Annotated in this window: 53 protein-coding genes and 1 riboswitch (2 of these 54 running past the window's edge); of the genes, 35 read left to right on the top strand and 18 right to left on the bottom strand. The window is 71.6% G+C overall.

Going from position 1 to position 57,671, the window contains the following annotated elements; translation table 11 throughout:
• A protein-coding gene (locus ADK65_RS21305; RefSeq protein ID WP_053671930.1) for an anthranilate synthase family protein crosses the window boundary here: on the bottom strand, positions 1-209 show its start. The gene continues 1,657 nt to the left of window position 1, outside the view; only the first 209 of its 1,866 coding nucleotides appear in the window; its start codon is at positions 207-209; the stop codon falls past the left edge of the window.
• Between the two features lie 107 nt (positions 210-316).
• Positions 317-373 carry a trp operon leader peptide gene (locus ADK65_RS39955; protein ID WP_078602827.1) on the bottom strand — a complete coding sequence of 19 codons (57 nt, stop codon included), beginning with the start codon at positions 371-373 and terminating at the stop codon, positions 317-319.
• Between the two features lie 96 nt (positions 374-469).
• Between ADK65_RS39955 and ADK65_RS21300 the strand changes: the two genes are divergently transcribed.
• Positions 470-1,822, top strand: coding sequence for a class II 3-deoxy-7-phosphoheptulonate synthase (locus ADK65_RS21300; protein ID WP_053671929.1), 1,353 nt, complete (start codon positions 470-472; stop codon positions 1,820-1,822).
• A gap of 149 nt (positions 1,823-1,971) precedes the next feature.
• Entirely contained in the window at positions 1,972-2,205 is a 234-nt protein-coding gene (locus ADK65_RS21295) for a (2Fe-2S)-binding protein (RefSeq protein WP_053671928.1), read from the top strand.
• 9 nt (positions 2,206-2,214) lie between these two features.
• Here ADK65_RS21295 and bfr read toward each other — a convergent pair whose 3' ends face one another.
• A complete protein-coding gene (gene bfr / locus ADK65_RS21290) occupies positions 2,215-2,691 on the bottom strand; it encodes a bacterioferritin (protein ID WP_053671927.1) in 477 nt (158 codons plus the stop codon).
• Positions 2,692-2,866: 175 nt separating this feature from the next.
• Here bfr and ADK65_RS21285 point away from each other — a divergent pair, with 175 nt between their 5' ends.
• Entirely contained in the window at positions 2,867-3,517 is a 651-nt protein-coding gene (locus ADK65_RS21285; protein WP_053671926.1) for a sulfite oxidase-like oxidoreductase, read from the top strand.
• Positions 3,518-3,526: 9 nt separating this feature from the next.
• Here the strand turns inward: ADK65_RS21285 and ADK65_RS21280 are convergent, their stop codons facing one another.
• The 5 genes from ADK65_RS21280 to thiO form a co-directional block, all read right to left on the bottom strand.
• Entirely contained in the window at positions 3,527-4,405 is an 879-nt protein-coding gene (locus tag ADK65_RS21280) for a deoxyribonuclease IV (RefSeq protein WP_053671925.1), read from the bottom strand.
• A 58-nt stretch (positions 4,406-4,463) separates the two neighbouring features.
• Entirely contained in the window at positions 4,464-6,398 is a 1,935-nt protein-coding gene (gene pknB, locus ADK65_RS21275; protein WP_053672258.1) for a Stk1 family PASTA domain-containing Ser/Thr kinase, read from the bottom strand.
• Positions 6,399-6,537: 139 nt separating this feature from the next.
• Complete coding sequence (locus ADK65_RS21270) at positions 6,538-7,335, bottom strand: thiazole synthase (RefSeq protein ID WP_053671924.1); 798 nt, start codon at positions 7,333-7,335, stop codon at positions 6,538-6,540.
• Between the two features lie 2 nt (positions 7,336-7,337).
• Positions 7,338-7,538 (bottom strand): sulfur carrier protein ThiS, encoded by a 201-nt coding sequence (gene thiS, locus ADK65_RS21265; RefSeq protein WP_053671923.1) that lies wholly within the window; start codon positions 7,536-7,538, stop codon positions 7,338-7,340.
• Entirely contained in the window at positions 7,535-8,719 is a 1,185-nt protein-coding gene (gene thiO / locus ADK65_RS21260) for a glycine oxidase ThiO (protein WP_053671922.1), read from the bottom strand. Before thiO ends, thiS begins: the two co-directional genes overlap by 4 nt.
• Positions 8,717-8,828, bottom strand: a riboswitch (TPP riboswitch). Its footprint overlaps the gene before it by 3 nt.
• 52 nt (positions 8,829-8,880) lie before the next feature.
• Here thiO and ADK65_RS21255 point away from each other — a divergent pair.
• The 6 genes from ADK65_RS21255 (at position 8,881) to ADK65_RS21230 (ending at position 13,942) form a co-directional block, all read left to right on the top strand.
• Entirely contained in the window at positions 8,881-9,231 is a 351-nt protein-coding gene (locus ADK65_RS21255) for a hypothetical protein (RefSeq protein ID WP_053671921.1), read from the top strand.
• Between the two features lie 32 nt (positions 9,232-9,263).
• Positions 9,264-10,505 (top strand): NAD(P)/FAD-dependent oxidoreductase, encoded by a 1,242-nt coding sequence (locus tag ADK65_RS21250; protein ID WP_053671920.1) that lies wholly within the window; start codon positions 9,264-9,266, stop codon positions 10,503-10,505.
• A gap of 110 nt (positions 10,506-10,615) precedes the next feature.
• A complete protein-coding gene (locus ADK65_RS21245) occupies positions 10,616-10,981 on the top strand; it encodes an Rv2175c family DNA-binding protein (RefSeq protein WP_053671919.1) in 366 nt (121 codons plus the stop codon).
• A 290-nt stretch (positions 10,982-11,271) separates the two neighbouring features.
• Positions 11,272-11,928 carry a thiamine phosphate synthase gene (thiE, locus tag ADK65_RS21240; RefSeq protein ID WP_053671918.1) on the top strand — a complete coding sequence of 219 codons (657 nt, stop codon included), beginning with the start codon at positions 11,272-11,274 and terminating at the stop codon, positions 11,926-11,928.
• Positions 11,929-12,026: 98 nt separating this feature from the next.
• Complete coding sequence (metF, locus tag ADK65_RS21235) at positions 12,027-12,950, top strand: methylenetetrahydrofolate reductase [NAD(P)H] (protein WP_053671917.1); 924 nt, start codon at positions 12,027-12,029, stop codon at positions 12,948-12,950.
• Positions 12,951-13,006: 56 nt separating this feature from the next.
• Entirely contained in the window at positions 13,007-13,942 is a 936-nt protein-coding gene (locus ADK65_RS21230; protein ID WP_053671916.1) for a hypothetical protein, read from the top strand.
• Between the two features lie 29 nt (positions 13,943-13,971).
• Here the strand turns inward: ADK65_RS21230 and ADK65_RS21225 are convergent, their stop codons facing one another.
• The 4 genes from ADK65_RS21225 to ADK65_RS21210 form a co-directional block, all read right to left on the bottom strand.
• Complete coding sequence (locus tag ADK65_RS21225; protein WP_053671915.1) at positions 13,972-15,462, bottom strand: phytoene desaturase family protein; 1,491 nt, start codon at positions 15,460-15,462, stop codon at positions 13,972-13,974.
• A gap of 485 nt (positions 15,463-15,947) precedes the next feature.
• The gene (locus ADK65_RS21220) at positions 15,948-16,577 is read right to left on the bottom strand and encodes a TetR/AcrR family transcriptional regulator (protein ID WP_053671914.1); all 630 of its coding nucleotides are present in this window, start codon (positions 16,575-16,577) and stop codon (positions 15,948-15,950) included.
• Between the two features lie 47 nt (positions 16,578-16,624).
• On the bottom strand, positions 16,625-18,709 hold the full coding sequence (locus ADK65_RS21215) for a YhgE/Pip domain-containing protein (protein WP_053671913.1): 2,085 nt from the start codon (positions 18,707-18,709) through the stop codon (positions 16,625-16,627).
• Complete coding sequence (locus ADK65_RS21210) at positions 18,681-19,517, bottom strand: ATP-binding cassette domain-containing protein (protein WP_053671912.1); 837 nt, start codon at positions 19,515-19,517, stop codon at positions 18,681-18,683. Before ADK65_RS21210 ends, ADK65_RS21215 begins: the two co-directional genes overlap by 29 nt.
• Before the next feature lie 168 nt (positions 19,518-19,685).
• Between ADK65_RS21210 and ADK65_RS21205 the strand changes: the two genes are divergently transcribed.
• The 3 genes from ADK65_RS21205 (at position 19,686) to ADK65_RS21195 (ending at position 21,920) form a co-directional block, all read left to right on the top strand.
• Positions 19,686-20,249, top strand: a complete 564-nt coding sequence (locus tag ADK65_RS21205) for an SAV_6107 family HEPN domain-containing protein (protein ID WP_053671911.1) — start codon at positions 19,686-19,688, stop codon at positions 20,247-20,249.
• Positions 20,250-20,427: 178 nt separating this feature from the next.
• The gene (locus ADK65_RS21200) at positions 20,428-21,243 is read left to right on the top strand and encodes a methyltransferase (RefSeq protein ID WP_053671910.1); all 816 of its coding nucleotides are present in this window, start codon (positions 20,428-20,430) and stop codon (positions 21,241-21,243) included.
• Positions 21,244-21,521: 278 nt separating this feature from the next.
• Positions 21,522-21,920 (top strand): DUF3040 domain-containing protein, encoded by a 399-nt coding sequence (locus ADK65_RS21195; protein WP_053671909.1) that lies wholly within the window; start codon positions 21,522-21,524, stop codon positions 21,918-21,920.
• A gap of 209 nt (positions 21,921-22,129) precedes the next feature.
• Here the strand turns inward: ADK65_RS21195 and ADK65_RS21190 are convergent, their stop codons facing one another.
• The 4 genes from ADK65_RS21190 to ADK65_RS21175 all read right to left on the bottom strand — a co-directional run bounded on the left by ADK65_RS21190 (position 22,130) and on the right by ADK65_RS21175 (position 27,798).
• Complete coding sequence (locus tag ADK65_RS21190; RefSeq protein WP_053671908.1) at positions 22,130-24,523, bottom strand: transglutaminaseTgpA domain-containing protein; 2,394 nt, start codon at positions 24,521-24,523, stop codon at positions 22,130-22,132.
• Positions 24,523-25,884: a DUF58 domain-containing protein gene (locus ADK65_RS21185; protein ID WP_053671907.1), complete on the bottom strand. Its 1,362-nt coding sequence runs from the start codon at positions 25,882-25,884 to the stop codon at positions 24,523-24,525. The genes ADK65_RS21190 and ADK65_RS21185 overlap by 1 nt, the downstream gene beginning before the upstream one ends.
• Entirely contained in the window at positions 25,884-26,960 is a 1,077-nt protein-coding gene (locus tag ADK65_RS21180) for an AAA family ATPase (RefSeq protein WP_053671906.1), read from the bottom strand. Before ADK65_RS21180 ends, ADK65_RS21185 begins: the two co-directional genes overlap by 1 nt.
• Before the next feature lie 289 nt (positions 26,961-27,249).
• A complete protein-coding gene (locus ADK65_RS21175) occupies positions 27,250-27,798 on the bottom strand; it encodes a beta-class carbonic anhydrase (protein ID WP_053671905.1) in 549 nt (182 codons plus the stop codon).
• A 386-nt stretch (positions 27,799-28,184) separates the two neighbouring features.
• On the opposite strand from ADK65_RS21175, the gene rsmH reads away from it, so the two are divergent.
• The 16 genes from rsmH (at position 28,185) to ADK65_RS21095 (ending at position 45,930) form a co-directional block, all read left to right on the top strand.
• The gene (gene rsmH / locus ADK65_RS21170; protein WP_078956076.1) at positions 28,185-29,141 is read left to right on the top strand and encodes a 16S rRNA (cytosine(1402)-N(4))-methyltransferase RsmH; all 957 of its coding nucleotides are present in this window, start codon (positions 28,185-28,187) and stop codon (positions 29,139-29,141) included.
• Positions 29,142-29,172: 31 nt separating this feature from the next.
• Complete coding sequence (locus tag ADK65_RS21165) at positions 29,173-29,622, top strand: hypothetical protein (RefSeq protein WP_053671903.1); 450 nt, start codon at positions 29,173-29,175, stop codon at positions 29,620-29,622.
• A 5-nt stretch (positions 29,623-29,627) separates the two neighbouring features.
• Positions 29,628-31,589, top strand: a complete 1,962-nt coding sequence (locus ADK65_RS21160) for a penicillin-binding protein 2 (RefSeq protein WP_324614292.1) — start codon at positions 29,628-29,630, stop codon at positions 31,587-31,589.
• A gap of 193 nt (positions 31,590-31,782) precedes the next feature.
• Positions 31,783-33,303 (top strand): UDP-N-acetylmuramoyl-L-alanyl-D-glutamate--2,6-diaminopimelate ligase, encoded by a 1,521-nt coding sequence (locus tag ADK65_RS21155; RefSeq protein ID WP_053672257.1) that lies wholly within the window; start codon positions 31,783-31,785, stop codon positions 33,301-33,303.
• A gap of 28 nt (positions 33,304-33,331) precedes the next feature.
• On the top strand, positions 33,332-34,747 hold the full coding sequence (locus ADK65_RS21150; RefSeq protein WP_053671901.1) for a UDP-N-acetylmuramoyl-tripeptide--D-alanyl-D-alanine ligase: 1,416 nt from the start codon (positions 33,332-33,334) through the stop codon (positions 34,745-34,747).
• On the top strand, positions 34,747-35,838 hold the full coding sequence (mraY, locus tag ADK65_RS21145; RefSeq protein WP_053672256.1) for a phospho-N-acetylmuramoyl-pentapeptide-transferase: 1,092 nt from the start codon (positions 34,747-34,749) through the stop codon (positions 35,836-35,838). The genes ADK65_RS21150 and mraY overlap by 1 nt, the downstream gene beginning before the upstream one ends.
• Positions 35,820-37,262, top strand: a complete 1,443-nt coding sequence (gene murD, locus ADK65_RS21140) for a UDP-N-acetylmuramoyl-L-alanine--D-glutamate ligase (protein ID WP_199825675.1) — start codon at positions 35,820-35,822, stop codon at positions 37,260-37,262. The genes mraY and murD overlap by 19 nt, the downstream gene beginning before the upstream one ends.
• Before the next feature lie 135 nt (positions 37,263-37,397).
• A complete protein-coding gene (gene ftsW, locus ADK65_RS21135) occupies positions 37,398-38,762 on the top strand; it encodes a putative lipid II flippase FtsW (protein WP_053671899.1) in 1,365 nt (454 codons plus the stop codon).
• 6 nt (positions 38,763-38,768) lie between these two features.
• Positions 38,769-39,866: an undecaprenyldiphospho-muramoylpentapeptide beta-N-acetylglucosaminyltransferase gene (murG, locus tag ADK65_RS21130; protein ID WP_053671898.1), complete on the top strand. Its 1,098-nt coding sequence runs from the start codon at positions 38,769-38,771 to the stop codon at positions 39,864-39,866.
• A 26-nt stretch (positions 39,867-39,892) separates the two neighbouring features.
• Positions 39,893-40,687 (top strand): cell division protein FtsQ/DivIB, encoded by a 795-nt coding sequence (locus ADK65_RS21125; protein WP_053671897.1) that lies wholly within the window; start codon positions 39,893-39,895, stop codon positions 40,685-40,687.
• Between the two features lie 288 nt (positions 40,688-40,975).
• Entirely contained in the window at positions 40,976-42,169 is a 1,194-nt protein-coding gene (gene ftsZ, locus ADK65_RS21120) for a cell division protein FtsZ (protein WP_030848227.1), read from the top strand.
• Positions 42,170-42,179: 10 nt separating this feature from the next.
• Entirely contained in the window at positions 42,180-42,911 is a 732-nt protein-coding gene (gene pgeF, locus ADK65_RS21115; protein WP_053671896.1) for a peptidoglycan editing factor PgeF, read from the top strand.
• 6 nt (positions 42,912-42,917) lie between these two features.
• Positions 42,918-43,637 carry a YggS family pyridoxal phosphate-dependent enzyme gene (locus ADK65_RS21110; protein WP_053671895.1) on the top strand — a complete coding sequence of 240 codons (720 nt, stop codon included), beginning with the start codon at positions 42,918-42,920 and terminating at the stop codon, positions 43,635-43,637.
• Positions 43,638-43,766: 129 nt separating this feature from the next.
• Positions 43,767-44,408 (top strand): cell division protein SepF, encoded by a 642-nt coding sequence (locus ADK65_RS21105; RefSeq protein WP_053671894.1) that lies wholly within the window; start codon positions 43,767-43,769, stop codon positions 44,406-44,408.
• 59 nt (positions 44,409-44,467) lie between these two features.
• Positions 44,468-44,752 (top strand): YggT family protein, encoded by a 285-nt coding sequence (locus ADK65_RS21100; RefSeq protein WP_053671893.1) that lies wholly within the window; start codon positions 44,468-44,470, stop codon positions 44,750-44,752.
• Positions 44,753-44,808: 56 nt separating this feature from the next.
• Complete coding sequence (locus ADK65_RS21095; RefSeq protein WP_053671892.1) at positions 44,809-45,930, top strand: DivIVA domain-containing protein; 1,122 nt, start codon at positions 44,809-44,811, stop codon at positions 45,928-45,930.
• A 217-nt stretch (positions 45,931-46,147) separates the two neighbouring features.
• On the opposite strand, the gene ileS is transcribed toward ADK65_RS21095, so the two are convergent.
• Positions 46,148-49,291, bottom strand: coding sequence for an isoleucine--tRNA ligase (ileS, locus tag ADK65_RS21090; protein WP_053671891.1), 3,144 nt, complete (start codon positions 49,289-49,291; stop codon positions 46,148-46,150).
• 1,235 nt (positions 49,292-50,526) lie between these two features.
• On the opposite strand from ileS, the gene ADK65_RS39805 reads away from it, so the two are divergent.
• The 6 genes from ADK65_RS39805 to ADK65_RS21060 all read left to right on the top strand — a co-directional run bounded on the left by ADK65_RS39805 (position 50,527) and on the right by ADK65_RS21060 (position 55,981).
• Positions 50,527-51,294 carry a TraR/DksA family transcriptional regulator gene (locus ADK65_RS39805; RefSeq protein WP_324614291.1) on the top strand — a complete coding sequence of 256 codons (768 nt, stop codon included), beginning with the start codon at positions 50,527-50,529 and terminating at the stop codon, positions 51,292-51,294.
• A gap of 89 nt (positions 51,295-51,383) precedes the next feature.
• Positions 51,384-52,043 carry a signal peptidase II gene (lspA, locus tag ADK65_RS21080; RefSeq protein WP_053671890.1) on the top strand — a complete coding sequence of 220 codons (660 nt, stop codon included), beginning with the start codon at positions 51,384-51,386 and terminating at the stop codon, positions 52,041-52,043.
• Positions 52,044-52,086: 43 nt separating this feature from the next.
• A complete protein-coding gene (locus ADK65_RS21075; protein ID WP_053671889.1) occupies positions 52,087-53,031 on the top strand; it encodes an RluA family pseudouridine synthase in 945 nt (314 codons plus the stop codon).
• A complete protein-coding gene (locus ADK65_RS21070; RefSeq protein ID WP_053671888.1) occupies positions 53,028-53,495 on the top strand; it encodes a GNAT family N-acetyltransferase in 468 nt (155 codons plus the stop codon). The genes ADK65_RS21075 and ADK65_RS21070 overlap by 4 nt, the downstream gene beginning before the upstream one ends.
• A gap of 95 nt (positions 53,496-53,590) precedes the next feature.
• Positions 53,591-55,177 carry a Na+/H+ antiporter gene (locus tag ADK65_RS21065; RefSeq protein WP_053671887.1) on the top strand — a complete coding sequence of 529 codons (1,587 nt, stop codon included), beginning with the start codon at positions 53,591-53,593 and terminating at the stop codon, positions 55,175-55,177.
• Positions 55,178-55,240: 63 nt separating this feature from the next.
• Positions 55,241-55,981: an SDR family NAD(P)-dependent oxidoreductase gene (locus tag ADK65_RS21060; protein ID WP_053671886.1), complete on the top strand. Its 741-nt coding sequence runs from the start codon at positions 55,241-55,243 to the stop codon at positions 55,979-55,981.
• Positions 55,982-56,057: 76 nt separating this feature from the next.
• Here ADK65_RS21060 and ADK65_RS21055 read toward each other — a convergent pair whose 3' ends face one another.
• The gene (locus tag ADK65_RS21055; protein WP_053671885.1) at positions 56,058-57,194 is read right to left on the bottom strand and encodes a mechanosensitive ion channel family protein; all 1,137 of its coding nucleotides are present in this window, start codon (positions 57,192-57,194) and stop codon (positions 56,058-56,060) included.
• Positions 57,195-57,301: 107 nt separating this feature from the next.
• Between ADK65_RS21055 and ADK65_RS21050 the strand changes: the two genes are divergently transcribed.
• Positions 57,302-57,671: the 5' portion of a dienelactone hydrolase family protein gene (locus ADK65_RS21050; protein WP_053671884.1), read on the top strand. 200 nt of this gene lie beyond the right edge of the window; only the first 370 of its 570 coding nucleotides appear in the window; its start codon is at positions 57,302-57,304; the stop codon falls past the right edge of the window.

Genomic DNA, 57,671 nt, shown 5'->3' with positions numbered 1-57,671 from the left:
GGCGTGCCGTCGTCGCGGACGTCGAAGCCGCGCTCGCGGATCTGCCGGAACGGCACCAGCGCGAGGCCTTGGCCGGGGAGGTCGGCGAGCCGGTCGCAGGCGGCGACCGGGCCGATCAGGACCTCGACCTGATCGTGGTCGTGGCCCGGGGTGCGGCGGCGCAGCAGGGCGAACGGACGGGAGTCGTCCGGCAAGCCGAGCAGGTTCATGGTCCGTGCTCCATCTCGGTGAGTCTCGGTGAGAGAGAGGAACGGACCCCGGGAAACACCGAAGGCCGCCCCTCGGGCGGCCTTCGCGAAGTCTTGAGTACGCGCAGTCAGCGGGCCGCCGGATGAGCGGTCCACCACCAGGTCTGGATCGAGTGCGCGAACATGCGACGCACCCTACCCCATGTCCGAGGGGTGTTCGGGGTGTCTCACTTCCTGGGCATGGCTCAGCACGCCCGACACGACCCCGTAGGGTTGGTGACGTGACCGTGAACGCTAAGACCAGCGCGACTGCTGGCAACACCTGGCGAAACCTGCCCGCGGCGCAGCAGCCCGAGTACCCCGACACCGAGGCTCTGCGCGCAGTCGTTGCGGACCTCGAGTCGTATCCGCCGCTCGTCTTCGCGGGCGAGTGCGACCAGCTGCGCGCCCGGATGGCGGCCGTCGCCAAGGGAGAGGCGTTCCTCCTCCAGGGCGGCGACTGCGCCGAGGCCTTCGACGCGGTGTCCGCCGACCACATCCGCAACAAGCTGAAGACGCTGCTGCAGATGGGCGCCGTGCTCACGTACGCCGCGTCCGTGCCGGTGGTGAAGGTGGGCCGGATCGCCGGCCAGTACTCCAAGCCGCGCTCCAAGCCGACCGAGACCCGCGACGGCGTGACGCTGCCGACCTACCGCGGCGACTCCGTCAACGGCTTCGACTTCACCGAAGAGGCCCGTGTCCCGGACCCCGAGCGGCTGAAGCGGATGTACCACGCCTCCGCCTCCACGCTGAACCTGGTGCGCGCCTTCACCACCGGCGGCTACGCCGACCTGCGCCAGGTGCACGCCTGGAACCAGGACTTCGTGAAGTCGTCCCCCTCGGGGCAGCGCTACGAGCAGCTGGCGCGCGAGATCGACAACGCGCTCAACTTCATGCACGCCTGCGGGACCGACCCGGAGGAGTTCAAGACGGTCGAGTTCTACGCCTCGCACGAGGCGCTGCTGCTCGACTACGAGTCCGCGCTGACCAGGGTCGACTCGCGCACCGGGCAGCTGTACGACGTCTCCGGGCACATGGTGTGGATCGGCGAGCGCACCCGGCAGCTCGACCACGCGCACATCGAGTTCGCCTCGAAGATCCGCAACCCGATCGGCATCAAGCTGGGCCCGACGACCACCGCCCAGGACGCGCTGCAGTACATCGAGCGCCTCGACCCCGAGCGGGAGCCGGGCCGGCTGACCTTCATCGTCCGTATGGGCGCCGACAAGGTCCGCGACAAGCTCCCCGAGCTGGTGGAGAAGGTCACCGCCTCCGGTGCGACCGTCGCCTGGGTGACCGACCCGATGCACGGCAACACCTTCGAGGCGGCCTCCGGGCACAAGACCCGCCGCTTCGACGACGTGCTCGACGAGGTCAAGGGCTTCTTCGAGGTCCACAAGGCCCTCGGCACCCACCCGGGCGGCATCCACGTGGAGCTCACCGGCGACGACGTCACGGAGTGCGTGGGCGGCGGCGACGAGATCTTCGTCGACGACCTGCACCAGCGCTACGAGACGGCCTGCGACCCGCGGCTCAACCGCAGCCAGTCGCTCGACCTGGCGTTCCTCGTGGCCGAGATGTACAGGGACCAGTAGCGGTTCCGCCCGTTACCCGGGCACGGACTGGGGCGCGGATCACACGATCCGCGCCCCACTCCACTTTTCCGCTCGCGACCCGACGGGTAAGGTTAGGTTTGCCTCACCGATCAACGGGAGTGGCAGATCCGGGAACGACCCGTCGGGAGGTGAACCGCGTGTACGTGTGCAGTTGCTTCGGCATCACCGAGCAGCAGGTCAAGCAGCACGCGGACGGCGGCGCCTGCACCCCCCGCCAGATAGCCTCCGCCTGCAAGGCGGGCACGGACTGCGGGTCCTGTGTGCGCCGCATCCAGGCGATCCTGGGCAGGGGATCCTGCCCCCGGCGTGACCTGGCCGACCGGGGCGAGCCGGTGCTTTCCGAGCTGGAAGACGCCGCCTGACGGCAGTCCTCAGCTCGGCTGCTCGATCTGCTGCGCGATGTACAGCGCCTCACCGAGCTTGTCGATCAGCTCCAGCTGCGTGTCCAGATAGTCGATGTGGTGCTCCTCGTCGGCGAGGATCTCCTCGAAGAGGTTCGCGGACGTGATGTCGCCCTTGCTGCGCATCACCTCGATACCGCGCCTGAGCCGGTCGATCGCCTCGATCTCGACCTGCCGGTCCGCCTGGAACATCTCGGTGACCGTCTGGCCGACGCGTACATGGAAGAGCCGCTGGTAGTTGGGCAGGCCGTCCAGCATGAGAATGCGCTCGGTGATCTTGTCCGCGTGCTTCATCTCGTCGATGGATTCTTCACGCGTGTACTTGGCGAGCTTGGTCCAGCCGTTGTTGTCCTGGATCCGGTAGTGCAGCCAGTACTGGTTGATCGCCGTCAGCTCGCCGGTCAACTGCTCGTTGAGGAATTCGAGGACCTCGGGGTCGCCCTGCATCGCAGAGGCTCCTTCCGCGCGGGGGAACTGGCAGGTTGCGCCGCATGATTCCACTGGGGAAGAAGATCGTCCAGTAAGTCTGCACTTAGTAAGTAAGGGCATGCTTAGTCGAGTTTGTTCCGTTTGGGAGTGGCCTCGGTCAGGGGCATCACCCGGGGTCTGTCAGGATGGAGTCATGGGTCAGCCGCTGGAACACGAATCGGGAGAAGGGCGCGATCCAGCAGGAGCGGCGCAGCCGGACCTGCCCCCGGGCCAGCGGCTGCAGCGCGGCTGGCCGGTCACGCACTACGGGCCCGTCCCCAAGTTCCGGCCCGAGCGCTGGGAATTCCGCGTCTTCGGCGCCACCGCCGACGGCGGCAAGCACTGCTGGACGCACGAGGAGTTCACGGCCCTGCCCCACACCACCGTCGTGGCCGATCTGCACTGCGTCACGAAGTTCAGCATGCTGGGCGCCGAGTGGGGCGGCATCCCGGCCCGCACCCTCCTCGACCTCGCCCCGCCCGCGGACGACGTCACCCATGTGATGGTGTGGGCCGAATACGGATTCAGCTCCAACCTCCGGCTGTCCGACTTCGCCGACGAGCAGGTCCTGTTCGCCACCCACAAGGACGGCGAGCTGCTCACCGCCGAGCACGGCTTCCCGCTGCGCCTGATCGTCCCGCACCTCTACGCCTGGAAGGGCCCCAAGTGGGTGCGCGGTGTGGAGTACATGACCGCCGACCGGCGGGGCTTCTGGGAAGAGCGCGGCTACCACAACATCGGCGACCCCTGGCGGGAACAGCGTTACTCCTACCAGGAGCTTCCGGGGGACGGCCCCGACCTCTGAGGCCTCAGCTCACCCGTCGCGCAGCTTCTTCAGCCGCTCCACGTCGGCCGCGTGTCCCTGCTTGCCGCCCGGCGTCTCGATGATCAGCGGCACGCCCGCGGTCGCGGGGTGTGTCATCAGCGCCCGGAACGGGTCCTCGCCGATGTGACCGACGCCGATGTTCTCGTGCCGGTCCTTGTGCGCGCCCACGACGTCCTTGGAGTCGTTGGCGTGGATCAGCTTCAGCCGGCCCTCGCCGACCGTGTCCACCAGCAGATCCAGCGTCCGGTGCATCCCGCTCGGGCCGGTCAGGTCGTGCCCGGCGGCGTAGATGTGGCAGGTGTCCAGGCACACGCCGAGCATCGGGTGGGCGTCCAGCGCCTCGAAGTACGGGCCGAAGTCCCAGGTCCGTGAGCACAGCGAGGCGCCCTGGCCGGCCGTCGACTCCAGCAGCAGGTACGGGTCGTCGTCGTGGGTCAGCTCGTCCAGCAGCGGCAGCAGGTGCTCCCGTACCTGCTGCAGCGCCACCGACCGCTCCCGGCCGCCGGTCGCGCTGCCGGTGTGCACGACCACGCCCAGCGCCCCGATCTCCCGCCCGCGCCGCAGCGAGTGCCGCAGCGACTCCACCGACCGCTCCACGGTCGCCTCGGTGTGCGAGCCGAAGTTGATCAGGTAGGGGGCGTGGACGTACGCCGGGATCGCCCCGTCCGCGCACGCCGCGCGGAACGCCTCGTCCTGCTTGGGGTTCCCGGTCGGCGTGGCCCAGCCGCGCGGGTTGGCGACGAAGACCTGGACGGCCTCCGCCTCCAGGTCACGGGCGTACGACAGGCCGACGGAGTGGAGCCCACCGGCCACGGGGACATGGCCGCCCACCGGGTTGCGGGACGGGCCGGACAGCTGACTGTTCACCCGTTCAGGGTGTCATGCGTCCGGCCCTGCCCCGTCCGCGGGCCTCGGCCCGCCGGCCTCACCTGATCTCGATGGTGATCGTGGAGCCCTTGGGCGCGGTCTGACCACCCTCGACGGACTGGCTCTTGACCTCGTCGCCGAACAGGCCGAACAGCCCGCGGTCCTCGTCGACCTCGAACCCGGCGCCTTCCAGGGCCTGCCGGGCGTCGTCGACACTGTCGCCGACCACGTCCGGGACCTCGATCATCTCGGGGCCCTTCGACAGCGTCAGCGTCACCGTGTCGCCCTCGGCCGCCGTGCCGGACTTCGGCGTCTGCCGGACCACCTGGCCCTTGTCGTACTCGGACGAGGTGACCCGCTCGGTGGCGATCTTCACCTTGAGGCCGGCCTCCGTCAGTTCGGACCGCGCGTCGGCCTCGTCCGAGCCGGTGACGTCGGGGATGTCGATGGCTGCGCCCTTGCTGACGACCAGCGCCACGGCCGTGCCGGCCCGTACCTTCGTGCCGTCGGCCGGACTCGCGGAGACCACCGAGCCGCGCGGCACGTCCTCGCTGAACTCCCGGGTGACCATGCCCGGCTCCAGCCCGTCGTCCTTCAGCAGCTCCCGCGCCTTGCCCAGCTTCTGTCCCGCGAGGGCCGGCACCCGCACGGTCTCGGGGCCGTCGGAGATGGTGATGCCCACCGAGTCGTTGCCGCGGATGCGTGTCCCGGCCTTCGGGTCGCTGCTGATGATCTGGCCGCGCTCCACCGTGTCGCTGTAGGCGTGCTCCACCTTGCCGAGTTCGAGACCGGCGTCGCGCAGCCGGTCCTCGGCCTGCTCCTGGGTCTTCGTCAGCAGCGGCGGGACCTCGGTGAACTGGCCGGAGTTGATGTACCAGACGCCGACGCCGAGACCCAGCGCGAGCAGGACGGCGACGACGATCGCCGCCGGGCCGCGCAGCGGACCACGGCGGCGCCGGGACGGCGGGGGCGGCGGCGGGGAGGCCAGGCGGGTGGTGCGGTTGAGGGCGGCCCCGGAGGCCTCCTCGTCAGCGTCGGCCGGCAGCGGACGGGGCGTGGTCAGGGCGCGCGGGATCACGGTCGTCCGGTCGTCGCCGTTGTCGTGGTCCACCGCCAGCGCCTGCGGCGGCACCGCGTCCAGCTGCTCCTCGTCCAGCCGGCCGCGTCCGTCACGGACCTGCGCGAGCAGCGCCACCGCGTCGTGCGGGCGGAGGGCCGGGGTACGGGCCGTCGCCGAGGCCACCATCGCGTCCAGCTCGTACGCCATACCCGGCACGGCGGCCGAGGGCGGGGGCACGTCCTCGTGCAGGTGCTTGTAGAGAATGACGGCGGGGGAGTCGCCGTCGTGCGGCTTGTCGCCGGTCAGCATCTCGTACAGCATCACGCCGCACGCGTACACGTCGACGCGGGGATCGGCGGTGCCGTCCTCTATCTGCTCCGGGGCCAGGTACGAGACCGTGCCGAGCACGGTGCCGGTGGTGTTCGTCACCGTGTCCACGGCCCGGACCAGGCCGAAGTCGGCGACCTTGACCCGCCCGTCGTCCCCTATCAGCACGTTCTCGGGCTTCATGTCGCGGTGCACGAACCCGGCGCGGTGCGCCGCGCCCAGGGCGGCCAGCACCGGCTCCAGGATGTCCAGGGCGGCACGCGGCTGCAGCGCCCCGCGCTCGCGCAGCACGTCCCGGAGGGTGCAGCCCGCGACGTACTCCATCGCCAGGTACACGTACGAGCCGTCGGTGCCCTGGTCGAAGACCTGCACCACGTTCGGATGGGCCAGCCGGGCCACCGACTTCGCCTCGCGGATGAACCGCTCGACGAACGAGGCGTCGACCGCGAGCGAGGGGTGCATCACCTTGAGCGCGAGGATCCGGTCGAGCCGGGTGTCCACGGCCCGGTAGACCGTGGCCATCCCGCCGACCGCGATCCGCGCGTCGATGCGATACCGGCCGTCGAGCACCTGCCCGACCAAGGGGTCCTGAAGGGTCGTGTCCACGCAGGCGAGTGTACGAGCCATGACCGACAGCCCTGTCCCTGCGGCTGTTTCCGGGGCGGGACTGCAGCCGACCTGTGACGTCTGTCCGCCCCCCCCGCTGCGGGCATGAGTGCCGACCCGCCCCCAGCACAAGCGCGGGTCACTGAAAAGCAGGCCGCTCCGGGTCGAGCACAGCCATACCCTCACCCGGCGAAGACGCCTGTGCGAAGTGCCGCCGCGGGATGCGCCCAGCTCGATACGCCAACCGCCCGGCTTCCACCCCGCTCCTCATGGCGGAAGCCATCAGCACGGGTTCCTGCGCCCGCGTCACCGCCGAGGCGAGCATCACGCCCGCGCACCCCAGCTCCATCGCCAGCGCCGCGTCCGACGCCGTCCCCGCGCCCGCGTCCAGGATCACCGGCACGCGGGCCTGCTCGACGATCAGCTGGAAGTTGTGCGGGTTGCGGATGCCGAGCCCGGAGCCGATCGGCGAGCCGAGCGGCATGATCGCCGCGCAGCCCACGTCCTCCAGCCTCCGCGCGAGCACCGGATCGTCGTTGGTGTACGGCAGGACCGTGAAGCCGTCGTCGACCAGGGTCTCGGCCGCCTCCAGGGTCTCGATCGGGTCCGGCAGCAGCGTGCGCTCGTCGGCGATGACCTCCAGCTTGACCAGGTCCGTGCCGAGGGCCTCACGGGCGAGACGGGCGGTGAGGACGGCCTCCCCGGCGGTGAAGCAGCCCGCCGTGTTCGGCAGCACCCGGATGCCGAGCTTGTCGAGGACGGACAGCACCGAGCCGTGCACCGAGGCGTTCACCCGGCGCATCGCGACCGTCGTCAGCTCCGTCCCGGACGCGGCCAGCGACCGCTCCAGCACGTCGAGGCTGGGCGCCCCGCCCGTGCCCATGATCAGACGGGACGTGAACGACGTACCACCGAGGACGAACGGATCGTCGGCCATGGTCAGCCTCCCTGGACGGCGGTGAGGACTTCCACGCGGTCTCCCTCGGAGAGGGGCGTGGAGGGCCACTGGGTGCGCGGGACGACGGTTTCGTTGAGGGCGGCGGCCACACCCGAGGGCGAGGCGGTGAGCGACCTCACGACGGTGTCCAGAGCCGTGCCGGGCCCGACGTCCCGGGGCTCGCCGTTGACGGAGATGTTCATGCGGGCTGCTCCGTGAGTACGGTGGCGGGACTGAAGCGCTTCGGGGTGAAGGGCCGGGCCTCCTCGGGGAGTTCGCCCGTGGCCAGGACCTGGGCCAGGACGTCGCCGGTCACCGGGGTGAGCAGGACGCCGTTGCGGTAGTGCCCGGTGGCCAGCAGCAGCCCCTCCAGGCCGGTCGGGCCGAGCAGGGGCGCGTTGTCGGGGGAGCCGGGCCGAAGACCCGCCCGGGTCTCGGTCAGCGGCAGCTCGGTGATCCCCGGGACCAGTTCGTGCGCGTCCCGCAGCAGCTCGTACACGCCGCCCGCGGTCACCGTGGTGTCCCAGCCCAGCTCCTCGCTGGTGGCCCCGACGACCAGCTCGCCGCTCGCTCGCGGCACCAGGTAGACGTGGCTGCCGCGCACGACCGCGCGCACGGTCCGGCTCAGGAACGGCCCGTGCCGCTGCGGCATGGTCAGCCGCAGGACCTGCCCCTTCACCGGCCGCACGGGAGGCAGCACGTCCTCCGGGACGCCCGCCAGCCGCCCGCTGAGACTCCCCCCGGCGAGCACCACCTGCCCGGCGGCCGCCTCGGTCCCGTCGGCCAGGACGGCACCCGCGGCCCGGTCCCGGACCACGGTCAGCCGCTGTGCCCACGTGCGGTGGAAGACCACGCCCGTCCGCTCGCAGGCGGCGACCAGGGCCGCGGCCAGCCGCCGCGGATCGATCTGGTGATCACCGTCGACCCGCAGCCCTCCGCGCACACCCGGCGCGAGCATCGGCTCCAGCCGCCGGCACTCGCGCCCCGTCAGCCACTGCGACTCCAGCCCCGACTGCTGCTGCAGGGCGTGCAGTTCGCGCAGGTGGGCCCGGTCGTCGGCGTCCAGCGCCACGGCGAGCGTGCCGCAGCGGCGGTAGCCGAGGTCCCGGCCGGTCAGCTCGGTGAGCTCGGCGGCGAAGTCCGGGTAGCGCCGGGCGGAGGCGAGGTTCAGGCCGAGCAGGGTCTGCTCGCCGTAGTGCAGCTCCGTGACGGCGGCCAGCATCCCGGCGGCCACCTGAGCGGCCCCGCCGCCCGGCTCGGGGTCCACGACGGCCGTGGCGAACCCGCGTTGCGCGGCCCGCCAGGCCGTGACCAGGCCGATGATCCCGCCCCCGATGACCAGGACGTCTGGCGACGCGGCCGCGGATGTGAACGTAGGCGACATGGGCGTCCAGCCCCTCCCTTCGCCGGCATGACCCGGATCAGGTTCGTACGGTCGGAGGCCGCCAGCCTCCCTCTCAGCCCGGTGCGTCCGGGCTCCCGCGAGTGCTTTACGTTGGCCACCCTAGCCCGATGCCCTGTCCCGCAGTAAGGGAGCCTCAGTCCATGGCCCGATCCCTCGACGGTCTCGTCCTCGCCCCGGTCGCCGACCAGGCTCCCGGCCAGGTGGGCACCCGCACCCGGTTCACGTACCACGAGCGGCGGGGCGAGATCTGGGCCGAGTACACCGGCGGCGACGTCGTACGCGGGCACCTCGTGGGTACCCGGGAAGGTGACCGGCTGGACTTCCGGTACGTCCAGCTCAAGCGGGACGGGACCACGTCCTCGGGGCACTGCGTCTCGGCGGTCGTGGAGCTGCCCGACGGGCGGGTGCGGCTGGAGGAGACCTGGGAGTGGGAGTCCCAGCAGGGCAACGGCAGAAGCGTTGTGGAGCAGGTCACGGCGCATGAGCACTGACTGACAGAACGTCAGGTGTCTATGGTGATCAGGTGAGCGAGCAGACGCAGGAACCGGGTTCGTCCGCGCCGCGGCGCGTCGTCGTGGCGGGCGCGGGCATGGCCGGGGTGCAGACCGCCGTCGCGCTGCGCGAGCAGGGCTTCACCGGTGACGTGATCCTCATCGGCGCCGAGCCCCACCAGCCCTACGACCGGCCCCCGTTGTCCAAGGCCGTCCTGCTCGGCAAGTCCGAGGGCTCCGCCTTCGACGTCGACTTCGAGGCCCTCGGCATCGAACTGCGGCTCGGCTGCGAGGTGCTGGGCCTGCGCCCCGCCGACCACGAGCTGGACACCGAGGACGGGCCCGTGCCGTACGACGTCCTGGTCGTCGCGACGGGCGCGGAACCCCTTCGGCTGCCCGGCACCGAAGGCGTGCCGGGCGTGCATCTGCTGCGCACCCTCGACGACGCCGAGCGGCTGCGGCCCGTGCTGGCCGGCCGGCACGACCTCGTGGTCGTCGGCGCGGGCTGGATCGGCGCCGAGTTCGCCACCGCCGCGCGCGAGGCGGGCTGCGCGGTGACCGTCGTCGAGGCCGCCGAACGCCCGCTCGCCGGGGCGCTGCCCGCCGAGGTCGCCGCCCCCATGGCCGGCTGGTACACCGACGCGGGCGCGGTCCTGCGGACGCACGCGCGCGTGGAGCGCGTCGAACCCGGCGTCGTCGTCCTCGACGACGGCTCGCGGCTGCCCGCGGGCGCGGTCGTCGTCGGCATCGGCGCCCGCCCCGCGACGGCCTGGCTGGCCGGTTCCGGGATCGCACTGGGCCCCCACGGCGAGATCGTGGCCGACGAGCATCTGCGCGCGGGCGTGCCGGATGTGTACGCGGTCGGCGACTGCGCCTCCTTCCCCTCGGGCCGCTACGGCGAGCGCCTGCTGATCCACCACTGGGACAACGCCCTGCAGGGGCCGCGCACGGTCGCCGTGAACATCGTCGGCCGGGCCACGGGGGAGACGCCGGCGGTGTACGACCCGGTGCCGTACTTCTGGTCCGAGCAGTTCGGGCGGTTCGTCCAGTACGCCGGGCACCACGCGGCCGCGGACGCCACCCTGTGGCGGGGCGACCCGTCCGGTCCGGCCTGGACGGTCTGCTGGCTGCGGGGCGAGCGGCTGGTCGCGCTGCTGGCGGTGGGCCGGCCCCGGGACCTGGCGCAGGGTCGCCGCCTGATCGAGTCCGGCACGCCGATGAATCCGGTGCTGCTGGCCGATCCGGCGAGGCCCATGAAAGCGGCGACGGCGTAGGCGTCACCGCCTCGGTGGGGGCCGCCGGGCGGTGCTGACGGGCGCGGCGCGTCCGCCGGGTGGGCCGGTCCGGCTTCCGACTGTCAGCGGCAAATGGCAGGCTGGTTTCCGTGACCGAGATTGACGCAAAGATCGATGCTCTCGTCCCCGCCTGGCTCACCCTCCCCGACATCGCCGAACAGCTCGGCGTCGAGGTGACGCGTGTGCGGCAGCTGGTCAAGGAGGGCCAGCTCATCGCCGTACGCCGAGGTGAGAACCGCGCGCTGCACGTCCCTGCCGCCTTCATCGACGGGGACAAGGTCGTCAAGGGCCTGTCCGGGACCCTGACGCTCCTGCGGGACGACGGCTTCACGGACGAAGAGATGCTGGAGTGGCTCTTCACCCCGGACCCCAGCCTGCCCGGCACCCCCGCGCAGGCGCTCAGCGAGAATCGCGGCACGGAGGTGAAGCGCCGCGCCCAGGCGCTCGCGGTCTGACCAGGCAGCGACAGGACAACCGTCCGGCGCCGTGCGAGCGGGGTCGGACCCGAACAACCGCCCGATGTGGGGGCCGTGACCCGAGGGGTCACGGCCCGGGTGGCGCGCGCCCTGTGCGGGACTGCGAAGGTCAGCGGCGGGCCAAGGGACGGGCGTAAGGTGCCCGAGGCATCGGTGACGGGGGCGGGTACGTCCCGCGCCGCACGCCACGCATGCCGCCCACGCGGGCCCGCTCGACGCCGCGCACGCGCACCCGCACCCGCACGCCACCGACACCCTGGGGGACACGCATGACCGGCAACGCCGCCACCGCACGGGCCCAGCTCGCCGACGCCCGGGTCTACCTCTGCACCGACGCGCGCAAGCGGCAGGGCGACCTCGGGCAGTTCCTGGACGCCGTGCTGTCCGGCGGCGTCGACATCGTGCAGCTGCGGGACAAGGGCATGGAGGCCGCCGAGGAACTGGAGCACCTGGCCGTCTTCGCCGACGCCTGCGCCCGGCACGGCAAGCTGCTCGCGGTCAACGACCGTGCGGACGTCGCCCACGCCGCCGGCTCCGACGTCCTGCACCTCGGTCAGGGAGACCTCCCGGTCCCCGCCGCCCGCGCGCTCCTCGGCGACGACGTCCTGATCGGCCGCTCCACCCACGCCGAGTCCGAGGCCGAGGCGGCAGCGGTCCAGCAGGGCGTGGACTACTTCTGCACCGGTCCGTGCTGGCCGACGCCCACCAAGCCCGGCCGCCACGCACCCGGCCTGGACCTCGTCCGCCACACCGCCGCCCTCGGCACCGACCGCCCCTGGTTCGCCATCGGCGGCATCGACCTCGGCAATCTCGACCAGGTCCTGGAGGCGGGCGCCCGGCGGGCCGTCGTCGTCCGGGCGATCACCGAGGCGGACGACCCCGGGGCCGCGGCGGCCGGGTTCGCGAAGCGGCTGCGGGAGGCGTAACCACGACGGCTTGTCCAAGGGATGGACAACAAGTGGACAATCGGGGCAAAAGTCGGCCCCCGGTTGGGGGACCGACCGCCCCTGGCTAACCTGCCGGTATGGCCCTCGGCACCGCATCCATCAGGTCGGACCACGCCCGCACCGTCCGCGACATGCTCGCGGCCGGCAAGACGACGTACTCGTTCGAGTTCTACGCCCCCAAGACCCCGAAGGGCGAGCGGAACCTGTGGAACGCGCTGCGCCGGGTCGAGGCGGTGGCACCCGACTTCGTCTCCGTGACCTACGGCGCGGGCGGTTCCACCCGTGCGGGCACGGTCAAGGCGACCGAGGCGATCGCCTCCGACACCACCCTCACCCCGATCGCCCACCTCACCGCCGTCGACCACTCGGTGGCCGACCTGCGCAACATCATCGGCCAGTACGCCGACGCCGGGATCCGCAACATGCTCGCCCTGCGCGGCGACCCGCCCGGCGACCCGATGGGCGACTGGGTGCCGCACCCGCGCGGCCTGGCCTACGCCGCCGAACTCGTCGAGCTGATCAAGGCCTCCGGCGACTTCTGCGTGGGCGTCGCCGCCTTCCCGGCGATGCACCCCCGCTCGTGCGACTGGGACACCGACGTCCGCCACTTCGTCGACAAGTGCCGGGCGGGCGCCGACTACGCCATCACGCAGATGTTCTTCGACCCCGAGGACTACCTCCGGCTGCGCGACCGGGTCTCGGCCGCCGGCTGCGACACCCCGATCATTCCCGAGGTCATGCCGATCGCGAGCGTGAAGACGCTGGAACGGATCGGGTCCCTCACCAACGCCGCGTTCCCGGACGCCCTGAAAGAGCGGATCCTCACAGCAAAGGACGATCCCGCCGCTGTACGCTCCATTGGGATCGAATTCGCCACGGAGTTCTGTGCGCGGCTGCTCGCCGAGGGCGTGCCCGGCTTGCACTTCATCACGCTCAACAACTCCACCGCGACACTGGAGATCTACGAGAACCTGGGCCTGCACCACTCACCGCAGGCCTAGACCGTTCGCACCGGTATACGACACACTGCGTAGCGGCCACTGGGAGAGGGGCGTACATGGGCTGGGCGGTCCTCTACATCGCGTTCGGCATCGTCGCGCTGTGGCTGCTGGGCGAGGTGCTCCTGCAGTACAAGGCGCGACTGCGCTGGCGCCTGCTGGCCTTCGCCGGGTTCCTCGGTGTCGTCGTCGGCGTCCTGATCCCGTCGGTCGTCGTGATCGGACTGGGTGCGGCCGCCTTCGCGGTGGGGCAGACCTACGTCACCCTGTCGTTCCGCAGCGGCTTCGCGGCCGGCTGGGCGATGAACGCGCCCGCGCTGGGCGGCAGCAAGCGTCGCCGCGGCGAGCGCGGCCGCCAGGAGCCCACCCTGGAGGTTTCGGGCCTGGAGGCCGAGGGCGGCTACGACGACGAGTCCGGCGCCCGCCGCCAGGACCCCGCCCCCCACGGCCAGGACGACGACTACGACCGGGACGACGTCTTCACTCCCGCCCGCCCCATGCACCAGCCGGCCTCCGCCGAGACCACCGCCGTCTACGAGCCGCAGCCCCTGCCCGAGGACAGCGGCTCCTACGGCGTCTACGACCAGGGGTACCAGTCGGGGGGTCAGCAGACCCACGACCAGTACGCCTCCCAGGCCGCGGACCAGTCCTACGCCTACGACTACTCCGGCTACGGCCAGCAGCAGGGCTACGACGCGAACGGGCAGCAGCAGTACGCCGCCTACTCCGACCCGTACATCGGCTCGTCGGCCTACGGCCAGGGCACCTACGACGGCACGTACGGCGACCAGCAGTACTACGGCCAGCAGTCCTACGGCCAGGACCAGTACTCCGGCACCTACGGCGGCGACAGCACGCCCGGCGGGGTCTGGGTCCCGCAGCAGCGCAACGCCGACGAGTACGGGCAGGAACTGCCGCCGGAGCAGCCGTACGGCTATCAGGGCGGTGGGCAGCAGCCACAGGGCAACGGGTACGACGAGCAGTACCGTTTCTGAAGGCCGTGCGCCCTGCCGGGGCGCTGTGCTCACTGCGAGCCGCGGAACTCCGGCCCCTCCACGATCAGTCCCGCCACCAGCGCCCCCGACATCCCCGCGTGCGGCAGCCCGCCGCCGGGGTGAGCCCAGCCGCCCACGGTGAACAGGCCTGACACCCGTGTGCTGTTGGACGGGTGCAGCAGCCGTCCGCCGCCCGCGGCCAGGGCCGGCACGGGCACCGCGCCGCCCTCCGCGCCCGTCGTGTCCGCGATGTCGGCCGGGGTGCGCACCTCGTGCCAGAGCAGGCGGTCGCGCAGACCCGGTACGGCGCGTCCGGCGACGGTGATCATGTGGTCGGCGAGTTCGTCGTGAGCCCGGCCGGGCCGCGCGGGCACCACCGTCGTGAGCGTGACCGCCTCGTGGTCCGCCGGAGCGGTGCGCGGGTCGTCGGGCCGCAGCACCGTGACCGTGGGACAGGGATCTCCCGCCCCCGCGCCGAACAGGGCGTCCAGCTCGGCCTCGCGGTCCCGGGCGTGCACCACCGTGCGGTGGGCCGTGCCCTCCGGGCGGGCACCGCGCAGGGCCAGCAGGACGGTCAGCCGGGACGCCGCAGCCGGCTGCGGTGGCACCTCGCCGTCGCCCCGGACGACGGTGCCCGCCGTCAGCCGGGCCAGCGCGCCGGGCGCGACACCGGCTACCACGAAGTCCGCCTCCGCCGGCGATCCGTCGGCGAGCTCCACCCCCGACGCCGCACCGTCCTTCTCCAGCACACCGGTGACGTCGGCGCCGAAGTGGAACTCGACCCTCCGGGCCAGGCACCGCTCGTACACCGCCCGGGCCAGCTCGCGCAGACCACCGCGCACGTACCAGGTGCCGAAGGCGTGCTCCAGGTAGGGCAGGACGGCCGCGCTCGCCGGGGTGACCCGGGGATCCAGGCCGTGGCCGAGGGCGTGACTCTCCAGAAGGGCCGCGAGCCGGGGGTCGCGCAGCTCCCAGGCGCCGATCTCGGCGAGGGTGCCGGCCCGGCGGGTGCGCAACAGCCGCTTGTGGGGCACGGCCGGATAGGGCTCGCGCTCGGCCAGCACCTGCCAGTTCGGCCACAGCGGCTCCTCCAGCAGCGGCCGGCGGGTGCGGTCCCAGGCCTCGCGGGCCCGGACCAGGAAGTCGCCCCAGCGCTTTCCCGCACCCGCGCCGAGCCTCTCGTCCAGGGCGGCGACGACGCCCGCACGCGAGGCGTTCGGCAGGGAGACCTCGGTGCCGTCCGCGAACACGTGCCGGGCCGACGGATCGACCTGGACCAGCTCGACACAGGACTCCAGCGGCTCCTTGCCGGTCTTGACGAACAGGTCGCGGTAGACGGCGGGCAGCGGCAGCAGTGCGGGGCCCGTGTCGAAGGAGAACCCGTCGCGCTCGAAGCGGCGCAGGGCTCCGCCGTAGGTGTCCGTCCGCTCGTACACCGCCACCCGGTGGCCCGCGACGGCCAGCCGGGCGGCGGCCGTCAGCGCGCCCATCCCGGCGCCGATCACCGCAATCCGTGCCATGCCAGGGACTGTATCGGCCCCCACCGACAGCCCCACCGGCAGCACCTGCCGGCCGGCCTGCGAGTACGGGCGCGGAGGCGGTCGTCATCAGGAGGCGGCACAGCGGTGTGGGCCCCTGCGCGCAGGACTGAGTACGGATACCTAGCCGAGGAGTTGAGTACGCGCGCGGATGGGGGACGACCTGCGCGGACGAGAGAGTGGAGACACGGAGAGGGGCACGGCTCCGGCACCGGCGACACGGGGCGCCGGAACGGAGCCGGCCCGCGATCCGCTCCTTCCGCCGGCGGTGTCGGCGGGAGCGAGACACGGGGGAGAACCGGGGGAACCGGAAGAAACCGGGGGACGACCGAACGGGGGTCCTGCGGGGGGACGCACGGGGGAGCAGGAGAAGAAAACGGGGGAGTGGGGAAGGCGCCGGTTCGAGGTGGCCCGCGGGGGACGCGGCCACACCGGACCGGCGCTTTCACATGTGCACGGGACGGAGGTCAGCGGCAGCCGCTCACCCGGCCCTGGAGCAGCCGGGACAGCGCGGCGTGGACGTCGTCCAGGGAACGTTCCGCCTGGAACGACTTCCAGTCCAGCGCGGCCACCAGGACCATACCGACCAGCGCGGACGCCGTCAGTGAGATGTCGATCTCCTCGCTGAACTCACCGGCCGCGACACCGTCGCGCAGGACGTCCTCCACGACCGCGACGGCCTGCTGCCGGACCACCATCAGCGTCGACTGCCAGGTCCGGTTGGTGCGCCACAGCTCGGCCACGTACAGCTGCGTGAAGGCCGGGTAGCGGTCGATGAAGACCAGCCCCGCGCGGATCATCGCGTCCAGGGCGTCGACCTTGCCGCCGCCCTCCCGCGCGGTCCGCTCGGACGCCTCCCGCAGGGAGGCGGTCAGCAGACCCACCCCGTGCCGCAGCAGTTCCTCGAAGAGGACGGACTTGCTCGCGAAGTTGTAGTAGACGGTGCCCTTCGCGACCCCGGCACGCTCGGCGATCTCGTCCACGGTCGTGGCGGAGAACCCCTGCTCGGCGATGAGCGTGACGGCCGCCTCGTAGAGCTTCTGCCGGGTGGCCTCGCGGCGCGTGCTGCCGCCCGACGCGGCACTGCTGCTTTCCATGGCCCCGATTGTCACAGGAACCTTTCCGGGGGAAGCGACGGTGGGGTTCACAGGCTCAGCTCCGGGTGCAGCCGGTCCAGCGTCCACACCTGGCGTCGGCGGGCCGCCACGGCGGTCAGCGCGAGGGCGCCCGCGGTGAACGCCGTCAGCACCACGCACCCGTGCCACACCGGTTCGAGTCCACCGCCGGTGATGAGCCGCCTGAGGGCCTCGACGACATAGCTCATCGGCAGGAACGGGTGGAGCGCGTTGAAGAACCCGGGGCTCGTCTGCACGGGGTACGTACCGCCGGCCGAGGTCAGCTGGAGCATCAGCAGCGCCAGGACCAGGATCCGGCCCGCCGCCCCGAAGCGCGCGTTCAGCCACTGCACGATCGCCGCGAAACACGCGGTCACCAGGAACAGGAAGCCCACCGTCCCGGCGGCCCGGGCCATCTCCAGGCCGACCGCCCAGTGCAGCACCGACATCAGCGCCACCGTCTGCAGCACTCCGATCGCCACCACCGGCAGCCAGCCCGACAGCGCGATCCGCCACGCCGGGGCGCCCGCGGCCAGCGCCCGCCGGTTCATGGGCGCGATCAGCATGTAGGCCACCATCGCACCCACCCACAGCGACAGCGGGATGAAGTACGGCGCGAACCCGGTGCCGTAGTTGGGCGCCTTGTGTAGATCGTGGGAGGCGAGCCGCACGGGGTCGGCCATGACCTCGGTGCGCCGGTCGCGGTCGTGCTCGTCGTAGTCGGGGATCTTCTCCGCCCCGTCGTGCAGGCCGCCGGCGAGCTTCCCGGAGCCGTCGACGAGCTTGAAGATGCCGCCGTTGAGGTCGTCCGCGCCCGTCTTGAGTTTGCCGACACCCTTGTCCAGGGCGACGGCCCCGGTCTTGGCCGTGCCGATGCCCTTGTGCAGCTTCTTGGCGCCGGAGGCCACCTCGGCCGCCCCGTCGTTCAGCGCGTTGATCTCCTTGACGGCGTCGGTGAGGTCCTCGGAGAGGTGCGGTGCCCGGTTCGCGAGGGCCTGGGACTGCTTCTGGAGGATGGCGAGGTTCTTGTCGAGCTTGTCGAGATCGCCGTCATGGTCCGCGATCAGCGTGTTGAGGTCGTCCGCGATGGTGGTCACCTCGGCGGCCGCGTCCTTGGCCTTCTTCAGGTCGGAGCACGCCGGGTCGGGCACGACCGGATCGTCGCAGCGCCGGGCGTAGACGTTGTTCAGCGTCCCGGAGGCCGCCTTGGCACCCTTGGCGGCGGTCGGGGCCGTCTTCACCAGGGTGTCCAGGTGCTTGCGGATCACCCCGGAGGAGTCGGCGACCAGCTGGGCGGTGTCGCCGATGGTCTTCTCGTTGCCCTTCAGGAAGGGGCCGACCTTGTCTGCGGTGCCGTTGACCCGGTCGGCGAGCTTCTGCGTGCCCTCCGCGACCCGTTTCGAGCCGTCCTCCAGGTCGCCCGCGCCCGTGTGGAGCTTCTTGAGGCCGGAGGCCAGCTTGCCGCTGCCGCCCTTGGCGTCCTTCAGGCCGTCGGCGAGGTCCTTGGAGCCCTTCTCGGCCTTGCCGATACCGCCGTTGAGCCGGTCGGCGCCCTTCGCCGCCTTCACGGTCTTGCCGTGGATGTCGGAGAACGACACGAAGATCTTGTCCAGGAAGGACCGGGACGTCTTCGTGGACGCCGCCTGCCGCACCTCGCTGAAGACCGTCCGGGAGATCTGCCCGACGATGTAGTTGTTCGCGTCGTTCGTGCGCACCTGGAGGGCGCCGGTCTCCGGGGTGTTCCCGGAACTGGAGGCGATCCGTTCGCTGAAGTCGGCGGGCAGGGTGAGCGACAGGTAGTAGCTGCCGTCCTCGACGCCCCTGCGGGCCTCGGCTGCGCTCACCTCCTGCCAGTCGAAGGTCTTGCTGTCACGCAGGCCCTTCGTGATGTCGTCGCCCGCCGTGATCTTCTTCCCGTCGGCGGTCGCCCCCTTGTCGTCGTTCACGAGCGCGACCGGAATCCGGTCCAGACGGCCGTACGGGTCCCAGAACGACCACAGGTACAGAGCGCCGTAGAGCAGCGGCAGCACCAGCAGCGCGACCAGCGCCGCGCGCGGCAGCTTCCCCCGCCCGAAGCGGCGCAGCTCAAGCGCGGCCAGTTTCGGCGATCGCATCGGCCTTCTCCTCTTCCTGGTCCGCGTGGTCCGCCTTCTCGGCGCCGTCCGCCGGGTCTGTCTTCCCCGTCTCGTCCGGGTGGGTGTCCCCGGTGGCCGGGTCCTCATGGCTCTGCGCGGTGGAGACTCTGACGGCACCCTCGGGAGCCTCGCTGCACACCGCCACGACCGTCGTCCCGGCGTCGGCCAGGGACCTGAGCAGTGCGTGGACCTCCTCCCGCTCACCGTCCGAGAGCTTGAGGTCGGCGTCGTCGACGCCGAGCAGCCGCGGCCCGCCCACCAGGGCGAGCGCGATCGACAACCGCAGCGCCTCCAGGCGCTCCAGGTCCCGTACGGCCGTGCGCGGCCCCTTGGGCAGGGTCTCCAGGTCGAGCCCGGCCGCCTCCAGCGCGGCCTCGACGCGCTGTTCGGCCTCGGCCGCCCGCTCGCGGCGGGGCCGCAGCAGTCCGCGCAGCGAGGCGCCGAAGCGACGCTGGAGCAGGGCCCGTTCCCGCAGGTGCTCGCCGACGGTCAGCGCCGGGTCGAGGTCGGTGACCCCCGGGACGTGCGCCAGCGCGCTGACGCCGCGCACGGCCGCCATCTGCTTCGGCAGCCTCGCGTCGCCCACGGCCGCCGTGCCCTCCGAGACCTTCATCCGCCCCGTCAGCGCGAGCAGCAGGCACGTCCGGCCGGACCCGGACGGGCCCTCGACCGCGACGAGCGCACCCGGCTCGGCGTCGACGGAGATCCCGCGGACCGCCCACCCCCGTGGCCCCTTGATCCCGAGGCCTTCGGCGGCGATCCGCACCCCTCCCGCCTGTTCCCCCACGAGTCACCCCTGAAATTGAACTGACTGGTCAGTGCAAAAACTACTCCGAACCTACGAGCGAGGCAAAACGGCAGGTCAGAACGGATTGTCAGTGCCATACCTCACGATGGGTCACATACGGCACGCCCTGACCGGACGTGCCGTCACCCAGACGACAGGAGGTTCGTCATGGCCAGCTATCACGCAGCAGCCGCCCGCCGGCGCCGCGCCACCGGCCCTGCCCCCTCACTGACCGGCCCGGCGAGCGACGTGCACCCCGTGCTCCGCCGGGCCACGGCCCCGCCCGCCGCCCTCGACCTGCTCGCCCAGGCCCGCGCCAGCCTCGACGAGGCCACGTCCCTGGAGACATCCAACGAGCGCTACTCACGAGCCCACCTCGCCGCGCTGCGCACCGCAGCGGCGGTGCTCGCCGCCCGGGGCCGCCCGGAGACCTCGCCCCGGGCCCGGGCCAAGATCCGCAGCGCCTGGGAAGTGCTCCCCGAGATCGCACCCGAACTGACCGAGTGGAGCGCGCTGTTCGCCGCGGGCGCCCGGCGCCGCGCCCGCGCCGAGGCAGGCATCGAGGGCGCGGCCACCGGCCGCGACGCCGACGACCTGATACGCGACGTGGCGATGTTCCTGCGCCTCGTCGAGCGGATGCTGGTCCTCCAGCCGGTCCTCCCGCAGCCCCGCCCGGACCAGGACCGGCCGGCGGGTCCGGGCGCGGGGAGTGACATGCCGGACGCCGGCTGACCGCGGCCCGGGCTCGCCCGGCCCGCGGTGCATCCAGGGACCTGGGCATCGGCACACCGCGGCCCAGGCAATAGGGTGGGGAACGCCTGAAGTCTTCCCTCCCCTGGCCGGGGCCGGAGAAGACGCCCCGTTCGCGCCGCCGTGCAAGAGGCGGTGCCGCGCCGAGGAGTCAACTGCCGTGTCGGACCCGATGCGCCCCCGCGCCTCCCTCCGTACCGCCGTGGTCTGGGAGGTCCTCCAGGACGCCCTGGACCGCCGGGTCAAGGCCGCGGGTCGGGAGTCGCTGGACGTTCTCGACACCGGAGGCGGCAGCGGCAACTTCGCGGTGCCCGTCGCCCGTCTCGGCCACCGGGTCACCGTCGTCGACCCCAGCCCGAACGCCCTGTTCGCCCTGGAGCGCCGGGCCGCCGAAGCCGGCGTGGCCGACCGGGTCAAGGGCGTCCAGGGCGACGTCCACGGCCTCTTCGACGTGGCCGAGCGCGGTGGCTACGACGTGGTGCTGTGCCACGGTGTCCTGGAGTACGTGGACGATCCGGCCGAGGGTGTCCGCAACGCGGTGGCGGCCCTGCGTCCCGAGGGCGTCCTCAGCCTGCTCGCCGCCGGACTGGGCGGTGCGGTGCTGTCCCGCGCCCTCGCCGGGCACTTCAAGGAGGCCCGGCAGGCGCTCGACGACCCGAACGGACGATGGGGTGCGGGTGACCCCGTGCCGCGCCGCTTCACCACCGAGCAGCTCACGGGACTGGTCGAGGGAGCGGGCCTGCGCGTCGGTGCCGTGCACGGCGTCCGGGTCTTCGCCGACCTCGTGCCCGGTGTCCTCGTGGACACCGAGCCCGGAGCCCTGGAAGCGCTGCTGAAGCTGGAGGAGGCAGCCGCCGAGCTGCCCGCGTTCCACTCGGTGGCCACGCAGCTGCACGTCCTGGGCGAGACCGGTGGGGCCACTGAAACCGGTGCGCCCTTTGGGGCGGACGAGAGCGATGGGGTGGCCGAGGCCTGAGCCTCCTCCTGCGACACCACCGCTGATCAGCGCCTCGGCTGCGCATGGAGTACGCCACAGGCCCCCCGAATGGGGGCGGCGCGCCGTATGATCGAGGGAGACCGTTCCGGCATGACGGGTCGGCCGCCGGGGAATGCAAGCCTCAGCGAGCCGGGCGCCCATGGCGGATTCCGGTTGGTCAATTGGCGCAGAGGGGCGGGTTTCACGGGGGCGATTCCCTGCCTATCCTGAAGGGACCCCCCGGGTCGCCCCGGCGACTGCACGATGAGGAGGACTCCGTGCCGCTCTCGGAGCACGAGCAGCGCATGCTCGAGCAAATGGAGCGAGCGCTGTACGCCGAAGATCCCAAGTTCGCGACAGCGCTCGAGGGAAGCGGGCTGCGTACGTACACCCGGCGACGGGTCTACCAGGCGGTCGCGGGCTTCCTCGTAGGTATCGCGCTCCTCATGGCTGGAATGGTCGCCAAGCAGGTGTGGCTCAGCGTCGTGGGCTTCCTGGTCATGCTGGGCTGTGCGGTGCTCGCCGTGACCGGCTGGCGCAAGGCCCCCAAACCGGGTGAGCAGGCGTCCGGTGCCGCCGGACATCACGCCCGCTCACAGGGTCGGCAGCGCCGTTCGGTGATGGACCGCATCGAACAGCGCTGGCAGAAGCGCCGCGACGAACAGGGCGGCCATTAGCCGCCCGCGGAGCCTCTCCAGGACCATGTGAACACGTTGGTCAGGGGGTGACCACCGACTCGGTGGTCACCCCCTGACGTTTGCGTGTGTGCCGTCACAGGACGCCGGCGCGGCCCTGACACGACAAGGCCGGCCGGCCCTGACACGACAAGGCCGGCCGGCGCATCCGCACCGGCCGGCCCGAGCAGCGCCACCCCAGGAGCCGCTCCTCAGCCCTGCTGCGCCGAGGTCTTCCGCCACGTCGGCCGCAGCGCCACCGCCCGCTCCCGGACCCTCGTCCACCAGGCCGACGCCGCCCACACCACACGCGCGGTGGACCGGGGGGCCACAAGCGCGCGGAGCCCGGCCGCCCGGCCGGCCGCCGCGCCGAGTCCCGCCGTCGCACGGCGCACGTCCTCGGTGAGGCCCGCCACCGGGCGCGGGTGCGGGGCGTACAGCACCTGCTCCACCGCGTTCGCCACCCGGTACACCGAGGCCGCGGCCGCCGCGTCGAGATCGCCGAGGCGCACCATACGGGCGGCCGCCTTGCGCGGTGTCTGTGATTCGTCCGGCGTGATGCCGAAGTCCCACGCCGTGTCGGTCAGCTCCTGCCAGACGGCCAGGGTGTGGGGCGCCGTGTCGGCCTCGCCCCGGCCGTGCGCCCCGAGCCGTACCGACCGTGTCCGCAGCCGCCACAGCATCGGGGCCAGGGGGAGTGCGAGGACGGCGAGGCCGGCCAGGGCCCACACCAGGAACGCGTACCACTTCGGGCCGTCGTCGTCCGTGGGCAGCGCCGCCTGCGGCGATTCGCTCCCGCAACCGCCGTCCAGCTTCTTCTGCTCCGGCGTGCAGCTCTCGCTCACCGAGGGTGCCGCGGAGGGCGCGGTCGACGCCGACCGGGAGGGACGCGACGGGTCCGGCACCGAACTGCCGGGGTTGTCGGGCAGGGTGTACGACGGAATCGAGCCGCGGTTCGGAGTCGGCTCGAAGCGGGTCCACCCCACGCCCTCGAAGTAGAGCTCGGGCCACGCGTGCGCGTCCCGCAGCCCCACCGACACCGAGCCGTCCGCCTGCGGGGAACCGGGCGCGAAGCCCACCGCCACCCGGGCCGGAATACCCAGGGAACGGGCCATCGCCGCCATCGCGAAGGAGAAGTGCACGCAGAAGCCCTGCTTGTCCTTCAGGAAGCGGGCGATCGCCTGCGAGCCGCTGCCGACCTGCACCTGCGTGTCGTACTCGAAGCCGCCGGTCACGGCGAACCAGTCCTGGAGCTTGACCGCCTGGTCGTACGGGCTGGACGCGCCCGCGGTGACGGTGCGGGCGGTGCGGGCCACCACCGACGGCAGCGAGTCGGGCAGCTTCGTGAACGGGCGCTCGATGTCCTCGGGCGCCGGCCCCGCCGAGGCGAGCTGCTCCGCCGTCGGCTGCACGTCCAGACTTTTGACCTGGTACGTCAGGCCGCGGGTGTTCTGCCCGTGGTCGCCGACCAGCGTCATGCCCTGCGGCTCGTAGCGCCAGTTGCCGCTGATGCGCACGCCGCTCGGCGGGTACGGCATGGGCAGCCAGTCCTGGGCGTACCAGCCGGCCGCCGTGATCGTGGTGTCGAACTCCGTGCGCTTGACGTCCGGGCTGAGCCCGGCCGGGTCGGGGAATGTGCCGTCGGGGACGGCGGTGATGGACCGCCTGGACGGCTTCCACGTGGTGCCGTCGAAGTCGTCCAGGGACACGATCCGCAGATACAGGTCGGAGAGGTCCGGCGACTTGGTCCGCACGGACAGCACCTGCTGATCCTCGTCCGCGTTCAGGCTGTCCCGCAGCGACACCAGCGGATTCACGGCGGAGATCGTGCCCCCGCCGCCGGCTCCGCCGCCCGCGCCCGCTCCCACGGTGTCCAGCAGGCCGCCGTTCATCGCGGGCAGGCCGAGCGGCACCACCAGGGCGATGCCCAGCGCGACCACGCCGATGCGCCGGCCGGTGCGGACCGGGGCCAGGGCGCCGCTCGGCTCCCCGCCCGCCGTGCGCGGCGCACCGCCGAAGACCCGGCCCCACTGCGAGAGCCGGTCCCGCCCCTCGGCCAGCAGCAGCATCAGATAGCCGGCCGCCGCCACCAGGAACCACAGCCAGTCCGCGTCCCCGTCGGACAGCCCCGCCGCCACGGAGTACAGGGCGAGCAGGGGCAGGCCGGCCGGAGCGGCGCTGCGGAAGGTCACCGCGAGGGTGTCCACCAGCAGGCCGATGATCAATACCCCGCCCAGCAGCATCAGCCGTATGCCGTCGGACTCCAGGGGCGCCGGTATCGCGTACCGCGCGATGTCGTCACCGCCCTGCTGGAGCAGGAGCGCGAAGCGGTCGACGGCCTGCGGTCCCGGGATCAGCCCGGCCAGGGCCTGCCCACGGGCGAACACGAAGGTCAGCAGCATCACGGTGACCACGGCCTGCGCCGCCACCGTCAGCGGCCGGGCCAGCGGCACCCGGCGGGCAGCGGCTCCCACGCCCGACTGCAGCGCCAGCAGGAACGCCGCCTGCACGATCCATGTGGCCGGCCGAACGAGGGGCAGCAGGGCGCACGCGGCCATCAGGGTGGCCGCCCAGGCGCCCAGCGTCAGTCGTACCCGCCCGCTCATCACGGTCCCTCCCCGCCGCTCGCGGCGGTCACGCCCCTGCGCTCCCGGTCCGCCAGCCGCCACAGCTCGTCCATGGAGGCGCCCCGCGGCACGCGCAGGGCCGTCCAGCCCGCCTCGCGCAGCATGCGCAGCCGGTCTCCGCTCCTGTCCGAGGGGCCGGGCACATGGCCCGGTTCCCGCCCCCAGGAGTCGCTGTCCAGCACGAAGGCGACCGCCCCAGGGCTGCGCTGCCGCATCCGCCCCAGCACGGCCGCCTGCTCCTCGTCCAGGTCGCCGAGGAAGGCCACCAGCAGCCCCTCGTTGCCGCCGCGCAGCACGTCATAGGCCCGGGACAGGCCCGCGCCGTCGGAATGGTCGATCACCGCGAGGGTGTCCATCATCAGTCCGGCCGCGTCCGCCGACTGCTGGCTGGCGCCCGCGAAGCCGTCGCCGCCCTCGCCGGGCACCGCGTCCCCGGTGTCCGTGAGCAGCCGTACCGAGTAGCCGCGTTCGAGCATGTGCACCAGCACCGAGGCGGCGCCCGAGACGGCCCACTCGAAGGGTGAGTCCGGCCCCGCGCCCTGGTAGGCGATGCCGCGGGTGTCCAGCAGCACCGTGCAGCGGGCGCGTTGCGGCTGCTCCTCGCGGCGCACCATCAGCTCGCCGTAGCGGGCGGTGGAACGCCAGTGCACGCGCCGCAGGTCGTCGCCGTAGCGGTAGCCGCGCGGAATGACGTCGTCCTCGCCGGCCAGGGCGAGCGAACGCTGCCGCCCGTCGCCGTAGCCCTGCGCCTCGCCGCCCAGACGCACCGGCGCCAGCGGCTCCACGCGCGGGATGACCGTGAGGGTGTCGTGCGTCGAGAAGGAGCGGGTCAGCTCGCACATGCCGAACGGGTCGGTCAGGCGCAGCTGGAGCGGGCCCAGCGGGTAGCGGCCGCGCAGGTCGGAGCGCACCCGGTAGGACACCTCGCGCCGGCCGCCCGCCTCCACCCGGTCGAGCACGAATCGGGGCCGCGGACCGAGCACGTACGGCACCTTGTCCTGGAGCATCAGCAGGCCCGTGGGCAGCCGCGAGACGTTGTCCATCCGCAGGTGGACCCGGGCCTCGCTGCCCGCGGGAACGCGGGCGGGGGAGAGCCGGCGGCTGCCCGCGACCCGGTAGCGGGTGCGGTACAGCACCGCCGCGCACACCAGCGGCAGCACCGCCAGCAGCAGCCCCACGCGCAGCAGGTCGCTCTGGCCGAGCACGTAACTGCAGATCGCGGCCGCGACACCGGCGGCCAGGAACGAGCGTCCGCGGGTGGTCAGACCGGCCAGAGCGGTGCGGACGCCCCCCTTCTCGCCCCGGTCGGCTTCCGCCCGGCCCGCCCCCGCGGTCGACATCACAGCCTCCGCGGCGGCTGCTGGGGATACGCCGGAGCCGTACGGCCCAGGCCGCCGAAGCCGCTCTGCTGCTGCGGCCCCGCCGGCACCGGGGTGCGCTGCAGGATCTCCTCGACGACCTGCTCGGCCGTGCGCCGGTTGAGCTGGGCCTGGGCGGTGGGCAGCAGGCGGTGGGCCAGGACGGCGACGGCGAGGGCCTGCACGTCGTCCGGCAGCGCGTACTCCCGCCCGCTGAGGGCCGCGGACGCCTTCGCCGCGCGCAGCAGGTGCAGCGTCGCGCGCGGGGAGGCGCCGAGTCTCAGGTCGGGGTGGGTGCGCGTGGCGCCGACCAGGTCGACGGCGTAGCGCCGGACCGGCTCGGCGACGTGCACCCCGCGCACCGCCTCGATGAGCTTGAGGATCTCGTCCGCGTGGGCCACGGGCTGGAGGTCCTGCAGCGGCGAGACGCCGCCGTGCACGTCCAGCATCTGCAGCTCGGCCTCCGCGCTCGGGTAGCCGACGGAGACCCGGGCCATGAAGCGGTCGCGCTGGGCCTCCGGCAGCGGGTAGGTGCCCTCCATCTCGACCGGGTTCTGCGTCGCCACCACCATGAAGGGGCTGGGCAGCTCGTAGGTCTTGCCGTCGATGGTGACCTGGCGCTCCTCCATCGACTCCAGGAGCGCGGACTGCGTCTTGGGCGAGGCGCGGTTGATCTCGTCGCCGATCACCACCTGCGCGAAGATCGCGCCCGGCTTGAACTCGAAGTCACGGCGCTGCTGGTCCCAGATGGACACGCCGGTGATGTCCGACGGCAGCAGGTCCGGCGTGAACTGGATGCGCCGCACCGAACAGTCGATGGACCGCGCCAGCGCCTTGGCCAGCATCGTCTTGCCGACACCCGGGACGTCCTCGATCAGCAGATGTCCCTCGGCGAGCAGGACGGTCAGCGAGAGCCGTACGACCTCGGGCTTGCCCTCGATCACGCCTTCCACCGACTGCCGCACGCGCTCCACCACGGCGGTCAGATCGTCCCCCACCCGCGAGAAGTCCCGGCTTGGGGGACCCCCATGGCTCGCTCGATCGTCATAGGTCGTCACCCGGCGCTCCTCGGCCTTTCCCGTGCTCCCAGGAAGCACGAGATACCCCATATTCCCGGGCCGACGCCGCATGACGCGGGCCGGCCCACCCCGAACCACGGACACCACGCGTGAAAGGTTCCGCGTGACGTCACTCCCGCATTCTTGCCGCCGTTACCGTTTCGTGTCACTCGACTGTGGACAACTGGCCGCGATATGTCGGTCTTGCGGCCATTCGAACGCGTGACTGACAGGATTCCGACAGCCGCGGCGGGGGCGGGGCCGGGGTGGGCCTGTCCCGCCGCGCAGGTCAGGAAGCCGGGTCGACCTCGCGCAGCAGGCCGGTCTTCACGTCGAACACGAATCCGCGCACGTCGTCGGTGTGCGGCACGAACGGCGAGGTGCGCACGCGCTGCATCGACTGCCGCACGTCCTGGTCCACGTCCCGGAAGGATTCCACGGCCCACGCCGGACGCTGCCCGACCTCGGCCTCCAGCTCGTTGCGGAAGTCCTCGGTGAGGCTCTCCAGGCCGCAGCCGGTGTGGTGGATGAGTACCACGCTGCGGGTGCCCAGCTTGCGCTGGCTGATGGTGAGGGAGCGGATCACGTCGTCGGTGACGACGCCGCCCGCGTTGCGGATCGTGTGGCAGTCGCCGAGCTCGAGCCCGAGCGCCGCGTGCAGGTCGAGGCGGGCGTCCATGCAGGCCACGACGGCGACGTGCAGCACGGGCCGGGCGTCCATCCCCGGGTCGGTGAAGGCCTCGGCGTACCGGGCGTTCGCCTCTACGAGACGGTCGGTGACCGTGTTGCCGGCCTTGGCGCTTTCCGAACCCGTGGGTACCGATGCAGAAGTCGTCATAGCCATGACGTTACTGGTCACACCCCGTCCCGGCCTCCTGTGGAAGTGCACAAAGAATGCCGCCGAGCAGGACATGTGAGGTAACCCACACGGGTGGGGTCCCGGCCCCCGCGCGAACGGCGGCGACGCGCAGGCCGGTTGATTGACCGGGCGACACCGTGGACTAAAGTGACGCGAAGCGGGAGGCGAGACTCTCCCCGCTGGACTGATTACTTCGGAGACCCCGGCGACGATCCGGAGATCTCCCCGCGTGCGCGGCGCGTACGTACGGCTCGGCCTCCTCCCGCTCCCGGTCGGCTGACGCTTCCGGCGCCGGCGGGCCTCATGTCCTCGAGCGGGCGGTGACCCGGCGGTGCGTACGGCCGTGCCGGATCTGAGAGGGCCCCTTGAGCGACAGTCGACACGTCCCGGTGATGCTCCAGCGGTGCCTGGATCTGCTGGCACCCGCCCTGGAGGGCCCGGACGCCGTGGTCGTCGACTGCACCCTCGGCCTCGGCGGCCACAGCGAGGCGCTGCTCGCGCGATTCCCCGAGACCCGGCTCGTCGCCCTCGACCGCGACAAGGAGGCCCTGCGCCTGTCCGGCGAGCGCCTCGCCCCCTACGGCGAGCGCGCCACCCTCGTCCACGCCGTCTACGACGAGCTCCCCGAGGTGCTCGACCGGCTCGGCATCGGGCGGGTGCAGGGCGTCCTGTTCGACCTGGGCGTGTCCTCCATGCAGCTCGACGAGGCCGACCGGGGTTTCGCCTACGCCCAGGACGCCCCCCTCGACATGCGCATGGACCAGACGACCGGCGTCAGTGCCGCCGAGGTCCTCAACACCTACCCGCCGGGCGAACTCGTGCGCATCCTGCGGGCCTACGGCGAGGAGAAGCAGGCCAAGCGGATCGTGAGCGCGATCGTGCGGGAGCGGGACAAGGAGCCGTTCAGTAACAGCGCGCGGCTGGTCGAGCTGATCCGCGACGCCCTGCCGCAGGCCGCCAAGCGCACCGGCGGAAACCCGGCCAAACGCACCTTCCAGGCCCTGCGCATCGAGGTCAACGGCGAGCTCTCCGTCCTGGAACGCGCGATCCCCGCCGCCGTGAAGGCGCTCGACGTGGGCGGGCGGATCGCCGTGCTGTCGTACCACTCGCTGGAGGACCGGCTGGTCAAGCAGGTCTTCGCGGCAGGTGCGGCCACCACCGCGCCACCGGGGCTGCCCGTCGTCCCCGAGCGCTACCAGCCGCGGCTCAAGCTGCTCACCCGCGGTGCCGAACTCCCCACGGAGGAGGAGATCGCCGAGAACCGGCGGGCGGCACCGGCGCGACTGCGCGGGGCCCAGCGCATCAGGGAGGACGTCGAGTGAGGCGTGTGCAGGCCGGACCGAGGGAGCGTGCGTGAGCGGCAAACCCGAACTGAAGGGGAGGGCGGCCCGGCTCGCGCGGCTCCTTCCGACCGGTCCCGGGCAGGCGGCCCGCGCACCGTTCGTCCTGCTCGTCGTCCTCCTCCTCGGCGGCGGTCTCATCTGCCTCCTGGTGCTGAACTCGGCCCTCAGCGAGGGCGCGTTCAAACTCGACGACCTCCGCAGCGGGACCAAGAACCTCACCGACGAGGAGCAGGCCCTCCAGCGGGACATCGACGCCTACTCCGCCCCCGACGCCCTGCAGCGCCGCGCCCGCGAGCTCGGCATGGTGCCCGGCGGCGACCCCGTCTTCCTCGACCCCGACGGCACCGTCAAGGGCGTCCCCAGCGCCGCTCCCGGCGCCCGGCGGCCCGCCGCGCACACCCCTCTGGTCCTCGCCCCCGAGGCCATGACCGACGGCCTCGCCCCGACCCCAGGCAGGTGACGGAAGTGTCCGACAGGCAACCGCCGCGCCGCCGCGTGCCCGGCCCCGCACGGCCCGCCCGCCCCGACGCCCGGCGCCGTCCGGCCCCCGGGGCCCGCCCGGCCCGGCCCCGGCCGGGACAGGGGCGCCCAGCGCCGTCCAAGCCGCTGCGGCTGGGCAGCCCCCGGCCCCGCCTGCGGCTGGTGGGACTCGCGCTGACCCTGGTCCTGGCCGCCTTCGTCGTACGGCTCTTCCAGGTGCAGGCCGTCGACGCGAGCACGTACGCGGCCAAGGCCGAGCAGAACCGGTACGTCGGGCAGGTGCTGGCCGCGGACCGGGGCGAGATCACCGACCGGTCCGGTGTGGCCCTCGCGACCAGCGAGGACGCCTACGACATCACCGCCGACCCCACGATGTTCGCCCCCGGCATGCTGAAGATCGCCGACGGGCCCGAGCAGGCGGCGGCACTCCTCGCCCCGATCCTGGGCCAGGAGCAGGCGGACCTGGTGAAGAAGCTGCGTCCGAAGAACACCGCCCTGCGCTACGTCAAGCTGGCCTCGCGCCAGACCCCGCAGGTCTGGAAGCAGATCAAGGACCTCAAGTCCGCACTCGCCGAGAAGGCCGAGACGGACAAGTCCACCCCCAACGTCCTGTCCGGCGTCTTCTCCGTCGCCACCAGCAAGCGCGTGTATCCCGGCGGGGACCTCGCCGCCGGGATACTGGGCTGGGTCAACGGCGAGGGCAAGCCGGGCGGCGGCATCGAACTGCAGCTGGACAAGAAGCTCGCCGGCAAGGACGGCAAGATCCGCTACGCCCAGTCCGGGGGGCGTCTCGTGCCCACCGCGGGCTCCACCGAGACACCCGCCGTGCCCGGCAGCGACGTCGAGCTCACCATCGACCGCGACATCCAGTGGGCCGCCCAGAACGCCATCAGCGAGCAGGTGAAGGAATCCGCGGCCGACCGCGGCTACGTCATCGTCCAGGACACCCGCACCGGGCAGGTCCTGGCCATGGCCAACTCGCCCGGCTTCGACCCGAACGACCTGTCCGACGCCGACCCTGCCGCCCTGGGCAACGCCGCCGTCCAGGACGCCTTCGAGCCCGGCTCCACGGCCAAGGTCATGTCGATGGCCGCCGTCCTCCAGCAGAACGTCGCCACACCCGGGACCCATGTGGTCGTGCCCAACCGGCTGCACCGCGGCGACCGGCTCTTCAAGGACGACATCGACCACCCGACCTGGTACCTCACGCTCAACGGCGTCCTCGCCAAGTCCAGCAACATCGGCACCATCCTCGCCACGGGACAGCTCGGCAAGACCCAGGCCCAGGCCAACAAGGTCCTCTACGACTACCTGCGCAAGTTCGGCCTCGGCGGCTACACCGGGCTCGGCTTCCCCGGCGAGACCAAGGGCATCCTCGCCCCGCCCGACAAGTGGTCGACCTCGCAGCAGTACACGATCCCTTTCGGCCAGGGCGTCTCCATCAACGCCATGCAGGCGGCCTCCGTGTACTCGACCATCGCCAACGGCGGCGTGCGCATCCAGCCCACCCTCGTACGCGGCACCAGGGGCCCCGACGGCCAGTTCACGCCCGCCCCGAAACCCCAGCAGAACCGGGTCGTCAGCGAGAAGACGGCGAAGACCCTCGCCCAGATGCTGGAGTCCGTCGTGGACGACGAGGAGGGCACCGGCACCAAGGCGCGCATCCCCGGCTACCGCGTGGCGGGCAAGACGGGTACCGCCAACCGCGTGGATCCGGCCACCGGCAAGTACCACGGCTACACCTCCTCGTTCGCCGGGTTCGCACCCGCCGACAAGCCGCGCGTCACCGTCTACTGCGCCATCCAGAACGCCACCCGGGGCAGTTACTTCGGCGGGCAGATCTGCGGACCCGTCTACAAGAAGGTCATGGAGTTCGCACTGAAGTCCCTCCAGGTCCCGCCGACCGGCGCCAAGGCCGCGAAACTGCCCGTCTCCTTCCAGCAGTGATCAGGGCCGACCCGCCCTGATCAGCACTCAGCCCCACCGAGCCACCAGGACCGCCTCCGTGACGACGATCACTCCCGACCCCGGCAACCAGAGCAGCACCGGCCCCTCACTTCGCCCGGAGGCGGGTACGCCCGGTACGCTCACCGCCGTGCCACACGCTGATCAGTCCCAAACCACCCAGAAGGGCCATCCCGTGACATACCCCGGGCCGCCCAGGCCGGTTCAGGTCTCCGCCACACCCCTCGCGGAACTCGCCGGTCAGCTGGGTGCTCCCACGCCGGAGAGCACCGCCGAGGTCACGGGCATCACCCACGACTCGCGAGCCGTGCGCCCCGGCGACCTGTACGCCGCCCTCCCGGGGGCCCGGGTGCACGGCGCCGACTTCGTCAACCAGGCCGCGGGCCTCGGTGCCGCCGCCGTGCTGACCGACCCGACGGGCGCCGAACGCGCCGCCGCGTCCGGTCTGCCGGTCCTGGTCGTCGACGAACCGCGCGCGCAGATGGGCGAGCTGGCCGCCACGATCTACGGCCACCCCGGCCGGGACCTGCTCCAGATCGGCATCACCGGCACCTCGGGCAAGACCACCACCGCCTACCTCGTCGAAGGCGGCCTGAAGACGGTCCGGTCCACCGGCCTGATCGGCACGGTCGAGATGCGCATCGGCGACGAGCGCATCAAGTCCGAGCGCACCACCCCCGAAGCCACCGACCTCCAGGCCCTGTTCGCCGTCATGCGCGAACGCGGTGTGGACGCGGTCGCCATGGAGGTCTCCAGCCACGCCCTGGTCCTCGGCCGGGTCGACGGCTGCGTCTTCGACATCGGCGTCTTCACCAACCTCAGCCCGGAACACATGGAGTTCCACTCGGGCATGGAGGACTACTTCCAGGCCAAGGCGCAGCTGTTCACGCCGGAGCGCGGCAAACTCGGCGTGGTCAACGTCGACGACGAGTACGGCCGGCGCCTGGCGAACGAGGCCACCGTCCCGGTCGTCACCTACTCCGCCGAAGGGCACCCCGACGCCGACTGGCGCGCCGAGGACGTCGAGGTCGGCCGGCTGGACTCGACGTTCACCGTCATCGGCCCCAAGGGTGAGCGGATCGCCGCCAAGTCTCCGCTGCCGGGCCCGTTCAACGTGGCCAACACCCTCGCCGCGATCGTCGCCCTCGCCGTGGCCGGCCTCGACCCGCAGGCCGCCGCCGACGGCGTCGCCGCCGTCCCGGGCGTCCCGGGCCGCCTGGAGCGCGTGGACGCCGGGCAGCCCTACCTCGCGGTCGTCGACTACGCCCACAAGACCGACGCCGTCGAGTCCGTGCTGCGCGCCCTGCGCAAGGTCACCGAGGGCAGGCTGCACATCGTCCTCGGCTGCGGCGGCGACCGGGACAAGACCAAGCGCGAGCCCATGGGGGCAGCCGCGGCACGGCTCGCCGACACCGCCGTACTGACCTCCGACAACCCCCGTGGCGAGGACCCCCTCGCGATTCTCGCCACGATGCTCCAGGGCGCGGCGTCCGTGCCCGCGCACGAGCGCGGCGAGGTGCAGGTCTTCGAGGACCGGGCCGCGGCGATCGCCGCCGCCGTGGCCCGCGCCGAGCCCGGCGACACCGTGCTGGTCGCCGGCAAGGGCCACGAGCAGGGCCAGGACATCGCCGGGGTGGTCCGTCCCTTCGACGACCGCCAGGTGCTCCGCGAAGCCATCCAGAAGACCCAGGGATGAAAATCCAGAAGACCCAGGGGATGAACTTGTGATCGCCCTCTCCCTCGCCGAGATCGCAGAAGTCGTCGGCGGGCAGACGCACGACATACCGGATCCGTCCGTCCAGGTCACCGGCCCGGTGGTCCGGGACTCCCGAGAGGCGGGACCGGGCAGCCTGTTCGTGGCCTTCGCCGGGGAACGCGTGGACGGCCACGACTTCGCGGCGGCGGTCGTCGAGGCGGGAGCGGTGGCCGTGCTCGGCACCCGGCCCGTCGGCGCCCCCGCGATCGTCGTGGACGACGTCCAGAACGCCCTCGGGGCCCTCGCGCGACACGTCGTACGGCGTCTGGGCGCGACCCTCGTCGCCCTCACCGGCTCGGCGGGCAAGACCAGCACCAAGGACCTCATCGCGCAGGTGCTGCAGCGCAAGGCGCCGACGGTCTTCACGCCCGGCTCGCTCAACAACGAGATCGGGCTGCCGCTGACCGCGCTCAGCGCCACCGAGGAGACGCGGTTCCTCGTCCTGGAGATGGGTGCCCGCGGCATCGGGCACATCCGCTACCTCACCGGCCTGACGCCCCCGAGGATCGGTCTGGTCCTCAACGTCGGCAGCGCCCACATCGGCGAGTTCGGCGGCCGTGAGCAGATCGCGCAGGCCAAGGGCGAACTCGTCGAGGCCCTGCCCTCCGAGGCCGAGGGCGGCACCGCCATCCTCAACGCGGACGACCCCTACGTACGGGCCATGGCCTCCCGTACGAAGGCGAAGGTGGTCTATTTCGGAGAGTCCGGCGAAGCGGACGTTCGCGCCGAGAACGTGCGACTCACGGACACCGGACAGCCTTCGTTCAGGCTTCACACACCCTCCGGTGCAAGTGATGTGACCATGCGCCTGTACGGTGAGCACCACGTGTCGAACGCGCTCGCCGCGGCCGCCGTCGCCCACGAGTTGGGCATGTCCGCTGACGAGATCGCCGTCGCGCTCTCCGAGGCGGGCTCCCTCTCCCGCTGGCGGATGGAGGTCACCGAGCGCCCGGACGGCGTGACGGTCGTCAACGACGCCTACAACGCGAACCCCGAGTCGATGAAGGCCGCGCTGCGCGCGCTCGTGGCCATCGGAAAGGGGCGTCGTACGTGGGCGGTGCTCGGCAAGATGGCCGAGCTCGGGGACGAGGCTCTCGCCGAGCACGACGCGGTCGGACGGCTCGCCGTCCGGCTCAACGTCAGCAAGCTCGTCGCGGTCGGTGGCAGGGAAGCCGCCTGGCTGCAACTGGGCGCATATAACGAGGGTTCGTGGGGTGAGGAGTCGGTGCACGTGTCCGACGCACAGGCGGCGGTCGACCTGTTGCGCAGCGAGCTGCGCCCGGGGGACGTCGTGCTCGTGAAGGCGTCCCGTTCGGTCGGTCTGGAGAGCGTGGCGCAGGCGCTCCTCGAGTCCGGTGCCGAGGGTGAGGTTTCCGCCCGATGATGAAGCAGATCCTGTTCGCAGGAGTCATTGGCCTCTTCCTGACCCTGGTCGGGACCCCGCTGCTGATCAAGCTGCTCGCCCGCAAGGGCTACGGCCAGTACATCCGCGACGACGGCCCGCGCGAGCACGCCAGCAAGCGCGGTACGCCGACCATGGGCGGTATCGCCTTCATCCTGGCCACGGTCGCCGCGTACTTCCTGGCCAAGGTGATCACGGGCTACCTGGACCCGGACGTCGACGCGGCGCCGACCTTCTCGGGCCTGCTGGTGCTCGGCCTGATGGTCGGCATGGGCCTGGTCGGCTTCCTCGACGACTACATCAAGATCGTCAAGCGGCGTTCGCTCGGTCTGCGCGCCAAGGCGAAGATGGCCGGCCAGCTGATCGTCGGCATCAGCTTCGCGGTGCTGTCGCTGCAGTTCGCGGACAACCGCGGCAACACCCCGGCCTCCACGAAGCTGTCGTTCATCACGGACTTCGGCTGGACGATCGGCCCTGTGCTGTTCGTGGTCTGGGCGCTGTTCATGATCCTCGCCATGTCGAACGGCGTGAACCTGACCGACGGTCTGGACGGTCTGGCCACCGGCGCCTCGGTGCTCGTCTTCGGCGCCTACACCTTCATCGGTGTCTGGCAGTTCCAGGAGTCCTGCGCCAACTCCCAGACCCTGACCAACCCCGGCGCGTGTTACGAGGTGCGTGACCCGCTCGACCTCGCGGTCGTGGCCTCCGCGCTGATGGGCGCCTGCCTCGGCTTCCTGTGGTGGAACACCTCGCCGGCCAAGATCTTCATGGGCGACACCGGTTCGCTCGCGCTCGGCGGTGTGCTCGCCGGCCTCGCGATCTGCTCGCGCACCGAGCTGCTGATGGCCATCCTGGGCGGCCTCTTCGTCCTCATCACCATGTCCGTGGTGATCCAGGTCGGTTCGTTCCGCCTCACCGGGAAGCGCGTCTTCCGGATGGCGCCACTCCAGCACCACTTCGAACTCAAGGGCTGGTCCGAAGTGCTCGTCGTGGTCCGCTTCTGGATCATCCAGGGCATTTGTGTCATCGTCGGACTCGGCCTCTTCTACGCAGGATGGGCAGCGGACAAGTGACCACCTCGGAGCCCTTCGACTTCCAGGGCAAGCACGTCACCGTGGCCGGACTCGGCGTCTCCGGCGTCCCGGCGGCCAAGGTGCTGCACGGCCTCGGCGCGATCGTCACGGTCGTCAACGACGGCGATGACGAGCGCGCGCGTGCGCAGGCGGCCGACCTGGAGGCGCTCGGCGTCACCGTGCGTCTCGGTGACGGCGCGACGCTGCCGGAGGGCACCGACCTGATCGTCACCGCGCCCGGCTGGCAGCCGGACAAGCCGCTGTTCGCGGCGGCGCGCCAGGCGGGCGTCCCGGTCTGGGGCGACGTCGAACTGGCCTGGCGCCTGCGCGGCCCCGACGCCGCCGACTGGCTCGCCGTCACCGGCACCAACGGCAAGACCACCACCGTCCAGATGCTGGCGTCGATCCTGAAGGCGGCGGGCCTGCGCACCGCGGCCGTCGGCAACATCGGCGTCTCCCTGCTGGACGCGGTGCTCGGCGAGGAGAAGTACGACGTCCTGGCCGTGGAGCTGTCCAGCTACCAGCTGCACTGGGCGCCCTCCCTGCGCGCCCACTCGGCCGCCGTGCTGAACCTGGCCCCCGACCACCTGGACTGGCACGGCTCCATGGAGGCGTACGCAGCCGACAAGGGCCGCATCTACGAGGGCAACCGTGTCGCCTGCGTCTACAACGTGGCCGACAAGGCGACCGAGGACCTGGTCCGCGAGGCCGACGTCGAGGAGGGCTGCCGCGCCGTCGGCTTCACCCTCGGCACCCCGGCGCCCTCCCAACTGGGTGTGGTGGAGGGCCTCCTGGTCGACCGTGCCTTCGTCGAGAACCGGCAGAAGAACGCCCAGGAGCTCGCCGAGGTCGCCGACGTGAATCCGCCGGCCCCGCACAACATCGCCAACGCCCTCGCGGCCGCGGCCCTCGCCCGCGCCTACGGCGTGCCCGCCAAGGCCGTACGGAACGGTCTGCGGGCGTTCACCCCGGACGCGCACCGCATCGCCCACGTCGCGGACGTGGACGGGGTCGCGTACATCGACGACTCCAAGGCCACCAACACGCATGCGGCGGAAGCCTCGTTGGCGGCCTACGACCCGATCGTGTGGATCGCGGGCGGGCTCGCCAAGGGCGCGACCTTCGACGAGCTGGTCGCCAAGTCGGCCAAGCGGCTGCGGGCCGCCGTGCTGATCGGCGCGGACCGCGCCCTCATCCGGGAAGCCCTGGCGCGACACGCCCCGGAGGTACCCGTCGTCGACCTCGACCGGACCGACACTGGGGCGATGCGCGCGGCGGTCCAGGAGGCGCGGAGACTCGCGTCGCCGGGCGACACGGTGCTGCTGGCTCCGGCCTGTGCCTCCATGGACATGTTCGCCAACTACAACAAGCGCGGGGACGCCTTCGCGGACGCCGTCCGTGAGCTCGGCTCCGCCGACGGCTGACCCGGGTCCGCCTCGCCCGGCGGCGGCGCCGGGCGTACCTGGGAGGGACGCGTGACACGGATGTGGCTGGTGCCCGAGCGGCCTGGGGGCGTGCACCTCGCACCGTCCCCCTCCGGCACGGGAGGGTGAGCGGCGATGCCCACCAGCCGCACCGGACGGCCTCCGGCCTCCCGCGCCCCCAAACGCCCCGTCGCGCCACGGCTCGCGCGTGAGAGCAGCGTCCTGAGCCTCTACACCCGTGTCCGCAGGGGCTGGGACCGGCCGCTGACCGCCTACTACCTGATCCTCGGCGGCAGTCTGCTGATCACCGTGCTGGGACTGGTCATGGTCTACTCGGCCTCCCAGATCACCGCACTGCAGATGTCGCTGCCGGGTTCGTACTTCTTCCGCAAACAGCTGCTCGCGGCGGGCCTCGGCACCGGTCTGCTGTTCGCGGCATCGCGGATGCCGGTGAGACTCCACCGGGCCCTCGCCTATCCCATCCTCGCGGGCGCCGTCTTCCTCATGGCCCTGGTGCAGGTCCCCGGGATAGGGGTGTCGGTCAACGGCAACCAGAACTGGATCTCCCTCGGCGGTTCCTTCCAGATCCAGCCCAGCGAGTTCGGCAAGCTCGCCCTCGTGCTGTGGGGCGCCGACCTGCTCGCCCGCAAGCAGGACAAGAGGCTGCTGAACCAGTGGAAGCACATGCTCGTGCCGCTGGTCCCCGCCGCCTTCATGCTGCTCGGCCTGATCATGATCGGCGGCGACATGGGCACCGCCATCATCCTCACGGCCATCCTGTTCGGTCTGCTCTGGCTGGCCGGAGCCCCTACGCGGCTGTTCGCCGGGGTGCTGTCGATCGCCGCCGTGCTCGGCCTGATCCTCATCAAGACCAGCGCCAACCGCATGGCCCGTCTGCAGTGCCTGGGCGCCACCGAACCCCAGTCTGGACCCGTCGACTGCTGGCAGGCCGTGCACGGGATCTACGCCCTCGCGTCGGGCGGAATCTTCGGTTCCGGGCTGGGTGCGAGTGTGGAGAAATGGGGCCAACTCCCCGAAGCCCACACCGACTTCATCTTCGCCGTCACCGGTGAGGAACTGGGCCTTGCGGGGACGCTGTCGGTACTCGCCCTCTTCGCGGCTCTAGGCTATGCGGGTATCCGCGTGGCCGGACGCACGGAGGATCCCTTCGTGAGGTATGCCGCGGGAGGCGTGACCACCTGGATCACGGCCCAGGCCGTGATCAACATCGGTGCGGTGCTCGGTCTGCTGCCGATCGCCGGCGTCCCCCTCCCGCTGTTCTCCTACGGAGGATCCGCCCTGCTGCCGACCATGTTCGCCATCGGGCTGCTGATCGCCTTCGCGCGTCAGGACCCCGCTGCGCGGATGGCGCTTGCGATGCGGCAACCCCGCTTTGGTAGAAAACGGGGGGCGGGGGGCACCGGTTCCGGTCGGAGTCCCCGGAGATGGAACACGATGCGACGGCGTGCCTCGGCGGCGCGCTCGTCCGGAGAGCGGTGAATTTCGGTGCATGTCGTACTCGCCGGCGGAGGAACCGCGGGCCACATCGAGCCCGCGCTCGCCCTCGCGGATGCCCTGCGCAGGCAGGACCCGAGCGTGGGCATCACGGCCCTGGGCACGGAGCGCGGCCTCGAGACCCGTCTCGTACCCGAGCGCGGGTACGAACTCGCGCTGATCCCCGCTGTTCCGCTGCCCCGCAAGCCCACCCCGGAGCTGATCACGGTCCCCGGCCGGCTGCGCGGCACCATCAAGGCGACCGAGCAGATCCTGGAGCGCACCAGGGCGGACGCCGTGGTCGGCTTCGGCGGCTACGTCGCGCTGCCCGGCTACCTCGCGGCCAAGCGTCTGGGCGTGCCGATCGTGATCCACGAGGCCAACGCCCGCCCGGGCCTGGCCAACAAGATCGGCTCGCGGTACGCCAGCCAGGTCGCCGTCTCCACGCCCGACAGCAAGCTGCGGGGCGCCCGCTACATCGGCATCCCGCTGCGCCGCTCCATCGCCACCCTGGACCGGGCCGCCGTACGCCCCGAGGCCCGGGCCGCGTTCGGGCTCGACCCGAACCTGCCCACGCTGCTGGTCACCGGCGGCTCGCAGGGCGCCCGCCGCCTGAACGAGGTCGTCCAGCAGGTCGCGCCCTGGCTCCAGCAGGCCGGGATCCAGATCCTGCACGCGGTCGGCCCGAAGAACGAACTGCCGCAGGTCCAGCAGATGCCGGGGATGCCCCCCTATGTCCCGGTAAGTTACCTGGACCGGATGGACCTCGCGTACGCCGCGGCCGACATGATGCTCTGCCGCGCGGGCGCGATGACCGTCGCCGAACTCTCCGCCGTCGGGCTTCCGGCCGCCTACGTCCCGCTGCCCATCGGCAACGGCGAACAGCGGCTCAATGCCCAGCCGGTGGTCAAGGCCGGCGGCGGACTGCTGGTCGACGACGCGGAACTGACGCCCGAGTGGGTCCAGCGACACGTCCTGCCCGTGCTCGCCGACCCGCACCGGCTGTACCAGATGTCCCGCGCCGCCGCCGAGTTCGGCCGCCGGGACGCCGACGACCTGCTCGTCGGCATGGTGTACGAGGCGATCGCCGCCAACCGTGCACACCGATAGGACTGTATGACGGAAGGCAGGGGAGCGTGGCCGGATCGACCACCGCCGAACGCGGTGAACCCAAGCAGAAGTCGTCCGGCCCGCCGCCCCGCCTGCGCTCGCGGCGCGCCCGGCTCCGCGCGATCGTCCTCCTGGGCCTCGTCCTGGTCTTCCTCGGCATTCCGACGGTCTGGCTGTTCTACGGCTCCGACTGGCTGCGCGCCGAGCGCGTCTCCGTCTCCGGTACCCGCGTCCTGACACCGGCTCAGGTCGAAGCGGCGGCAGAGGTTCCGTTCGGGAAGCCGCTGATTTCCGTCGACACCGATGCGATCGAGACGCGACTGCGCCGGAAATTGCCCCGAATTGACTCGGTTGACGTGGTCCGCTCCTGGCCCCATGGAATCGACCTGAAAGTGGTTGAGCGGACTCCGGTTCTGATTGTTCAAAAGGGCGGAAAGTTCGTCGAAGTGGACGACGAAGGTGTCCGCTTCGCCACGGTTTCCGAAGCCCCGAAAGGCGTCCCGGCGCTGGAATTGACGCTCGCCCGGTCCGGCTCCGCCGCCGCCAGCCTGCGCCGCTTCGGCGAGCCCCGGCTGGTGCGCGAGGCCGTCGCCGTCGCCCGCGCGCTTCCGGCCGCCGTCGCCCGTGAGACACAGACCGTCAAGGTCCGTTCCTACGACGCCATCTCGCTGGAGCTGAGGGGCGGCCGTACGGTCGTCTGGGGAAGCAGCGAGAAGGGTGCCGCGAAGGCCCGTACGCTCACCGCTCTGATGAAAGCATCGCCCGATGCGGGGTACTTCGACGTGAGCGTCCCCACCGCGCCCGCGTCATCAGCGAGTTGACGCACATCCGCGCAGGCCAGCACCCTGGTTGGGCAGTGCTACGGCTGATCACATAGGGTGAAAAGAAAAACGGGAGGTTCGGCGTGTTCGTTGAACGCGCGCCACTTGTCGACTTAGTGTCCTGTTCAGAAGACTCCAAGGAACGGACACACTGGTAACCCTAAACTTCAGGGTTAGGGTTCGGGTCGGCGATACGGACCGTCCCATTCGGCATCAGTCGTCGGGTCGCGGGGCGCAGGGCGTCACGCTGATCCGGCGACACGTAACTCGAGGCGAGAGGCCTTCGACGTGGCAGCACCGCAGAACTACCTCGCAGTCATCAAAGTCATCGGTGTCGGCGGCGGTGGTGTCAATGCCATCAACCGGATGATCGAGGTCGGTCTCAAGGGCGTCGAGTTCATCGCCATCAACACCGACGCGCAAGCTCTGTTGATGAGCGACGCCGACGTCAAGCTGGACGTCGGCCGTGAACTCACCCGCGGACTCGGCGCCGGAGCCAACCCGGCCGTGGGCCGCAAGGCCGCCGAGGACCACCGCGAGGAGATCGAGGAGGTCCTCAAGGGGGCCGACATGGTCTTCGTGACAGCCGGTGAAGGCGGCGGCACCGGCACCGGCGGCGCGCCCGTCGTGGCCAACATCGCCCGTTCGCTCGGCGCCCTCACCATCGGCGTGGTCACGCGCCCGTTCACCTTCGAGGGACGGCGCCGCGCGAACCAGGCCGAGGACGGCATCGCCGAACTCCGCGAAGAGGTCGACACCCTCATCGTCATCCCGAACGACCGGCTGCTGTCCATCTCGGACCGCCAGGTCTCGGTGCTGGACGCCTTCAAGTCGGCCGACCAGGTCCTGCTCTCCGGTGTCCAGGGCATCACCGACCTCATCACCACCCCGGGCCTCATCAACCTCGACTTCGCCGACGTCAAGTCGGTCATGTCCGAGGCGGGCTCGGCCCTCATGGGCATCGGCTCGGCCCGCGGCGACGACCGCGCCGTGGCGGCTGCCGAGATGGCGATCTCCTCGCCGCTGCTGGAGGCGTCCATCGACGGCGCCCGTGGCGTGCTGCTCTCCATCTCCGGTGGCTCCGACCTCGGTCTGTTCGAGATCAACGAGGCCGCCCAGCTGGTGAGCGAGGCGGCCCACCCCGAGGCCAACATCATCTTCGGCGCGGTGATCGACGACGCCCTCGGCGACGAGGTGCGGGTCACCGTGATCGCGGCCGGCTTCGACGGCGGCCAGCCGCCCGCCAAGCGGGACAACGTCCTCGGCTCGTCCTCGGCCAAGCGCGAGGAGCCGGCGCCGGTCCGGCAGGCCGAGAGCCGTCCGTCCTTCGGGTCGCTCGGCAGCGTGACCCCCAAGGAGGACCCGGAGCCCGCGCCCGAGCCGGTCAAGGACATCCCGGTCGCCCCGCCGGTCCCGCCGGCGCCGCGGACCTACTCGGACAGCGCGGCCGAGGAACTGGACGTACCGGACTTCCTCAAGTGATCCTTCAGTCGTGATAGGACAGCGCGAAAGCGCGAGCGGCGCGCACTTCGGCTTCACCGACCGGTGGGGCGGGGTGAGCGCCGCTCCGTATGAGGAGCTCAACCTCGGCGGAGCGGTCGGTGACGACCCCGACGCCGTACGCACCAACCGGGACCTGGCCGCCAAGTCCCTCGGCGTCGAGCCGGACCGGGTGGTCTGGATGAACCAGGTGCACGGGGCTGACGTGGCCGTCGTCGACGGGCCGTGGGGATCTTCGACCGCGATCCCGTCGGTCGACGCGGTCGTCACCACGCGCCGGGGGCTCGCCCTCGCCGTGCTCACCGCAGACTGCGTGCCGGTGCTGCTCGCCGACCCCGTCGCCGGGGTCGCCGCCGCGGCGCACGCGGGCCGGCCCGGCATGATCGCCGGAGTCGTCCCGGCCGCGCTACGCGCGATGACGGACCTGGGCGCCGATCCCTCCCGGATCGTCGCCCGCACCGGGCCCACCGTCTGCGGCCGGTGTTACGAAGTGCCCGAGGCGATGCGCGCCGAGGTGTCCGCCGTCGAGCCGGCGGCGTACGCCGAAACCAGTTGGGGCACGCCGGCGGTCGACGTGAGCGCCGGAGTGCACGCCCAGCTCGAACGGCTCGGAGTGCGTGACCGGGAGCAGTCGCCGGTGTGCACGCTGGAGTCGCGCGATCACTTCTCGTACCGCCGCGACCGCACCACTGGTCGGCTCGCGGGCTATGTGTGGCTGGACTGACAGGACATGACGGACCGTAAGGACGAACTCGCCACAAATCTGGCGAAGGTGGAACGGCGTATCGCCGACGCGTGCGCGGCCGCGGGGCGGGCACGTGAGGAGGTGACCCTGATCGTGGTCACCAAGACCTACCCCGCGAGCGACGTGCGGATCCTCGCGGAGCTCGGTGTGCGGCACGTCGCCGAGAACCGCGACCAGGACGCGGCCCCCAAGGCCGCGGCCTGCTCGGATCTGCCTCTCACCTGGCACTTCGTGGGTCAACTCCAGACCAACAAGGTGCGCTCCGTGGCCGGTTACGCGGATTTCGTGCAGTCCGTCGATCGTTCCAAGCTCGTCACGGCTCTGTCCAGGGAAGCCGTCCGGACCGGGCGCGAACTGGGATGCCTCCTCCAGGTCGCACTCGACGCCGGTGAGAGCGCCCGGGGCGAGCGAGGCGGCGTCGCGCCCGACGGGATCGGGGAGTTGGCCGGTCTCGTGGCCGGCGCGCCGGGGCTCCGGCTCGACGGACTGATGACCGTCGCGCCGCTCACCGGCGAGTACGCCGGGCGCGAACGGGCGGCCTTCGAGCGGCTGATGGTTTTGTCGACCGACCTGCGCCGGAGTCACCGGACTGCCACCATGGTGTCGGCAGGGATGAGTGCGGACCTCGAACAGGCTGTGGCGGCCGGAGCGACACATGTGCGCGTCGGCAGCGCGGTACTCGGAGTCCGCCCCAGGCTCGGGTAACGTCGCCAAGAAGTCGGACCACAGCAGAAAATATGGTCATTGCCGCCGATAGGCGGATTCAAGGACCACGTGGATCGCGGGCACTTGGCAGTCGTCAGCCGATCCACCACAGAGCGGAGGACTCAGAGCATGGCCGGCGCGATGCGCAAGATGGCGGTCTACCTCGGCCTCGTGGAGGACGATGGGTACGACGGCCGCGGATTCGACCCCGACGACGACTTCGAACCCGAACTGGACCCGGAGCCCGAGCGGGACCACCGACGGCACGAGCCGTCCCATCAGCCGCACGTCTCACATCAGCCCCAAAGGGACGAAGAGGTACGAGTCGTACAGCCGCCCGCGCCGCGCGAACCGGCCCCCCGCTCCGCTTCGCTCCCCGCGGAATCCAGCCGCCCGGCGCGCATCGCGCCCGTGGCGTCCATCACACAAGAACGCGCAAATCTGGAGAAGAACGCACCGGTGATCATGCCCAAGGTCGTGTCCGAACGAGAGCCTTACCGGATCACCACGCTTCACCCACGGACCTACAACGAGGCCCGTACCATCGGGGAACACTTCCGTGAAGGCACCCCGGTGATCATGAATCTGACTGAGATGGACGACACAGATGCGAAGCGACTTGTCGACTTTGCGGCAGGTTTGGTGTTTGGTCTTCACGGCAGTATCGAGCGGGTGACGCAGAAGGTGTTCCTGTTGTCGCCTGCTAACGTCGATGTCACGGCGGAGGACAAGGCCCGCATCGCAGAGGGCGGGTTCTTCAACCAGAGCTGAGACGCACCACCGGAACAGCAGTACCGAGCAGGGCACAGGGGAGAGGGACGCAAGAGGTCATGAGCGTGGTTTTCGATGTCGTCTACATCGCGCTGATGTGCTTCCTCATCGTGCTGATCTTCCGACTGGTCATGGACTATGTCTTCCAGTTCGCCCGCTCATGGCAACCCGGCAAGGCGATGGTGGTCGTTCTGGAGGCCACCTACACTGTCACCGATCCACCGCTCAAGCTTCTGCGGCGGGTCATTCCGCCGCTGCGTCTCGGGGGCGTGGCGCTAGACCTGTCCTTCTTCGTACTGATGATCATCGTCTACATCCTGATCTCGATCGTGAGCCGGCTGTGATGAGCGATGTGACCTACCGTCTTGCCGAATGCCGACGACTACGTTGAGGTGAAGAGATGCCGTTGACCCCCGAGGACGTGCGGAACAAGCAGTTCACGACCGTCCGCCTCCGAGAAGGCTATGACGAGGACGAGGTCGATGCCTTCCTCGACGAGGTCGAAGCCGAACTGACCCGCCTGCTCCGCGAGAACGAGGACCTGCGCGCCAAACTGGCCGCGGCCACGCGCGCTGCTGCGCAGAACCAGCAGAACATGCGCAAGCCTCCGGAGCCCCAGCAGGATCAGCAGCAACAGCAGCAGGGCATGCGCGGTCCCGGCGGTCCTGTCCCCGCCGGCATATCGGGCCCGCCGCAGCAGCAGATGGGTGGCCCCATGGGTGGTCCGCCCCAGCTGCCGAGCGGTGCCCCGCAGCTGCCCGCCGGTCCCGGCGGTCAGGGGGGACCCCAGGGTCCCGGTCCGATGGGCCAGGGCCCGGGTCCGATGGGCCAGCCCCCGATGCAGCAGCAGATGGGCGGCCCCATGGGCGGCCCCGGCCCGATGGGCGGTCCGATGGGCGGCCCCGGTCAGCAAGGCCCCGGTGGCGACAGCGCCGCCCGTGTCCTCTCGCTGGCCCAGCAGACCGCCGACCAGGCGATCGCCGAGGCGCGTTCCGAGGCCAACAAGATCGTCGGCGAGGCGCGTTCGCGTGCCGAGGGTCTGGAGCGTGACGCCCGTGCCAAGGCCGACGCCCTGGAGCGGGACGCGCAGGAGAAGCACCGCGTCGCGATGGGCTCCCTGGAGTCCGCCCGCGCCACGCTGGAGCGCAAGGTCGAGGACCTGCGCGGCTTCGAGCGCGAGTACCGCACGCGCCTGAAGTCGTACCTGGAGTCGCAGCTGCGTCAGCTGGAGACCCAGGCCGACGACTCGCTGGCCCCGCCGCGCACCCCGGCGACCGCGTCCCTCCCGCCGTCCCCGGCGCCTTCCATGGCTCCGGCCGGCGCGAGCGCCCCGTCCTACGGTGGTGGCAACCAGACGATGGGCGGTGCCCCGTCGCCGTCCGCTCCGTCCTACGGCGGCCAGCAGCAGATGTCGCCGGCGATGACCCAGCCGATGGCGCCGGTCCGTCCGCAGGGCCCGTCCCCGATGGGTCAGGCGCCCTCGCCGATGCGGGGCTTCCTGATCGACGAGGATGACAACTGACGGCCTGATGGCCAGTAGTACGGCATAGACGTCGGCAGCGTTCAGGGCGAGGCCCCGGGTTCCCACCCGGGGCCTCGCCCTTTTGTTCCGTGAGTCTCGCCCTTTTGCTCCGTGAGTTCGGCACCGCGCACCCGTGTTCGTGCGTACGCAACGCCGAGGGCCCGGGCCCGCCAAGATCTTTGGCGGGCCCGGGCCCTCGGGCTGTCCGGCTTGAGGATTACGCCTTGCGCAGGCGGAACGTCAGGGACAGACCCTCGTCGGTGAAGGGCTCGCCGTAGGTGCCGTCGGCCTCGCCCTGGGCGAAGTCCGTCGCCAGGACCTCGTCGGCGATCAGGCCGGCGTGCTCGGCCAGGGCCTCGGTGACGGCCGGGTCGGTCGCCGTCCAGCGCAGCGCGATGCGGTCGGCCACGTCGAGGCCACTGTTCTTGCGGGCCTCCTGGATCAGGCGGATCGCGTCACGGGCCAGGCCCGCCCGGCGCAGCTCCTCGGTGATCTCCAGGTCCAGCGCGACCGTCGCACCCGCGTCGGAGGCCACCGACCAGCCCTCGCGGGGGGTCTCCGTGATGATGACCTCGTCGGGCGCCAGCGTGATGGTCTCGCCGTCGACCTCCACCGACGCCGTGCCCTCGCGCAGGGCCAGGGACAGGGCGGCCGCGTCCGCGTTCGCGACGGCCTTGGCCACGTCCTGGACGCGCTTGCCGAACCGCTTGCCCAACGCGCGGAAGTTGGCCTTCGCCGTGGTGTCGACCAGGCTGCCGCCGACCTCGCTCAGCGTCGCCAGGGACTCGACGTTCAGCTCCTCCGTGATCTGCGTGCGCAGTTCGGTGCCCAGCGCGTCGAAGCCGGTCGCCGCGATCAGCGCGCGGGACAGCGGCTGACGCGTCTTGACGCCCGACTCGGCCCGCGTGGCGCGGCCCAGCTCCACCAGGCGGCGCACCAGCATCATCTGCTTCGACAGCTCCGGGTCGATGGCGGACAGGTCCGCCTCCGGCCAGGACGACAGGTGGACCGACTCGGGGGCGCCCGGGGTGACCGGGACGATCAGGTCCTGCCACACCCGCTCGGCGATGAACGGGGTCAGCGGGGCCATCAGCTGCGTGACCGTCTCGACGACCTCGTGCAGGGTGCGCAGGGCCGCCTTGTCGCCCTGCCAGAAGCGGCGGCGGGAGCGGCGCACGTACCAGTTGGACAGGTCGTCGACGAACGCGGACAGCAGCTTGCCGGCGCGCTGGGTGTCGTAGGCGTCCAGCGCCTGGGTGACCTGGTCGGTGAGCGCGTGCAGCTCGGACAGCAGCCAGCGGTCCAGGACCGGGCGGTCGGCCGGGGCCGGGTCGGCTCCGGACGGGGCCCAGCCGGTCGTACGGGCGTAGAGGGCCTGGAAGGCGACCGTGTTCCAGTACGTCAGGAGCGTCTTGCGGACGACCTCCTGGATCGTGCCGTGGCCCACGCGGCGGGCCGCCCACGGGGAGCCGCCGGCCGCCATGAACCAGCGGACGGCGTCGGCGCCGTGCCGGTCCATGAGCGGGATCGGCTCCAGGGTGTTGCCCAGGTGCTTGGACATCTTGCGGCCGTCCTCGGCCAGGATGTGACCGAGGCAGACCACGTTCTCGTACGACGACTTGTCGAAGACGAGCGTGCCGACCGCCATCAGCGTGTAGAACCAGCCGCGGGTCTGGTCGATGGCCTCGGAGATGAACTGGGCCGGGTAGCGGGACTCGAACAGTTCCTTGTTCTTGTACGGGTAGCCCCACTGTGCGAACGGCATCGAACCCGAGTCGTACCAGGCGTCGATGACCTCCGGCACGCGCGTGGCGGTCTTTCCGCAGCCGCCCTGCGGGCACGCGAAGGTGACCGCGTCGATGAACGGGCGGTGCGGGTCGAGGCCGGAGTGGTCCGTGCCGGTCAGCTCGGTGAGTTCCGCGCGGGAGCCGACGACCGTGAGGTGGTCGTCCTCGCAGCGCCAGATGGGCAGCGGGGTGCCCCAGTAGCGGTTGCGGGACAGCGCCCAGTCGATGTTGTTCTGGAGCCAGTCGCCGAAGCGGCCGTGCTTGACCGTCTCGGGGAACCAGTTGGTGTTCTCGTTCTCCTGGAGGAGGCGGTCCTTGGCGGCCGTGGTGCGGATGTACCAGGAGGGCTGCGCGTAGTAGAGGAGCGCGGTGTGGCAGCGCCAGCAGTGCGGGTAGCTGTGCTCGTAGGGGATGTGCTTGAAGAGCAGGCCGCGGCTGTCGAGGTCCTCGGTGAGCTGCTCGTCGGCCTTCTTGAAGAAGACGCCGCCGACGAGGGGGACGTCCTCCTCGAAGGTGCCGTCGGGGCGGACCGGGTTCACGACCGGCAGGCCGTAGGCGCGGCAGACCTTGAGGTCGTCCTCACCGAAGGCGGGGGACTGGTGGACCAGACCGGTGCCGTCCTCGGTGGTGACGTACTCGGCGTTGACCACGAAGTGGGCCGGCTCCGGGAACTCCACCAGCTCGAAGGGGCGCTGGTAGGTCCAGCGCTCCATCTCGGCGCCGGTGAAGGTCTGCCCGGTGGTCTCCCAGCCCTCGCCGAGGGCCTTGGCGAGCAGCGGCTCGGCGACGACGAGTTTCTCCTCGCCGTCGGTCGCGACGACGTAGGTGACCTCGGGGTGCGCGGCAACGGCGGTGTTGGACACCAGGGTCCACGGGGTCGTCGTCCACACCAGGAGCGCGGCCTCGCCGGCCAGCGGGCCGGAGGTGAGCGGGAAGCGGACGAAGACCGACGGGTCGACGACCGTCTCGTAGCCCTGCGCGAGCTCGTGGTCCGACAGGCCCGTGCCGCAGCGGGGGCACCAGGGAGCGACGCGGTGGTCCTGGACCAGCAGGCCCTTGTTGAAGATCTCCTTCAGCGACCACCAGACCGACTCGATGTACTCGGGGTCCATCGTGCGGTACGGGTCCTGGAGGTCGGTCCAGTAGCCCATGCGGGTCGTGAGCTCTTCGAAGGCGTCCGTGTGCCGGGTCACCGACTCGCGGCACTTCGCGTTGAACTCCGCGATGCCGTAGGCCTCGATGTCCTGCTTGCCGGAGAAGCCGAGTTCCTTCTCGACGGCGAGCTCCACCGGGAGGCCGTGGCAGTCCCAGCCGGCCTTGCGGGCGACGTGGTAGCCGCGCATGGTGCGGAAGCGGGGGAAGACGTCCTTGAAGACGCGCGCCTCGATGTGGTGGGCGCCGGGCATGCCGTTGGCGGTGGGCGGACCCTCGTAGAACACCCACTCGGGGCGGCCCTCGGACTGCTCCAGGCTCTTGGCGAAGATCTTCTGCTCGCGCCAGAAGTCGAGCACGGCGTGCTCGAGGGCGGGCAGGTCGACCTGGGCGGGTACCTGGCGGTACGTCGGCGATGTCATCAGCGGGCTTCCTCCGGCGGACTTGCTGCCTTCCGTCCGGAGGGACGAGAGCTGTGTCTGCCTGCGCCGCCTTCGGCGCGCTCCCGCGGTACCACCCTCCTTGGCCCTCCGGCACGGGGTGTGTGCCGGCGAGCCCCCTCATTGGGGTCGCGATGCCGGGTCTACCGGCCGTCGCGCACTGGCTGACGGCTTTCTTCCGGCGGCTCCGGGGTGATCTTCACGTCGCGCTCACCCCCGGGCTCCCACCGTCCCCGGGTCGCTCTGGGCTGCGTACGCCGCTACTCGTCCCCATCCACGCTTCTCGCTCCGCCCAGTGTACGGCGCCGCGCGGAGAGCGGCCGACCGGTTTTCGGGGCGGCCGGGGGTGGGGTGGCACATGGGGCGCGGTATGGGTTTGATGACCCGAAAAGCACGGTATAGGTGTTCGGATCCTGGGACGTCCGGCTCGGCGGATTACCGGGCGGGGAGCTGGGCACAACGGATGCATGCTCGCCGCGCGGCGTGCGCGAGGCGGGCGAATCGAGCGGTGTGCCCCGTTGCCGCGGGACTCAAGTCGATTTATCGTCCCAGCACGATGCGCGAGCAAGATCACAATATGTGAAGGGGCCGCGGCCATGGTGGCGAAGAAGACCGCCGTACAGCAGCCGGCGTCCGGCAGGTCCGTGAAGGGCTCCGGCGGCGCTGCGGGGGACGTGGGCGGGAAGAAGACCACACAGGGGGGCTCGGCGGGGCGGTCGGCGAAGAGGGACGCGGGGAAGGCGGCCGAGGGGACGAGGGCGGCCGGGGCGAGGAGGGCCGGGAGCAAGGCGAGGGCCGTGGCCGGTGAAGCGGTGGCATCGCGTGCCGTGAGCGAGAAGGCGCCGGCCGGAGCGGTAGCGGCCGAAGCGACAGCGGCCAAGAGGACCACGGCGAAGGCATCGGCGGAGCGTGGACCGGCCGGGCGGGCGGCGGGGAAGAGAGCGTCGGCCGCGAAGACCGCATCGGCCGAGGCGACGACCGCCGGTAGGGCGGCGGGCACGAAGGCGGTCGGTGGAGCGATCGGCTCGGGGCAGGCTCCGGCCGGGAGGACCGTCGCCGGGAAGTCGGCGGGTAAGCGGGCGGCCGGCGGGTCGACGGGCTCCGGGAAGGCCGCGGCCGGTAAGGCGGCGGGCAGGTCGGTGGGCGCGAAGGCGACGGGCGCAGAGGCGGCTGGCGTGAAGGCGGCTGGCGGGTCGACGCGTTCTGGGAAGGCCGCGGTGGGAAAGACGAGCGGCATGAAGGCGGACGCGGGACCGGCCGGCACCGAGAAGGCCGCCGGAGGTAAGGCGGCAGGCGCCGAGGCGGCCGGGAAGAAGGCCGCCGCCAAGAAAGCCGCCGCCAGGAAGGCCCCGGCCCGGAAGGCCGCCGGAGGCAAGAGCACCACCACGAAGAGCGCGGCCGGGAAGGGCGCTGCCCGGACCGGCGCGGTCACACAGGACAGGGCCGCGACCAGCACGGCCAAGAAGGCGGGTGCGGCCGAGGCCGCGCAGCAGACGGGAGCGACGACGGTGGTTGCGAAGAAGACTCCTGGCCCGGCCACGGCGGCGAAGACCGCCGTTCCCAAGGCCCGGGTCGCCGCGGCGGAGCCCGGCGAGCTCGCGGTACGCCCCGGCGAGGACCCCTGGACGGCGGAGGAGGTCGAGGAGGCGCGGTCCGAGCTGACCTCCGAGGAGACCCGCCTGCGTGAGGAGATCACGTCGTCGGAGCGGTCGCTGGCGGGCCTGATGCGGGATTCCGGGGACGGCGCGGGCGACGACCAGGCGGACACCGGCACCAAGAACATCACCCGCGAGCACGAGCTGGCCCTGGCCGCCAACGCGCGCGAGATGCTTCTCCAGACCGAGCGCGCCCTGGAACGTCTGCACGCGGGCACCTACGGCCTGTGCGAGAACTGCGGCAACCCCATCGGCAAGGCCCGTATGCAGGCCTTCCCGAGGGCCACGCTGTGCGTGGAGTGCAAGCAGAAGCAGGAGCGCCGCTACTGACCGCCCGCCGAATGCCTCCTGAGCACGTGGGACGCGCAGGGCGTGCCGTACCCTCGTCCTCAGTCAGGCACCTAGGTTGAGGGACTCACGTGGCAGAGGCGGAGCGCATCATCGGTACGCCGGACACACCGGACGCGGCCGGGGGCGGCAAGGAGCGGCCCGACGCCGAGGGCACCCCGGCAGGGGAGCCCGGCACCGGCCCCGCGGCCGGGGCGGGAACGTCCGGTACCGGCGAGCCGGAGGCCACCGCCGGGCGGCCCCGCGGCAGGCGCCGGATCGCGGTGCTGTTCGCCGTCGCCGCGTTCGCCTACGCCCTCGACCTGATCAGCAAGCTGATCGTGGTGGCCAAACTGGAGCACCACCCGCCCATCGAGATCATCGGCGACTGGCTGAAGTTCGAGGCGATCCGCAACGCGGGCGCCGCCTTCGGCTTCGGCGAGGCCTTCACCGTGATCTTCACCATGATCGCCGCGGCGGTGATCGTGGTGATCGCCCGCCTCGCCCGCAAGCTGTACAGCCTGCCCTGGGCGATCGCGCTCGGCCTGCTGCTCGGCGGAGCGCTGGGCAACCTCACCGACCGGATCTTCCGGGCGCCGGGCGTCTTCGAGGGCGCGGTCGTGGACTTCATCGCGCCCAAGCACTTCGCCGTCTTCAACCTGGCCGACTCGGCGATCGTGTGCGGTGGCATCCTGATCGTGCTGCTGTCCTTCCGGGGGCTCGACCCGGACGGGACCGTCCACAAGGACTGAGCGCGCGTACGGCCCCGTCCTGGCCGTCCGGCATACTCGACGGGTGAGCACGATTCCCGAGATCCGTACCCTGCCCGTGCCCGACGGCCTGGAGGGCGAGCGCGTCGACGCCGCCATCTCCCGCATGTTCGGCTTCTCCCGCACCAAGGCGGCCGAGCTCGCCGCGGCGGGGAAGGTCACGGTCGACGGGTCGGTGGTCGGCAAGTCGGAGCGCGTGCACGGCGGCGCCTGGCTGGAGGTCGAGATGCCGCAGGCGCCCGCGCCGGTGCAGATCGTCGCCGAGCCGGTCGAGGGCATGGAGATCGTGCACGACGACGACGACGTGGTCGTGATCGTCAAGCCGGTCGGTGTCGCCGCGCACCCCAGCCCGGGCTGGACCGGGACGACCGTGATCGGTGGGCTCGCCGCCGCCGGGTACCGCATCTCGACCTCCGGCGCCGCCGAGCGCCAGGGCATCGTGCACCGGCTCGACGTGGGCACCTCGGGGCTGATGGTCGTGGCCAAGTCGGAGCGGGCCTACACCTCGCTCAAGCGCCAGTTCAAGGAGCGCACGGTCGACAAGCGGTACCACACGCTCGTCCAGGGCCACCCCGACCCGACCAGCGGCACCATCGACGCGCCCATCGGCCGGCACCCCCAGCACGACTACAAGTGGGCCGTCACCGCCGAGGGCAAGCCGTCCGTCACGCACTACGACCTCATGGAGGCGTTCCGCGCGGCCTCGCTGCTCGACGTGAAGCTGGAGACCGGCCGCACGCACCAGATCCGCGTCCACATGGCCGCCCACCGGCACCCCTGCGTCGGCGACCTCACCTACGGCGCCGACCCGACGCTCGCCAAGCGCCTCGGCCTGACCCGGCAGTGGCTGCACGCGGTGCGGCTCGGCTTCGAGCACCCCGGGGACGGGCAGTGGGTGGAGTTCTCCTGCGACTACCCGGAGGACCTGCAGAAGGCCCTCGACCAGGTCCGCGAGGAGACCTGGGCGTGAGCACCCGGTACGTGGTGCGGGTCGCCGAGGACCCGGCCGACCGGGAGGCGTGCTTCGCGGTGCGCAAGGAGGTCTTCGTCGGCGAGCAGGGCGTGCCGGAGGACCTCGAGTACGACGCGCACGACGCCGGTGCGGTCCATGTGCTGGCGGTCCGGGAGGACGGTGTGCCGCTCGGGACCGGGCGGCTGCTGCACGGGGAGGCGGCCGTCGCCCAGACCGGTGGGGACCCGTCAGTCGGCTCTCTTGGCAGGCTCGCGGTGGCGGGCCCGGCACGCGGACTCGGTGTCGGCGCCGCTCTCGTCCGGGCCATCGAGGACGCGGCACGCGCGCGTGGGCTCGCGGCCGTGGACCTGCACGCGCAGACGCACGCGCTGGGCTTCTACGAGCGGCTCGGCTACCAGGCCTATGGCCCCGAGTACGTGGAGGCGGGCATTCCGCACCAGGGGATGCGGCGTTCGCTTTAGCCCCTCGTGGTGGGTGCCGAAACGGTTTGTCCCGGGAGTTGCGTGGCAGGCTTGAGGTCAGTCGTGTGAACATCTGACCTTCCGGAGCGCTGACCGTGGATCAGTTGGCCCTGCTGTTCGTGCTGCTGCTCGGGGCCGTGATCAGTGTCCCCGTGGGAGACAGGTTCAAGGTGCCCGCCCCGGTGCTGATGACGCTCCTGGGGATAGTCCTCGCGTTGCTTCCGTTCGTGCCGAACGTCGAGATCGCGCCGGACCTGATCCTGCCGCTGCTGCTGCCGCCTCTGCTGTACGCCGCCGTGCGGCGCACGTCCTGGCGGCAGTTCGCGGCGAACAAGAGGCCCATCTTCCTGCTCGCCGTGGCGCTGGTGTTCGTCACCATGGCCTGTGTGGCCGCCGTGGCCGACGCGATCGTGCCGGGGCTGCCGCTCGCGGCGGCGTTCGCGCTGGGCGCGCTGGTCGCCCCGCCGGACCCGGTCGCGGCGACCGCCGTGGCCGGGCAGTTGGGGCTGCCCCGCCGGCTGGTGTCGATCCTGGAGGGCGAGGGGCTGTTCAACGACGTGACGGCCATCGTCCTCTACCACGTGGCGATCGCCGCGGCCGTCAGCGGGACGTTCTCGCCCTGGAAGGCCGGGCTCGACCTGGTGCTGTCGGCCGTGGTGGCGGTGGCCGTGGGCCTCGCGCTCGGCTGGGGCGCCAACAAGCTGATGGAGGTGCTCGGCGACGCGACCCTGCAGGTCGGGCTGACCCTGCTGGTGCCGTACGCCTCGTACGTCATGGCCGAGGAACTGCACGGGTCCGGGGTGCTCGCGGTGCTCACCACCGCGCTGTTCCTCGCGGAGTACGGCTCCGACGCCGACGACGTCATGACGCGGCTGGCCGGGCACACGTTCTGGAACATCGTCGACACCCTCGTCACCGGTGTCGCGTTCGGGCTGGTCGGTCTCGAGCTGCACAACGCCATCCGCACGGCCTCCGGCCGGTGGGGCGAGCTCCTCTGGTGGGCGGCGGTGGTGGTGGTCGTCGTCGTCTTCGCCCGGCTGCTGTGGCTGCTGCCGGCGACCTGGCTGACGAAGCGGCTGCACGAGCGGCGGGACTACGACGAGGACATCCCGGTGAGCTGGCGCGAGACCGTGGTGATGTGGTGGTCGGGGATGCGCGGGGTGGCCTCGGTCGCGCTGGTGCTGGCCATTCCGCTGGAGACCGACGCCGGGTCGCCGTTCCCCAGCCGGGACGAGATCATCTTCATCGCGTTCGGGGTGATCATGGCGACGCTGGTGCTGCAGGGTCTGACGTTGCCGTGGCTGGTGCGGCGGCTCGGCGTGAAGGCCGACACCGACCGGGAGAAGGAGTTCGCCAAGGCGCTCGCGCTCCGGGCGGCCAAGGCGGCGAAGCAGCGGCTGCGGGAGATCGAGGGGAACGAGGAGCTGTCGGAGGAGCTGTCCGAGCAGATGCTGCGGCGGGCCTACGACATCGGCGTGCGGATCAGCCCCGAACTCGCCGAGGACGAGCGCCGGGAGGCGTTCCGGGAGGGGGCCCGGCGGGTGAAGCGGGTGCGGCGGATCCAGCAGGAGATGCTGAGCGCGGCACGGCACGAGGTGCTGGCGGCGCGCAGCGAGCCCGGGGCGGATCCCGAGGTGGTCGACCGGGTTCTGCGGCACCTCGACGTCCGTAGCCTGCGGTGAGCCGGCGTCTGCTCCGGCTGCCGGTTTGACGGCGGGTGGCCGGGGCGTCGTAGGGTCGTTCGTATGGCACGCAACGTAGTAATCAGTGGTGGAGGTACGGGAATTGGGCTCGCGGCGGCCCGGGTGTTCGCCGCCGGCGGGGACCGGGTGCTGCTGCTCGGGCGGCGGGCCGAGGTGCTGGAGAAGGCCGAGGTGCCCGGCGCGCTGACGTACGCGGCCGATCTCGCCGACCCGGAGGACGTGCGCGGTGTCGCCGCCTTCGTGGAGCGCGAGTTGGGGGCCGTGGACGTGCTGGTGCACAGCGCCGGTGGCAGCGGACTGCTCGAACCGGAGGCCCCGGAGGGCGATGCCCTCGCGGCCGTCGCGCACACGTGGAACGTGAACTTCAGGCTCAACACCCTGACCGCGGTCCTGCTCACCGAGGCGCTGAAGCCGCGGCTCGCCGAGCCCGGTGGCCGGGTGCTGTTCCTCAGCTCCATCGCCGCCTACCGGGGATCGGGAAGCGGCGCGTACGCGGCGTCCAAGGCGGGGCTGCATCCCTACGCGCACGACCTGGCCCGGGAGCTGGGCCCGCGCGGCATCACCGTGAACGTGGTCGCGCCCGGGTACATCGAGGACACCGAGTTCTTCGGGGACGCCATGGCCGAGGACCGCCGCGACCGGCTCATCGGCGAGACGTCGAACGGGCGGGCCGGGACCCCGGGGGACGTCGCCGAGACCCTGCACTGGCTGGCCTCCCCGGGCGCCGGGCACATCACCTCGCAGATCATCCAGGTCAACGGCGGCGCCGAGCGCGGTCGCTGACACCGACAGCGAAAAGGAGGGCTGCCCGCTCCGCGGGCAGCCCTCCGGTCGTCTCTGCGGGCGCCGGCCCGTACCGTCAGTGTCCCGGCCGCCCGGAGCCGTTCCCGTGGTAGCGGCGCTGCTGGGCCGGCACGGTCTCCGGGGACGGACGGTGGCCGTTGCCGCGCGAGGACGGCGGGAGGACCGCGTCCGCCGTGTTGACCCGGGGCAGCGCGTACGGGTGCTCGTCCGCCAGCCAGCCGATCATCTGCTCGCGGACCGTGACCCGCACCGTCCAGATGTCGTCCGCGTCCTTGCCCGTCACCAGGGCCCGCACCTCCATGGTGCTCGGGGTGCTGTCCGTGACGGTCAGGTTGTAGGCGCGGCCGTCCCAGGCCGGGCACTCGCGCAGGATGTCACGCAGCTTCTCGCGCATCGCCTCCAGCGGCGCGGAGTGATCGACATGCCAGAAGACGGTGCCGGTCATCTGCGGCGTGCCGCGCGACCAGTTCTCGAACGGCTTGGACGTGAAGTACGACACCGGCATGGTGATGCGGCGCTCGTCCCAGGTGCGGACGGTCAGGAACGTCAGTGTGATCTCCTCGACCGTGCCCCACTCGCCGTCCACGACCACGGTGTCGCCGATGCGCACCATGTCGCCGAACGCGATCTGCAGCCCGGCGAACAGGTTGCCCAGCGTGGACTGGGCGGCGACACCGGCGACGATGCCGAGGATGCCGGCCGAGGCCAGGAGCGAGGCGCCCGCGGCCTTGAACGCCGGGAACGTCAGCAGCATCGTGGCCGCGGCCACCACGGCGACGATCGCGGAGACCACCCGCATGATGAGCGTCACCTGGGTGCGCACCCGGCGTACCCGGGCCGGATCACGCTGGGCGTGCGCGTTGGCGTAGCGGCTGTAGGACGTCTCGACGACCGCGGCCGCGATCCGGATGACCAGCCAGGCGGCGGAACCGATCAGCAGCAGGGTCAGCGTCTGGCCGATGCCCTCGCGGTGGTCCTCCAGCAGTCGCGCCTCGTCGTACGACCCTCTCAGCAGGGCCGCGAACAGCACGAGCTGGTAGGGGATGCGGCCACGGCGGAGGGAGCCCCACAGCGGGGTCTCGTGGTGCCGTGCGTCGGCCTTGCGCAGCAGGAAGTCGGTGGCCCAGCCGATCACCAGCGTGAGCACGACCGAGCCACCGACCACGATCAGCGGTCGTAGCAGGTTCTCCATGCCACCGAACCTAACCGGCTCCCTGGGGGCATGAACATGTGACTTCCGTTGCGTCGTGGGTAGTGCCGCGATTCCGGCCCGTCACACCCGGCTGGCACCATGGGCTCATGAACATCATGCTCTTCCACTCGACCTTCGGGCTGCGGCCCGCGGTGCTCCGGGCCGCTGACCGGCTGCGCTCGGCCGGACACGAGGTGTGGACGCCCGACCTCTTCGACGGGCGCACCTTCGAGGAGGTCGAGGAGGGCATGGCGCACAAGGAGAAGATCGGCAAGGAGGAGCTGCTGAAGCGGGCCGTGCTGGCCGCCGCGCCCTACTCCGAGCGCGGGCTGGTGTACGCCGGTTTCTCGCTCGGCGCCTCCATCGCGCAGACCCTCGCCCTCGGCGACGAGAAGGCGCGCGGCCTGCTCCTGCTGCACGGCACGTCGGACATCGCGCCGGACGTCACGGCCGAGGACCTGCCGGTCCAGCTGCACG

The organism is Streptomyces sp. NRRL B-1140, from assembly GCF_001280065.1.
Taxonomy (GTDB): Bacteria; Actinomycetota; Actinomycetes; order Streptomycetales; family Streptomycetaceae; genus Streptomyces.
The sequence above is the reverse complement of the archived record's forward strand: the minus strand, read 5'-3'. Positions and strand labels throughout refer to the sequence as shown.

Coding starts and splice junctions, on each gene's coding strand:
- bfr (WP_053671927.1), bottom strand. CDS start 2,691: ATGCAGGGCGACCCCGAGGTCCTCGAATTCCTCAACGAGCAGTTGACC.
- ADK65_RS21285 (WP_053671926.1), top strand. CDS start 2,867: ATGGGTCAGCCGCTGGAACACGAATCGGGAGAAGGGCGCGATCCAGCA.
- ADK65_RS21270 (WP_053671924.1), bottom strand. CDS start 7,335: ATGGCCGACGATCCGTTCGTCCTCGGTGGTACGTCGTTCACGTCCCGT.
- thiS (WP_053671923.1), bottom strand. CDS start 7,538: ATGAACATCTCCGTCAACGGCGAGCCCCGGGACGTCGGGCCCGGCACG.
- thiO (WP_053671922.1), bottom strand. CDS start 8,719: ATGTCGCCTACGTTCACATCCGCGGCCGCGTCGCCAGACGTCCTGGTC.
- ADK65_RS21255 (WP_053671921.1), top strand. CDS start 8,881: ATGGCCCGATCCCTCGACGGTCTCGTCCTCGCCCCGGTCGCCGACCAG.
- thiE (WP_053671918.1), top strand. CDS start 11,272: ATGACCGGCAACGCCGCCACCGCACGGGCCCAGCTCGCCGACGCCCGG.
- metF (WP_053671917.1), top strand. CDS start 12,027: ATGGCCCTCGGCACCGCATCCATCAGGTCGGACCACGCCCGCACCGTC.
- ADK65_RS21230 (WP_053671916.1), top strand. CDS start 13,007: ATGGGCTGGGCGGTCCTCTACATCGCGTTCGGCATCGTCGCGCTGTGG.
- ADK65_RS21225 (WP_053671915.1), bottom strand. CDS start 15,462: ATGGCACGGATTGCGGTGATCGGCGCCGGGATGGGCGCGCTGACGGCC.
- ADK65_RS21220 (WP_053671914.1), bottom strand. CDS start 16,577: ATGGAAAGCAGCAGTGCCGCGTCGGGCGGCAGCACGCGCCGCGAGGCC.
- ADK65_RS21215 (WP_053671913.1), bottom strand. CDS start 18,709: ATGCGATCGCCGAAACTGGCCGCGCTTGAGCTGCGCCGCTTCGGGCGG.
- ADK65_RS21205 (WP_053671911.1), top strand. CDS start 19,686: ATGGCCAGCTATCACGCAGCAGCCGCCCGCCGGCGCCGCGCCACCGGC.
- ADK65_RS21190 (WP_053671908.1), bottom strand. CDS start 24,523: ATGAGCGGGCGGGTACGACTGACGCTGGGCGCCTGGGCGGCCACCCTG.
- ADK65_RS21185 (WP_053671907.1), bottom strand. CDS start 25,884: ATGTCGACCGCGGGGGCGGGCCGGGCGGAAGCCGACCGGGGCGAGAAG.
- ADK65_RS21175 (WP_053671905.1), bottom strand. CDS start 27,798: ATGACGACTTCTGCATCGGTACCCACGGGTTCGGAAAGCGCCAAGGCC.
- mraY (WP_053672256.1), top strand. CDS start 34,747: ATGAAGCAGATCCTGTTCGCAGGAGTCATTGGCCTCTTCCTGACCCTG.
- murD (WP_199825675.1), top strand. CDS start 35,820: ATGGGCAGCGGACAAGTGACCACCTCGGAGCCCTTCGACTTCCAGGGC.
- ftsW (WP_053671899.1), top strand. CDS start 37,398: ATGCCCACCAGCCGCACCGGACGGCCTCCGGCCTCCCGCGCCCCCAAA.
- ADK65_RS21110 (WP_053671895.1), top strand. CDS start 42,918: ATGACGGACCGTAAGGACGAACTCGCCACAAATCTGGCGAAGGTGGAA.
- ADK65_RS21105 (WP_053671894.1), top strand. CDS start 43,767: ATGGCCGGCGCGATGCGCAAGATGGCGGTCTACCTCGGCCTCGTGGAG.
- ADK65_RS21100 (WP_053671893.1), top strand. CDS start 44,468: ATGAGCGTGGTTTTCGATGTCGTCTACATCGCGCTGATGTGCTTCCTC.
- ADK65_RS21095 (WP_053671892.1), top strand. CDS start 44,809: ATGCCGTTGACCCCCGAGGACGTGCGGAACAAGCAGTTCACGACCGTC.
- ileS (WP_053671891.1), bottom strand. CDS start 49,291: ATGACATCGCCGACGTACCGCCAGGTACCCGCCCAGGTCGACCTGCCC.
- ADK65_RS21060 (WP_053671886.1), top strand. CDS start 55,241: ATGGCACGCAACGTAGTAATCAGTGGTGGAGGTACGGGAATTGGGCTC.
- ADK65_RS21055 (WP_053671885.1), bottom strand. CDS start 57,194: ATGGAGAACCTGCTACGACCGCTGATCGTGGTCGGTGGCTCGGTCGTG.